The 57,069-nt window shown below is 69.9% G+C and carries 51 protein-coding genes, 2 pseudogenes and 1 riboswitch (1 of these 54 only partly in view); of the genes and pseudogenes, 42 read left to right on the top strand and 11 right to left on the bottom strand.

Annotated features, from left to right (window positions below):
• From lepB (ACFT7S_RS24540) to ACFT7S_RS24485, 12 genes are all read left to right on the top strand, one after another.
• A protein-coding gene (lepB, locus tag ACFT7S_RS24540) for a signal peptidase I (RefSeq protein ID WP_382735288.1) crosses the window boundary here: on the top strand, positions 1-427 show its 3' portion. The gene continues 344 nt to the left of window position 1, outside the view; 427 of the gene's 771 nt are visible here — the last part of the coding sequence; its start codon lies beyond the left edge, outside the window; the stop codon is at positions 425-427.
• Positions 420-1,496 carry a signal peptidase I gene (gene lepB, locus ACFT7S_RS24535; RefSeq protein WP_382735286.1) on the top strand — a complete coding sequence of 359 codons (1,077 nt, stop codon included), beginning with the start codon at positions 420-422 and terminating at the stop codon, positions 1,494-1,496. Before lepB (ACFT7S_RS24540) ends, lepB (ACFT7S_RS24535) begins: the two co-directional genes overlap by 8 nt.
• Positions 1,399-2,292 carry a signal peptidase I gene (lepB, locus tag ACFT7S_RS24530; RefSeq protein ID WP_382735396.1) on the top strand — a complete coding sequence of 298 codons (894 nt, stop codon included), beginning with the start codon at positions 1,399-1,401 and terminating at the stop codon, positions 2,290-2,292. The genes lepB (ACFT7S_RS24535) and lepB (ACFT7S_RS24530) overlap by 98 nt, the downstream gene beginning before the upstream one ends.
• Positions 2,293-2,342: 50 nt before the next feature.
• Positions 2,343-3,107 carry a signal peptidase I gene (gene lepB / locus ACFT7S_RS24525; RefSeq protein ID WP_382735284.1) on the top strand — a complete coding sequence of 255 codons (765 nt, stop codon included), beginning with the start codon at positions 2,343-2,345 and terminating at the stop codon, positions 3,105-3,107.
• Complete coding sequence (locus ACFT7S_RS24520; protein ID WP_382735282.1) at positions 3,097-3,585, top strand: NUDIX hydrolase; 489 nt, start codon at positions 3,097-3,099, stop codon at positions 3,583-3,585. The genes lepB (ACFT7S_RS24525) and ACFT7S_RS24520 overlap by 11 nt, the downstream gene beginning before the upstream one ends.
• Before the next feature lie 63 nt (positions 3,586-3,648).
• A complete protein-coding gene (locus ACFT7S_RS24515; RefSeq protein WP_003965949.1) occupies positions 3,649-3,957 on the top strand; it encodes a DUF2469 domain-containing protein in 309 nt (102 codons plus the stop codon).
• A gap of 83 nt (positions 3,958-4,040) precedes the next feature.
• Positions 4,041-4,400, top strand: coding sequence for a YraN family protein (locus ACFT7S_RS24510; protein ID WP_382735280.1), 360 nt, complete (start codon positions 4,041-4,043; stop codon positions 4,398-4,400).
• Positions 4,400-6,025: a YifB family Mg chelatase-like AAA ATPase gene (locus tag ACFT7S_RS24505; protein WP_382735279.1), complete on the top strand. Its 1,626-nt coding sequence runs from the start codon at positions 4,400-4,402 to the stop codon at positions 6,023-6,025. The genes ACFT7S_RS24510 and ACFT7S_RS24505 overlap by 1 nt, the downstream gene beginning before the upstream one ends.
• A 62-nt stretch (positions 6,026-6,087) precedes the next feature.
• A complete protein-coding gene (gene dprA / locus ACFT7S_RS24500; protein ID WP_382735394.1) occupies positions 6,088-7,218 on the top strand; it encodes a DNA-processing protein DprA in 1,131 nt (376 codons plus the stop codon).
• 254 nt (positions 7,219-7,472) lie between these two features.
• Positions 7,473-8,309, top strand: a complete 837-nt coding sequence (gene whiG, locus ACFT7S_RS24495) for an RNA polymerase sigma factor WhiG (RefSeq protein ID WP_382735277.1) — start codon at positions 7,473-7,475, stop codon at positions 8,307-8,309.
• A 128-nt stretch (positions 8,310-8,437) separates the two neighbouring features.
• Positions 8,438-8,995, top strand: coding sequence for a TetR/AcrR family transcriptional regulator (locus ACFT7S_RS24490; RefSeq protein WP_382735392.1), 558 nt, complete (start codon positions 8,438-8,440; stop codon positions 8,993-8,995).
• 37 nt (positions 8,996-9,032) lie between these two features.
• Complete coding sequence (locus ACFT7S_RS24485) at positions 9,033-9,239, top strand: hypothetical protein (RefSeq protein ID WP_382735275.1); 207 nt, start codon at positions 9,033-9,035, stop codon at positions 9,237-9,239.
• 78 nt (positions 9,240-9,317) lie between these two features.
• Here ACFT7S_RS24485 and ACFT7S_RS24480 read toward each other — a convergent pair.
• A pseudogene (locus ACFT7S_RS24480) lies at positions 9,318-9,797 on the bottom strand (peptidoglycan DD-metalloendopeptidase family protein); the annotation flags it as partial.
• A 279-nt stretch (positions 9,798-10,076) separates the two neighbouring features.
• Between ACFT7S_RS24480 and rpsB the strand changes: the two are divergent.
• The 10 genes from rpsB (at position 10,077) to ACFT7S_RS24430 (ending at position 20,516) form a co-directional block, all read left to right on the top strand.
• Positions 10,077-11,015: a 30S ribosomal protein S2 gene (rpsB, locus tag ACFT7S_RS24475; protein ID WP_382735273.1), complete on the top strand. Its 939-nt coding sequence runs from the start codon at positions 10,077-10,079 to the stop codon at positions 11,013-11,015.
• Positions 11,016-11,114: 99 nt separating this feature from the next.
• Positions 11,115-11,951, top strand: coding sequence for a translation elongation factor Ts (tsf, locus tag ACFT7S_RS24470; protein ID WP_382735272.1), 837 nt, complete (start codon positions 11,115-11,117; stop codon positions 11,949-11,951).
• A gap of 159 nt (positions 11,952-12,110) precedes the next feature.
• Positions 12,111-12,887 (top strand): UMP kinase, encoded by a 777-nt coding sequence (pyrH, locus tag ACFT7S_RS24465; protein ID WP_362834785.1) that lies wholly within the window; start codon positions 12,111-12,113, stop codon positions 12,885-12,887.
• A 119-nt stretch (positions 12,888-13,006) separates the two neighbouring features.
• Positions 13,007-13,564, top strand: a complete 558-nt coding sequence (frr, locus tag ACFT7S_RS24460) for a ribosome recycling factor (protein ID WP_073726823.1) — start codon at positions 13,007-13,009, stop codon at positions 13,562-13,564.
• Complete coding sequence (locus ACFT7S_RS24455; RefSeq protein ID WP_382735269.1) at positions 13,564-14,646, top strand: phosphatidate cytidylyltransferase; 1,083 nt, start codon at positions 13,564-13,566, stop codon at positions 14,644-14,646. Before frr ends, ACFT7S_RS24455 begins: the two co-directional genes overlap by 1 nt.
• Before the next feature lie 104 nt (positions 14,647-14,750).
• Positions 14,751-15,857, top strand: coding sequence for a 23S rRNA (adenine(2503)-C(2))-methyltransferase RlmN (rlmN, locus tag ACFT7S_RS24450; RefSeq protein WP_382735267.1), 1,107 nt, complete (start codon positions 14,751-14,753; stop codon positions 15,855-15,857).
• 43 nt (positions 15,858-15,900) lie between these two features.
• Positions 15,901-16,017: riboswitch (TPP riboswitch) on the top strand.
• A gap of 84 nt (positions 16,018-16,101) precedes the next feature.
• Positions 16,102-17,199: a thiamine ABC transporter substrate binding subunit gene (locus tag ACFT7S_RS24445; protein ID WP_382735265.1), complete on the top strand. Its 1,098-nt coding sequence runs from the start codon at positions 16,102-16,104 to the stop codon at positions 17,197-17,199.
• Between the two features lie 71 nt (positions 17,200-17,270).
• Positions 17,271-18,920: an ABC transporter permease gene (locus ACFT7S_RS24440; protein ID WP_382735390.1), complete on the top strand. Its 1,650-nt coding sequence runs from the start codon at positions 17,271-17,273 to the stop codon at positions 18,918-18,920.
• Positions 18,921-18,922: 2 nt separating this feature from the next.
• Entirely contained in the window at positions 18,923-19,975 is a 1,053-nt protein-coding gene (locus ACFT7S_RS24435) for an ABC transporter ATP-binding protein (RefSeq protein ID WP_382735262.1), read from the top strand.
• Between the two features lie 88 nt (positions 19,976-20,063).
• Positions 20,064-20,516 carry an SRPBCC domain-containing protein gene (locus tag ACFT7S_RS24430; RefSeq protein WP_382735260.1) on the top strand — a complete coding sequence of 151 codons (453 nt, stop codon included), beginning with the start codon at positions 20,064-20,066 and terminating at the stop codon, positions 20,514-20,516.
• A 42-nt stretch (positions 20,517-20,558) separates the two neighbouring features.
• Here the strand turns inward: ACFT7S_RS24430 and ACFT7S_RS24425 are convergent, their stop codons facing one another.
• From ACFT7S_RS24425 to ACFT7S_RS24410, 4 genes are all read right to left on the bottom strand, one after another.
• Positions 20,559-21,725, bottom strand: coding sequence for a hypothetical protein (locus ACFT7S_RS24425; protein WP_382735258.1), 1,167 nt, complete (start codon positions 21,723-21,725; stop codon positions 20,559-20,561).
• On the bottom strand, positions 21,707-22,444 hold the full coding sequence (locus tag ACFT7S_RS24420; protein ID WP_382735256.1) for an ABC transporter ATP-binding protein: 738 nt from the start codon (positions 22,442-22,444) through the stop codon (positions 21,707-21,709). The genes ACFT7S_RS24425 and ACFT7S_RS24420 overlap by 19 nt, the downstream gene beginning before the upstream one ends.
• A gap of 216 nt (positions 22,445-22,660) precedes the next feature.
• Positions 22,661-24,040 (bottom strand): aspartate aminotransferase family protein, encoded by a 1,380-nt coding sequence (locus ACFT7S_RS24415; protein ID WP_382735254.1) that lies wholly within the window; start codon positions 24,038-24,040, stop codon positions 22,661-22,663.
• The gene (locus ACFT7S_RS24410; protein ID WP_185298222.1) at positions 24,025-24,516 is read right to left on the bottom strand and encodes an Lrp/AsnC family transcriptional regulator; all 492 of its coding nucleotides are present in this window, start codon (positions 24,514-24,516) and stop codon (positions 24,025-24,027) included. Before ACFT7S_RS24410 ends, ACFT7S_RS24415 begins: the two co-directional genes overlap by 16 nt.
• A gap of 176 nt (positions 24,517-24,692) precedes the next feature.
• Here ACFT7S_RS24410 and ACFT7S_RS24405 point away from each other — a divergent pair, with 176 nt between their 5' ends.
• Together ACFT7S_RS24405 and ACFT7S_RS24400 are read left to right on the top strand one after the other, a co-directional pair.
• The gene (locus ACFT7S_RS24405; RefSeq protein ID WP_382735252.1) at positions 24,693-26,132 is read left to right on the top strand and encodes a gamma-aminobutyraldehyde dehydrogenase; all 1,440 of its coding nucleotides are present in this window, start codon (positions 24,693-24,695) and stop codon (positions 26,130-26,132) included.
• Positions 26,133-26,313: 181 nt separating this feature from the next.
• On the top strand, positions 26,314-27,486 hold the full coding sequence (locus tag ACFT7S_RS24400; protein ID WP_382735250.1) for a spermidine/putrescine ABC transporter substrate-binding protein: 1,173 nt from the start codon (positions 26,314-26,316) through the stop codon (positions 27,484-27,486).
• Between the two features lie 31 nt (positions 27,487-27,517).
• Here the strand turns inward: ACFT7S_RS24400 and ACFT7S_RS24395 are convergent, their stop codons facing one another.
• The 3 genes from ACFT7S_RS24395 to ACFT7S_RS24385 form a co-directional block, all read right to left on the bottom strand.
• A complete protein-coding gene (locus ACFT7S_RS24395) occupies positions 27,518-28,324 on the bottom strand; it encodes an SAM-dependent methyltransferase (RefSeq protein WP_382735248.1) in 807 nt (268 codons plus the stop codon).
• A gap of 66 nt (positions 28,325-28,390) precedes the next feature.
• Positions 28,391-29,113, bottom strand: coding sequence for a glycerophosphodiester phosphodiesterase (locus tag ACFT7S_RS24390; RefSeq protein ID WP_382735246.1), 723 nt, complete (start codon positions 29,111-29,113; stop codon positions 28,391-28,393).
• A 20-nt stretch (positions 29,114-29,133) separates the two neighbouring features.
• The gene (locus ACFT7S_RS24385) at positions 29,134-30,168 is read right to left on the bottom strand and encodes an adenosine deaminase (RefSeq protein WP_382735244.1); all 1,035 of its coding nucleotides are present in this window, start codon (positions 30,166-30,168) and stop codon (positions 29,134-29,136) included.
• Positions 30,169-30,297: 129 nt separating this feature from the next.
• Here ACFT7S_RS24385 and ACFT7S_RS24380 point away from each other — a divergent pair, with 129 nt between their 5' ends.
• Positions 30,298-31,035 carry a DUF4190 domain-containing protein gene (locus ACFT7S_RS24380; RefSeq protein ID WP_382735242.1) on the top strand — a complete coding sequence of 246 codons (738 nt, stop codon included), beginning with the start codon at positions 30,298-30,300 and terminating at the stop codon, positions 31,033-31,035.
• A gap of 104 nt (positions 31,036-31,139) precedes the next feature.
• Here ACFT7S_RS24380 and ACFT7S_RS24375 read toward each other — a convergent pair whose 3' ends face one another.
• Positions 31,140-31,685, bottom strand: coding sequence for an NADAR family protein (locus ACFT7S_RS24375; RefSeq protein ID WP_382735240.1), 546 nt, complete (start codon positions 31,683-31,685; stop codon positions 31,140-31,142).
• 206 nt (positions 31,686-31,891) lie between these two features.
• On the opposite strand from ACFT7S_RS24375, the gene ACFT7S_RS24370 reads away from it, so the two are divergent.
• From ACFT7S_RS24370 to ACFT7S_RS24335, 8 genes and pseudogenes are all read left to right on the top strand, one after another.
• A complete protein-coding gene (locus ACFT7S_RS24370) occupies positions 31,892-33,406 on the top strand; it encodes a gamma-aminobutyraldehyde dehydrogenase (RefSeq protein WP_382735238.1) in 1,515 nt (504 codons plus the stop codon).
• A gap of 46 nt (positions 33,407-33,452) precedes the next feature.
• A complete protein-coding gene (locus tag ACFT7S_RS24365) occupies positions 33,453-34,703 on the top strand; it encodes a PotD/PotF family extracellular solute-binding protein (protein WP_382735236.1) in 1,251 nt (416 codons plus the stop codon).
• A gap of 160 nt (positions 34,704-34,863) precedes the next feature.
• Positions 34,864-36,033 carry an ABC transporter ATP-binding protein gene (locus ACFT7S_RS24360; protein WP_382735234.1) on the top strand — a complete coding sequence of 390 codons (1,170 nt, stop codon included), beginning with the start codon at positions 34,864-34,866 and terminating at the stop codon, positions 36,031-36,033.
• Positions 36,030-36,962: an ABC transporter permease gene (locus tag ACFT7S_RS24355; RefSeq protein ID WP_382735232.1), complete on the top strand. Its 933-nt coding sequence runs from the start codon at positions 36,030-36,032 to the stop codon at positions 36,960-36,962. Before ACFT7S_RS24360 ends, ACFT7S_RS24355 begins: the two co-directional genes overlap by 4 nt.
• A complete protein-coding gene (locus ACFT7S_RS24350) occupies positions 36,962-37,762 on the top strand; it encodes an ABC transporter permease (protein WP_382735230.1) in 801 nt (266 codons plus the stop codon). The genes ACFT7S_RS24355 and ACFT7S_RS24350 overlap by 1 nt, the downstream gene beginning before the upstream one ends.
• Before the next feature lie 24 nt (positions 37,763-37,786).
• The gene (locus ACFT7S_RS24345) at positions 37,787-39,202 is read left to right on the top strand and encodes an NAD(P)/FAD-dependent oxidoreductase (RefSeq protein WP_382735228.1); all 1,416 of its coding nucleotides are present in this window, start codon (positions 37,787-37,789) and stop codon (positions 39,200-39,202) included.
• Between the two features lie 136 nt (positions 39,203-39,338).
• A pseudogene (locus tag ACFT7S_RS24340) lies at positions 39,339-39,648 on the top strand (hypothetical protein).
• Positions 39,649-39,778: 130 nt separating this feature from the next.
• Positions 39,779-41,602 (top strand): chitinase, encoded by a 1,824-nt coding sequence (locus tag ACFT7S_RS24335; RefSeq protein ID WP_382735226.1) that lies wholly within the window; start codon positions 39,779-39,781, stop codon positions 41,600-41,602.
• Here ACFT7S_RS24335 and ACFT7S_RS24330 read toward each other — a convergent pair.
• Together ACFT7S_RS24330 and gabT are read right to left on the bottom strand one after the other, a co-directional pair.
• On the bottom strand, positions 41,553-42,389 hold the full coding sequence (locus tag ACFT7S_RS24330) for a phosphatase PAP2 family protein (protein WP_382735225.1): 837 nt from the start codon (positions 42,387-42,389) through the stop codon (positions 41,553-41,555). The genes ACFT7S_RS24335 and ACFT7S_RS24330 overlap by 50 nt on opposite strands.
• 149 nt (positions 42,390-42,538) lie before the next feature.
• Positions 42,539-43,879 carry a 4-aminobutyrate--2-oxoglutarate transaminase gene (gene gabT, locus ACFT7S_RS24325; protein ID WP_382735223.1) on the bottom strand — a complete coding sequence of 447 codons (1,341 nt, stop codon included), beginning with the start codon at positions 43,877-43,879 and terminating at the stop codon, positions 42,539-42,541.
• A 244-nt stretch (positions 43,880-44,123) separates the two neighbouring features.
• Between gabT and ACFT7S_RS24320 the strand changes: the two genes are divergently transcribed.
• The 9 genes from ACFT7S_RS24320 to ACFT7S_RS24280 form a co-directional block, all read left to right on the top strand.
• On the top strand, positions 44,124-46,538 hold the full coding sequence (locus tag ACFT7S_RS24320; RefSeq protein ID WP_382735221.1) for an ATP/GTP-binding protein: 2,415 nt from the start codon (positions 44,124-44,126) through the stop codon (positions 46,536-46,538).
• 118 nt (positions 46,539-46,656) lie between these two features.
• A complete protein-coding gene (locus ACFT7S_RS24315; RefSeq protein WP_382735219.1) occupies positions 46,657-48,237 on the top strand; it encodes a PucR family transcriptional regulator in 1,581 nt (526 codons plus the stop codon).
• Positions 48,238-48,371: 134 nt separating this feature from the next.
• Complete coding sequence (locus tag ACFT7S_RS24310; RefSeq protein ID WP_382735217.1) at positions 48,372-49,817, top strand: aldehyde dehydrogenase family protein; 1,446 nt, start codon at positions 48,372-48,374, stop codon at positions 49,815-49,817.
• Positions 49,818-50,043: 226 nt separating this feature from the next.
• A complete protein-coding gene (locus tag ACFT7S_RS24305) occupies positions 50,044-52,008 on the top strand; it encodes an acyl-CoA dehydrogenase family protein (RefSeq protein WP_382735216.1) in 1,965 nt (654 codons plus the stop codon).
• A gap of 179 nt (positions 52,009-52,187) precedes the next feature.
• Positions 52,188-53,426, top strand: coding sequence for a 3-phosphoshikimate 1-carboxyvinyltransferase (aroA, locus tag ACFT7S_RS24300; protein WP_382735214.1), 1,239 nt, complete (start codon positions 52,188-52,190; stop codon positions 53,424-53,426).
• Positions 53,427-53,460: 34 nt separating this feature from the next.
• Positions 53,461-54,102: a hypothetical protein gene (locus tag ACFT7S_RS24295; protein WP_382735212.1), complete on the top strand. Its 642-nt coding sequence runs from the start codon at positions 53,461-53,463 to the stop codon at positions 54,100-54,102.
• A 69-nt stretch (positions 54,103-54,171) separates the two neighbouring features.
• A complete protein-coding gene (gene dxr, locus ACFT7S_RS24290) occupies positions 54,172-55,425 on the top strand; it encodes a 1-deoxy-D-xylulose-5-phosphate reductoisomerase (RefSeq protein WP_382735210.1) in 1,254 nt (417 codons plus the stop codon).
• Complete coding sequence (locus tag ACFT7S_RS24285; protein ID WP_382735209.1) at positions 55,422-56,732, top strand: M50 family metallopeptidase; 1,311 nt, start codon at positions 55,422-55,424, stop codon at positions 56,730-56,732. Before dxr ends, ACFT7S_RS24285 begins: the two co-directional genes overlap by 4 nt.
• A gap of 173 nt (positions 56,733-56,905) precedes the next feature.
• Positions 56,906-57,069: flavodoxin-dependent (E)-4-hydroxy-3-methylbut-2-enyl-diphosphate synthase (locus tag ACFT7S_RS24280; RefSeq protein WP_351179376.1), on the top strand; the 164-nt coding region annotated here is incomplete at its 3' end.

The raw sequence follows: 57,069 nt of genomic DNA, 5'->3' as shown, positions 1-57,069 counted from the left end.
TCACCCCTTCACCGCCCTGCTGCGCGGAGCGGCCGCGTCCCTCGGGCTGGCCGAACCCGCCGAGACCGACTTCGTGAAGCGGGTGGTGGGTGTGGGTGGCGATCGCGTGGTCTGCTGCGACCAGCGGGGGAGGCTTCAGGTGAACGGCCGGTCCGTGGACGAGCAGTACCTCTACCGGGGCGACGAACCGTCCTCGGTGGAGTTCGACATCGTCGTACCCGAAGGCACCCTGTGGATGATGGGTGACCACCGCAGCAACTCGCGTGACTCCCGGGAGCTCCTGGGACAGCCCGGCGGCGGCATGGTCCCGGTGGACATGGTGATCGGGCGGGTCGACTGGCTCGGCTGGCCACTGGGCCGGCTGGGCTCCCTGCCCGGCACCGACGCGTTCGACGGCGTAGGGGTACCGGGCGGAGCCCATGGGTAACCGCGGGCGGCCGCGCGGAGCGTCGGACGAGGAGGTCCCGCTGCCGACCGGGACCAGGCCGACCGCTCGCCGTTCGCTGCCGACCCGGGCGGAGCGCCGCAAACTGGCCCGCAAGGTCAAGCGGCGCAGGCGCAGGTCCGCGGCGAAGGAGATACCCCTCCTCATCCTCGTGGCGCTGCTGATCGCGCTGGTCCTCAAGACCTTCCTGGTGCAGGCGTTCGTGATCCCGTCCGGTTCGATGGAACAGACCATCCGGATCGGCGACCGGGTGCTGGTCGACAAGCTCACGCCGTGGTTCGGTTCGAAGCCGGAGCGCGGCGACGTCGTCGTGTTCAGGGACCCGGGAGGCTGGCTCCAGCAGGAGCAGACGACCCAGGAGGAGGACCCGCCCATCGGCGTCAAGCAGGCCGAGGAACTGCTCACCTTCATCGGGCTGCTGCCGTCCGACGACGAGCAGGACCTGATCAAGCGGGTGGTGGCCGTCGGCGGCGACACGGTCAAGTGCTGCGGCGAGGACGGCCGGATCACGGTCAACGGTGTACCGCTCAATGAGCAGTACGTGCATCCCAACGACAAACCGTCGACCCTCAAATTCGAGGTAAAGGTTCCGGCGGGCCGCATCTTCGTTATGGGTGACCACCGGTCCAATTCCGCCGACTCGCGGTTCCATCTCGACGAACCGGAAAAGGGCACGGTTTCCGAGGACGAGGTCGTGGGACGGGCCGTCGTGATCGCCTGGCCGTTCGGTCACTGGCGCAAGCTGGAGGAACGGGAGACGTACGCCTCGGTCCCGGCCCCCGGCACGGGGACGGCGGCCGGGCCCGCCGGGTCGAATAGTGTGTCCTCTCAGGATCGATACGGAATCGTCCCGTTCCCGACCCCTGCGGAACTCCCGCTCGTTATGGGAGTGGTGAGCCTGCACCGACCAGGGCGCGGGCAGTGGCACGGATTGAGGAGTGGATGTGGGGGATTTGGCGGTCGGCGCACGATCCGGACACGACGAACCCGAGGACCGGCCGGAGAAGGCCGAGTCTCAGGGGGAGGCGTCGGTGGACCGGACGGAGAGTGACGGCGACTCCCCGGACAGCGGTGGCAAGGCTCCGAAGAAGCAACGCTCCTTCTGGAAGGAACTGCCCCTGCTCATCGGTATCGCGCTGATTCTTGCGCTGCTGATCAAGACATTCCTGGTACAGGCGTTCTCGATCCCGTCCGACTCCATGCAGAACACGCTGCAGCGGGGCGACCGGGTACTGGTCGACAAGCTGACACCGTGGTTCGGCTCGGAGCCGGAGCGCGGCGAGGTCGTGGTCTTCCACGACCCGGGCGGCTGGCTGGATGACACCGTGCCGCCCGAGCCCAATGTGGCGCAGAAGTTCCTCAGCTTCATCGGGCTGATGCCCTCCGCCGAGGAGAAGGACCTGATCAAGCGGGTCATCGCGATCGGCGGCGACACGGTGGAGTGCAAGAAGAACGGGCCGGTGACCGTCAACGGCAAGGCCCTGGACGAGAAGTCGTTCATCTTCCCCGGGGACACCCCCTGCAATGACGAACCGTTCGGACCGATCAACGTGCCCGAGGGTCGTATCTGGGTCATGGGCGACCACCGCAGCAACTCGCTGGACTCCCGCTACCACCAGGAGCTGCCCGGTCAGGGCACGGTCTCCACGGACGAGGTCGTCGGCCGGGCCGTCGTCGTCGCCTGGCCGCTCAGCCGCTGGGCGACCCTGCCGGTCCCCGGCACCTTCGACCAGCCCGGGCTGAACGCGGCGGCTGCGATGGCGCCGGGCGCACTGGGTGTAGCCGGAGCGCTGCCCCTCGTGTTGTGGCGCCGCCGGAGGCTGACCCGCGGGCGTACCGCCGGGTAAGGTGCCGACTCGGATCAGCGATTGTCGATCTCCGATGGGGGAGCGCTGGGATGAGCGGAACAGGACGAGTGGGTGACGGCCACGGCCGGCTCGGCAATGTGTTGTCGAGCCTGGCCGTGGCTGTCGGCTGTGTGCTCTTCCTCGGCGGATTCGCCTGGGGAGCTGTGGTGTACAAGCCGTACACGGTGCCGACCGCATCCATGACCCCGACGGTCAACGCCGGGGACCGGGTGCTGGCGGAGCGGATAGACGGCGCCGATGTGAGGCGCGGGGACGTGGTGGTCTTCACCGATTCGGTATGGGGCGACCAGCCGATGGTGAAGAGGGTGGTCGGTGTCGGCGGTGACAAGGTCGCCTGCTGCGATGCCGACGGACGGCTCACCGTGAACGGCGAACCTGTTGAGGAACCGTATCTGCAGACGCAGTCGGTCACGGGGGGCCGGGCCGGGACGCCGGCCGCGCAGCAGGACTTCACGGCCGTGGTGCCCAAGGGCCAGGTGTTCCTCCTGGGTGACGAGCGCAGCACCTCGCTGGACTCCAGGGTCCACCTGGAGGACCCCGGGCAGGGATCGGTTCCGCTCAGCGCCGTGCAGGCCCGGCTGGACGCCGTCGCCTGGCCGTCGCAGAGCCTGATCGAGCGGCCGGAGAGCTTCGCGGGGCTGCCCGGCGGGATCTCGGCCGCCGGGCCGCTGACGCTCCAGCTCGGCGCCGTGGTGGTGGGCGTCGTGCTCATCCTGGGCGGGGCCGCCTACAGCACGATCGCGGCCCGGGTCGCACGCCGCGGCCGCACGGCGGGGCCCGCGGATGCCCGCTGAGTCGCGCAGGGTCGCCAGGGTGGTCCTTCTCGACCCGGACGACCGCATCCTGCTCCTGCACGGATTCGAACCGGACGACCCGGCGAAGACCTGGTGGTTCACCCCGGGCGGCGGCCTGGAGGGCGGGGAGAGCCGGGAGGAGGCCGCACTGCGCGAGCTCGCGGAGGAAACCGGGATCGTGGACGTGGAACTCGGTCCGGTGCTCTGGAAGCGGACCTGCTCGTTTCCGTTCGACGGGCGGCGCTGGGACCAGGACGAGTGGTACTTCCTGGCCCGAACGACGCAGACCGTCACTGCCCCGACGGACCTCACCGACCTGGAGCTGCGCAGTATCGCGGGTTCGAGGTGGTGGACTTCCGCCGAACTGCTCACGGCGCGTGAGACGGTGTACCCGACCAGACTCGCCGAGCTGCTGCGCACGCTGCTCGACGAGGGTCCTCCACGTCATCCGCTGGTCCTGGCCCCCGAAATCGTCTAATCGACCGGGAGCGGGAGAGGCTGACGCACAATAGGGGGACGCACGGCTGAAGGGGAACATGCCATGAGCGCCGAGGACCTCGAGAAGTACGAGACCGAGATGGAGCTGAAGCTCTACCGGGAGTACCGCGATGTCGTCGGTCTGTTCAAATATGTGATCGAGACCGAACGGCGCTTTTACCTCACCAACGACTACGAGATGCAAGTGCACTCGGTTCAGGGTGAGGTCTTTTTCGAGGTGTCCATGGCGGACGCCTGGGTCTGGGACATGTACCGGCCCGCCCGATTCGTCAAACAGGTCCGTGTTCTGACCTTCAAGGACGTCAACATCGAGGAGCTCAACAAGAGCGATCTCGAACTTCCGGGTGGCTGAGTTATCCACAATCGCTGAGTTATCCACCAAGATCCACCAGTTCCGGCCCGACGCGGCAGAGTCGGGGCCGGAGGTGGTGCCGAATGAACGCACGGGGGGCACTCGGGCGGTACGGCGAGGATCTGGCAGCGCGGCTGCTGACCGACGCGGGTATGGCGGTACTGGCACGCAACTGGCGGTGCCGGGCCGGAGAGATCGACATCGTCGCAGGTGACGGCGATGCCTTGGTCATCTGTGAGGTCAAGACCCGCAGGGCGGGAGCCTTCGAGCATCCGATGGCGGCCGTCACACCGGCCAAGGCCGAGCGGCTGCGAAGGCTCGCCGGGATCTGGCTCGACCGGCACGGCGGACCGCCGTCGGGCGGGGTCCGGATCGATCTGGTCGGAGTGATCCTGCCCCGGCGCGGAGCACCCGTTGCCGAGCATGTGCGGGGGGTGGCCTGATGGGGTTCGCTCGTGCGTGTTCGGTGGCGCTGGTCGGCGTCGAGGGCGTGGTGGTGGAGGTCCAGGCGGACCTGGAGCCCGGGGTGGCGGCGTTCACCCTGGTGGGTCTGCCGGACAAGAGCCTGGTGGAGAGCCGGGACCGGGTCAGGGCCGCGGTGGTCAATTCGGGTGCCGAGTGGCCGCAGAAGAAGCTCACGGTGGGCCTCTCCCCGGCGTCCGTGCCCAAAAGTGGCAGCGGATTCGATCTCGCTGTCGCGTGCGCGGTGCTCGGTGCGGCTGAACGCATCGACCCGGCGACCATCGCCGATGTGGTGATGATCGGGGAGCTGGGCCTGGACGGCCGGGTCCGTCCCGTGCGCGGTGTGCTGCCCGCGGTGCTCGCCGCCGCGGAGGCGGGGTATCGGCATGTGGTCGTCCCCGAACAGACCGCCGGGGAGGCGGCCCTCGTACCGGGCGTCTCGGTCCTCGGTGTACGGAGCCTGCGGCAGCTGATCGCCGTGCTCGCGGACGAGCCGGTCCCCGAGGAACCGGTGGCGGCCCAGGGGCGCCCCGACAGCATGCTGGCCGGGCTGATGATGCCCGGAGCCGGGGTGGGGACGGGACTTGCCCCGTTCGCGGCGCAGGGCAGCGACGGCCACCGGCCCGACCTCGCGGACGTCGCCGGCCAGCACAGGGCGCGCAAGGCTCTTGAGGTGGCTGCGGCAGGGGGCCATCACCTGTTGCTCTCGGGTCCGCCGGGCGCCGGGAAGACCATGCTGGCGGAACGGCTCTCGGCGATCCTGCCGCCGCTGACCCGTCAGGAATCCCTCGAAGTGACGGCCGTCCACTCGGTGGCGGGCATCCTCCCGCCGGGCGAACCCCTGGTCACCAGGGCGCCGTACTGCGCACCGCACCACTCGGCGACGATGCAGTCCCTGGTGGGCGGCGGCAACGGCCTGCCGAGGCCCGGAGCGGTTTCGCTGGCTCATAGAGGTGTGCTTTTTCTGGACGAGGCACCGGAGTTCTCCGGACGGGCGCTCGACGCGCTGCGGCAGCCGCTGGAGTCCGGACAAGTGGTGGTCGCCCGTGCGGCCGGAGTGGTGCGGCTGCCCGCGCGGTTCCTGATGGTCCTTGCCGCCAACCCGTGTCCCTGTGGCCGGCACACCCTCAGTGGGGCGGGCTGCGAATGCCCGCCCGCCATGATCCGGCGCTACCAGTCGCGGCTTTCCGGGCCCCTGCTCGACCGGGTCGATCTGAGAGTCGAGGTGGAGCCCGTCAGCCGGGCGGACCTCATGGGGCGCGGTGGGCGGGGCGAGACGACGGCCGAGGTCGCCGCCCGGGTGCGGGAGGCGAGGCAGCGGGCGGCCGACCGGCTCGCGGGCACTCCCTGGACCACCAACAGCGAAGTGCCGGGCCATGAGCTGCGGACCCGGTTGCTCGCGGCCCCCGGTGCGCTGCTCGCGGCCGAACGCGATATGGAACGGGGAGTCCTGACGGCCCGGGGACTGGACCGGGTGCTGAGAGTGGCGTGGACCGTCGCGGACCTCCGGGCCGCCGACCGCCCCGATGCCTCGGACGTCGCGGTGGCCCTGGAACTGCGGACGGGTATCCAGCGAGGGGTGCCGATGGAAGCCGGGGCGTCGTGAACCGGCTGATGGAAGGCGATGGAGGAGACGCGGAGCGCGATGACCGGGCGCGGGCGGCGCGGATGGCTCTGACACGGATTCTCGAACCGGGCGACGAGCGCGCCGGCCGCTGGCTGCGGGAGACCGGTCCGGTCGAACTGGTCCGGCGCCTCACCACCGCCGACGGCTCGGCGGAGCAGCTGCCGGGGATGACGGCTGTGCGGCTGGGTGGCTACCGCTTACGGGCGGCGGCGGCGGCCGAACCGGAGCGGGATCTGGCGGCGGTGGCCGCGGTCGGCGGGCGTTTCGTCTGCCCCGGCGACCGGGAGTGGCCGACCCAGCTCGACGACCTGGGCGATGCCAGGCCGATCGGACTGTGGGTACGGGGGCGTTCCGACCTGCGCCTGTGGGCACTGCGCTCCGTCGCGGTGGTCGGCGCCCGGGCCTGCACACCGTACGGGGCACATATGGCCGCACATCTCGGTTCGGGGCTCGCGGAGCGCGGCTGGGTGGTGGTCTCCGGGGCCGCGTTCGGTGTGGACGGGTCGGCGCATCGCGGAGCCCTGGCCGTGGGTGGCGCGACGATGGCGGTGCTCGCCTGCGGGGTGGACGTCACCTATCCGCGGGGTCACGCCGAGTTGATCGGACGCATGGCCGAACAGGGCCTGATCATGAGCGAGTTGCCGCCGGGTGACCACCCGACGCGCAGCAGGTTCATTCTCCGAAACCGGGTGATCGCCGCCCTGACCCGAGGGACGGTCGTGGTCGAGGCCGAGTACCGCAGCGGCTCGCTGGTCACCGCCCGCAGCGCGCAGCGGCTCGGCCGTTTCACGATAGGGGTACCTGGCCCTGCGACCAGTGGGTTGTCGGCCGGAGTCCACGAATTGCTGCGCGGTGAGGGCGTGTTGGTGACCGACGCCTCCGAAGTGGCCGAACTGGTCGGTGACATCGGCGATCTGGCTCCCGCGAGGCGCGGCCCGGTGCTCCCCAGGGACCTGCTCGACGCCGTGACCGCACGGGTCCTGGAGGCGCTGCCGTACCGGGGCGCCGTCGACGGCCGGGAGGTGGCGCGTACCGCCGGCATCACCGCCGACGAGGCGCTCGGCCGACTGTACGAACTGCACTCACTGGGGTTCGTCGAACGGGAGGGCGACGGATGGCGGTTGACGCCGAGGCCGACATGCAACGGGGACGCGCGGCGAGGCGGTACTTGACCTGGAGCATTCGGGTGAAAAGGTGAAGCCGATGACCTCGGCAGCTCTCTCGGTGATGCCTCCGGGGCCGGCGCACACGGCGACGGCCCCGGATCCCAGTCATGGCCGGCGACGCGCGCGATGGGGCAGAATCGCCCGGTGCAGGTCCCCGGTCCTGCGCGTACCGCTACGCATCGGTCACGCTACGCTCACAAGGATTCCGCACCAGACAGAAGTTCCCCAGCGCTTCACAGCAGAACGGCTCAAGGCACCACATGCCCCAGCACACCTCCGGGTCTGACCGTGCAGCAGTACCACCGGCTGCGCGTGGCACTGTGCGTCCCCCCGCCCCCTCCTCCCTCGACGAGTTGTGGCGTTCCTACAAGTCCACGGGCGACGGGCGGCTGCGGGAGCAGCTGATCCTGCACTACTCGCCCCTGGTGAAGTACGTCGCGGGCCGGGTGAGCGTGGGGCTGCCTTCCAACGTGGAGCAGGCGGACTTCGTCTCCTCCGGAGTCTTCGGACTCATCGACGCCATCGAGAAGTTCGACATCGAGCGGGCCATCAAGTTCGAGACGTACGCGATCACCCGGATCCGTGGCGCGATGATCGACGAACTCAGGGCGCTGGACTGGATCCCCCGCTCCGTGCGGCAGAAGGCGCGGAACGTGGAGCGCGCCTACACCACGCTGGAGGCGCAGTTGCGGCGCACGCCGTCGGAGGCGGAAGTCGCCGCGGAGATGGGCATCGCCCTGGAGGAACTGCACGCAGTTTTCAGCCAGTTGTCACTGGCGAACGTGGTGGCCCTGGAAGAGCTGCTGCACGTCGGCGGCGAGGGCGGCGACCGGCTGAGCCTGATGGACACGCTGGAGGACACCGCCGCCGACAATCCGGTGGAGGTCGCCGAGGGCCGTGAGCTCAGACGGTTGCTCGCCCGGGCCATCAATACGCTCCCCGAACGGGAGAAGACGGTCGTCACCCTCTACTACTACGAAGGTCTCACCCTCGCCGAGATCGGCAACGTCCTCGGGGTCACCGAGAGCCGGGTCAGTCAGATCCACACCAAGTCCGTGCTGCAACTCCGGGCGAAACTGGCCGACGCGGGGCGTTGAAGCGCCTCGGACACCCGCCTTCCGGCGCCCGGCCGGGCCGGCTTCGGCCACTCGAACGCAGGCGCGCACCCCCTCCTGAACACCTGCCGCCGTAGAGTGGATACGTGCCCAGGATTCGAGCGGCCTCCGTGGCCGAGCACCGGACCATGCAGCGCGGCGCCCTCCTGGACGCCGCACGCTCCTTGCTGTCCGAGGGCGGTACGGAGGCATTGACCTTCCCCGCTCTCGCCGAGCGCACAGGACTCGCACGGTCCTCCGTCTACGAGTACTTCCGCTCCCGTGCGGCCGTCGTCGAGGAGCTCTGCGCCGTCGACTTCCCCGTCTGGGCGGCCGAGGTCGAGAATGCGATGGAGCGTGCCCACACGCCGGAGGACAAGATCGAGGCGTACGTCCGCCGGCAGCTCGACCTCGTAGGAGACAGGCGCCACCGGGCGGTCGTGGCGATCTCCGCGAGTGAGCTGGACGCGGGTGCGCGCGAGAAGATCCGGGCCGCGCACGGCGGACTGATCGCCATGATCGTCGAGGCACTGAGCGATCTCGGACATACGCAGCCGAGGCTCGCCGCGATGCTGCTCCAGGGCTCGGTGGACGCCGCGGTGCGCCGTATCGAGCTGGGCGTGGCCGAGGAACCGGGCGTGGTCGCCGACACGGCCGTCGCGATGATCCTGCGCGGTGTAAGGGGCTGACGGCCGCCACTGCCGCGGCCACCGCGAGCATCCCCACATGGACCGCATGGACCGCATGGACCGCATGGACCGCATGGACCGCATGGACCGCATGGACCGTATGCCCGGGCGCCCCGCGCTCTCCGTAGCCCGCTTTCCGGATACCGGCCGCAGGCCAGGACTCCCCTCCGGCCGAGGGCTGCGGCGCCGGTTCCGGTACGCCGAACACCGGCAGCAACCGGGAAGGGCCGCGCCTCAGCAGTGAGGGCGGCAGCAGCGACAGGGGATCCAGATAGGTCCCGCCGCGCCGCAGTCCCCAGTGCAGACAGGCCCCGGGGCAGTGGAACGGCCCCGGCTCCAGAACCGCAACCGGCTGTCCGGCCACGACCTCCTCTCCCTTGGTGACCAGGGAACGCACCGGCTCGTACGTGGTGCGCAGCGGTGGCTCCCCGCTCCCGGCCACCTCGATGGCGAGCACGCCCCGTCCGGCCACCGGCCCGGCAAACGACACCCGGCCCGAGGCGGCCGCCAGCACCGGGACGCCCGGTCCCGCGGCGAGATCGGCGCCGCGGTGCCCCGGCCCGTACGGCCCGGCGGGCGGCTCCCAGCCGCGTACCACCGCAGGGCGGCCCGCCAGCGGCCACGAGCGGTCTCCGTCCGGCGCGGGCCGCCCTGACGCATAGGCCCCGGCGCAGGCGGCCAGGACCGCGAGCAGGGCCGCGGACACGGCGAGCAGAGCCGAGGACGCGGCGAACAGGGTGGCGGCCGGGGAGCGGGACAAGGGCGTTCCACGGGACAAGGGCGTTCCAGGGGTGCAGCGCATGACCGCAACGCTGCCCGGCGCCGCCGGTCCGCGGGGATCATGAACACCGATCTGTGGACAACGGACGGGTTGTGGACATCGCCGTCACCCGGCACCCGGCGGGTCCCGTACACTTCCTTTGGCGATCCGGGTGACCGGGTCGACTTCGCACGCCCCGCCACCACCCTCTCTGCGGACGGTGGCCGCGCTCCTCGGTCCCTTGTGGCACGGCGCGTCGGGGCGTCAGGCGCGACAGCAATCCTGCGGTCGCGATAACCGAGTACCTCAAGGAGTACGGCCATGGCCGTCGTCACGATGCGGGAGCTGCTGGAAAGCGGCGTCCACTTCGGTCACCAGACCCGTCGTTGGAACCCGAAGATGAAGCGCTTCATCTTCACGGAGCGCAACGGCATCTACATCATCGACCTGCTCCAGTCGCTGTCGTACATCGACCGCGCCTACGAGTTCGTCAAGGAGACCGTCGCCCACGGCGGTTCCGTCATGTTCGTCGGCACCAAGAAGCAGGCGCAGGAAGCGATCGCCGAGCAGGCGACGCGCGTGGGCATGCCCTACGTCAACCAGCGCTGGCTCGGCGGCATGCTGACCAACTTCTCCACCGTCTACAAGCGCCTCCAGCGCCTGAAGGAGCTGGAGCTCATCGACTTCGAGGACGTGGCCGCGTCGGGCCTCACCAAGAAGGAGCTCCTGGTTCTCTCGCGCGAGAAGACCAAGCTGGAGAAGACCCTTGGTGGTATCCGCGAGATGCAGAAGGTGCCCAGCGCCGTCTGGATCGTCGACACCAAGAAGGAGCACATCGCCGTCGGTGAGGCGCGCAAGCTCCACATCCCGGTCGTCGCGATCCTCGACACCAACTGCGACCCCGACGAGGTCGACTACAAGATTCCGGGCAACGACGACGCGATCCGCTCCGTCACCCTGCTCACCCGCGTGATCGCCGACGCCGTCGCCGAGGGCCTCATCGCCCGTTCCGGTGCCGCCACCGGTGACTCGAAGCCGGGCGAGAAGGCCGCCGGCGAGCCGCTCGCCGAGTGGGAGCGCGACCTGCTCGAGGGCGACAAGAAGGCCGACGCCGAGGTTCAGACCTCCGCCGAGACCGAGAAGGTCGCGGACGCCGAGGCTGCTGAGATCCCCGCCGCCGAGGCTGCTGTCGAGACCCCCGAGGTCGAGACCCCCGCTGCCGAGGCCGAGGCTCCGGCCGCGGACGCTGAGCAGGCCTGACACCCGTCACGGCTGAAGACGGCGGGGGCCGGTGCCACAAGCACCGCCCCCGCCGTTCACCCGTAGATCTTTCAGACTTCGAGAGAGAAATACAGACTCATGGCGAACTACACCGCCGCTGACGTCAAGAAGCTCCGTGAGCTCACCGGCGCCGGCATGATGGACTGCAAGAAGGCCCTCGACGAGGCCGACGGCAGCGTCGACAAGGCCGTCGAGGCCCTCCGTATCAAGGGTCAGAAGGGCGTCGCCAAGCGCGAAGGCCGTTCTGCCGAGAACGGCGCCGTTGTCTCCCTCATCTCCGAGGACAAGACCTCCGGTGTCCTGCTCGAGCTGAAGTGCGAGACGGACTTCGTCGCCAAGGGCGAGAAGTTCCAGGCCGTCGCCAACGCGCTGGCCGCGCACGTCGCCGCCACCTCCCCGGCCGACATCGAGACGCTTCTCGCGTCCGAGATCGAGGCCGGCAAGACCGTCCAGGCGTACGTGGACGAGGCCAACGCCAACCTCGGCGAGAAGATCGTCCTGGACCGCTTCGCGCAGTTCACCGGCGGTTACGTGGCTGCGTACATGCACCGCACCATGCCCGACCTCCCGCCGCAGGTCGGCGTGCTCGTCGAGCTGGACAAGGAGAACGCCGAGGTCGCCAAGGACGTCGCGCAGCACATCACTGCCTTCGCCCCGAAGTACCTCACCCGCGACGAGGTCCCGGCCGAGACGGTCGAGAACGAGCGTCGGGTCGCCGAGGCCACCTCTCGCGAGGAGGGCAAGCCCGAGGCCGCCCTTCCGAAGATCGTCGAGGGTCGCGTCAACGGCTTCTTCAAGGACGTCGTCGTCCTGGACCAGGCGTTCGCCAAGGACCCGAAGAAGTCCGTCCAGAAGGTCCTGGACGAGGCCGGTGTCAGCCTGAAGCGCTTCTCGCGCATCAAGGTCGGCATCTGAGCACGTCCGCGAACAACGGTGGACCCCGATAGGGTCTAGTGCAGTCGACGGCCGCACTCATGCCGTACGACCGCAGATCTGACGAGGAGGCCATTGCCGCTGAGGGACACCAGACCCACCGGCAATGGCCTTCTTCGTATGTGCACGAGGAGAATTTCCATGGACAAGGGCGCGGACGCCACACAGGCCGACCACAAGCGCGACGAGGGCACGATTTCCGGACGCTTCATGCTGAAGCTGTCGGGGGAGGCGTTCGCCGGCGGCGGGGGCCTCGGTGTCGACCCCGATGTCGTGCACACCATCGCCCGCGAGATCGCCGCGGTCGTACGGGACGGCGCGGAGATCGCGGTAGTGATCGGCGGCGGGAACTTCTTCCGTGGTGCCGAGCTCCAGCAGCGCGGCATGGACCGGGCCCGGTCCGACTACATGGGCATGCTCGGCACCGTAATGAACTGCCTCGCACTCCAGGACTTCCTGGAGAAGGAAGGCATCGACTCGCGCGTCCAGACCGCCATCACCATGGGCCAGGTCGCGGAGCCGTACATCCCGCTGCGCGCCGTGCGGCATCTGGAGAAGGGGCGCGTCGTCATCTTCGGCGCCGGCATGGGCATGCCGTACTTCTCCACCGACACCACCGCCGCCCAGCGCGCTCTGGAGATCGACGCCAAGGCTCTGCTGATGGGCAAGAACGGGGTGGACGGGGTCTACGACGCCGACCCGAAGACCAACCCCGGCGCGGTGAAGTTCGACGCCCTCGAGTACAGCGAGGTGCTCGCCCGCGATCTCAAGGTCGCCGACGCCACCGCCATCACGCTCTGCCGTGACAACCAGCTGCCGATCCTCGTCTTCGAGCTGACCGCCGAGGGCAATATCGCCCGCGCAGTCAAGGGTGAGAAGATCGGCACGCTTGTGAGTGACGAGGGCACCAGGGCCTGACGGCCCCCAAGGATGGACAACGGCCTGCCGGTCGGACACCGTGCAGGCGAGGACGCGACGCAGGATGACCCGCAGGGCCCGACGATGCCGGGTCCACTCAAGACACGCAGGAGCACGTGGTGATCGAAGAAATCCTCCTCGAGGCCGAGGAGAAGATGGAGAAGGCCGTTGTCGTCGCGAAAGAGGACTTCGCCGCGATCCGCACCGGCCGTGCGCACCCGGCGATGTTCAACAAGATCGTCGCGGACTACTACGGCGCGCTGACCCCGATCAACCAGCTGGCCTCGTTCTCGGTTCCCGAACCGCGGATGGCCGTGGTGACTCCGTTCGACAAGACCGCACTGCGCAACATCGAGCAGGCGATCCGTGACTCCGACCTCGGCGTCAACCCGAGCAACGACGGCAACATCATCCGTGTGACGTTCCCCGAGCTCACGCAGGACCGTCGCAAGGAGTACATCAAGGTCGCCAAGACCAAGGCCGAGGACTCCAAGATCTCGATCCGCTCCATCCGCCGCAAGGCGAAGGAGACGCTCGACAAGCTCGTCAAGGACAAGGAGTCCGGCGAGGACGAGGTGCGTCGCGCGGAGAAGGAGCTCGACGACACCACCGCGAAGTACGTCGCTCAGGTGGACGAGCTGCTCAAGCACAAGGAAGCCGAGCTGCTCGAAGTCTGATGAACGACTCTTCCTGGGGTGCCCCGCAGGGAGCCGGTTACTGGGGCGCGCCCCAGATGGGAGCCGCCCCGGCGGGTCCTGCATACGATGTGCATGACGCCCAGCACACTCGGCCCATGCCCATCGTGCCGGACGTTCCCGACGCAGGTAGAGACGCTGACAACCGCGATGACCGGGACAGGGAGGCCGCGCGCGTCAGCGGCCCCCTGTTCCGTGACGAGATGCCGCAGGAGCCCATGTCCACCCCGCCGCAGCCCCCGCCGAAGAAGCGTGCCGGGCGTGATCTCCGCGCCGCCATAGGGGTGGGTGTGGGGCTCGGTGCCGTCATCTTCGCCTCGCTCTTCGTCGTGAAGGCCGCCTTCATCGGCGTGATCGTCGCCGCCGTCGTGGTCGGTCTGTGGGAGCTCACCACCCGCCTGGAGGAGCGCAAGGGCATCAAGGCGCCCCTCGTGCCGCTCGCGGTCGGTGGCGCGGCCATGGTTGTCGCCGGGTATGTGCGCGGGGCGGAGGGTGCCTGGGCCGCCATGGCGCTCACCGCGCTCGCCGTGCTGGTCTGGCGGATGACCGAACCGCCCGAGGGATACCTCAAGGACGTCACGGCCGGCGTGTTCGCCGCCTTCTACGTGCCGTTCCTGGCCACCTTCGTCGCGATGCTGCTCACCGCCGACGACGGCCCGCAGCGGGTCCTGACGTTCCTGCTGCTGACCGTGGTCAGCGACACGGGGGCGTACGCGGTGGGCTGGCGCTTCGGCAAGCACAAGCTCGCGCCGCGCATCAGCCCCGGCAAGACCCGCGAGGGCCTGCTCGGTGCCGTGAGTTTCGCCATGGTCGCCGGTGCGCTGTGCATGGAGTTCCTGATCGACGACGGCTCCTGGTGGCAGGGACTGCTGCTGGGTCTCGCGGTCGCCGCCAGTGCCACCCTCGGTGACCTGGGCGAATCCATGATCAAGCGCGATCTGGGGATCAAGGACATGGGCACGCTGCTGCCCGGCCACGGCGGCATCATGGACCGGCTGGACTCGCTGCTGCCGACCGCGCCCGTGGTCTGGCTGCTGCTGGTGCTTTTCGTCGGATCGGGCTGACGCACCGCGTCGGCACACCGTCTGACCTGCAATGTTGTGAGTGAGGGTCCGTTGTCCACAGGACGGCGGGCCCTCACTCGTCTGTCTGCGACACTGGATGAACCATGCCTAAGCCCGGAGAACTCACTTTTGTCGCGCCCCGCGGAGCCACGAAGCCGCCGCGGCATCTCGCCGACCTCACGCCCGACGAGCGCAAGGAAGCAGTCGCCGCGATCGGCGAGAAGCCGTTCCGCGCCAAGCAACTGTCGCAGCACTACTTCGCGCGGTACGCGCACGACCCGTCGGAGTGGACCAACATTCCGGCCGGTTCGCGGGCCGGTCTCGCCGAGGCGCTGTTCCCCGATCTGATGTCCGTGGTGCGGCACATCAGCTGCGACGACGACACCACCCGTAAGACCCTCTGGAAGCTGCATGACGGGACGCTCGTGGAGTCCGTCCTCATGCGCTACCCGGAGCGGGTGACGATGTGCATCTCCTCGCAGGCGGGCTGCGGGATGAACTGCCCGTTCTGCGCCACGGGGCAGGCCGGGCTCGACCGCAATCTGTCGACCGCCGAGATCGTGCACCAGATCGTGGACGGCATGCGGGCGCTGCGTGACGGTGACGTTCCGGGTGGGCCCGCGCGGCTCTCCAATATCGTCTTCATGGGCATGGGCGAGCCCCTCGCCAACTACAAGCGCGTCGTCGGTGCGATCCGCCGGCTGACCGACCCCGAGCCCGACGGGCTGGGCCTTTCGCAGCGCGGGATCACCGTCTCCACCGTGGGCCTGGTGCCCGCGATGCTGCGCTTCGCCGACGAGGGCTTCAAGTGCCGTCTCGCCGTCTCGCTGCACGCCCCGGACGACGAGCTGCGCGACACGCTCGTCCCCGTGAACACGCGCTGGAAGGTGCGGGAGGTGCTGGACGCCGCGTGGGAGTACGAGGCGAAGTCCGGCCGCCGTATCTCCATCGAGTACGCGCTGATCCGCGACATCAACGACCAGGCGTGGCGGGGCGACCGGCTCGGCCGGCTGCTCAAGGGTAAGCGTGTCCACGTCAACCTGATCCCGTTGAACCCGACGCCCGGTTCCAAGTGGACTGCTTCGCGGCCCGAGGACGAGAAGGCGTTCGTCGAGGCCATCGCGGCCCACGGCGTGCCGGTCACGGTCCGGGACACCCGCGGCCAGGAGATCGACGGGGCCTGCGGACAGCTGGCGGCCTCCGAACGCTGAGGTGGAAGGGGCCCGGTGTAACCTGGGCGCCACATTCAACTTCATATTCCGACAGGGGAGCGCCACAGCGCTGAGAGTGCGGCACCAAGGACAGGTTGGCCGCAGACCCTCTGAACCTCGCCCGGGTCATTCCGGGTAGGAAGTTCGGACCTTACTCAAGCTGTTGCGCCCTGCCCGTTTCCCGATGATCACCGGGGAGCGGGCAGGGCCGCGTCTCTTCCTGGTCACGTCCAGGAGGAATCACATGAGCACCACCAAGAAGATCACCGTGACCGCGGTCGCCGCCGCGCTCGGTGTCACGGCTCTCGCGGGCTGCGGCAGTTCCGACGACGCGGCTTCCGAGGGAACGAAGGGCTCAGGCTCCAAGACCGTGACGCTGGTCAGCCACGACTCCTTCAACGCCTCGAAGGACGTACTGAAGGCGTTCACCAAGGAGACCGGCTACACCGTCAAGGTCCTGAAGAGCGGTGACGCCGGTGCCGCTCTCAACCAGGAGATCCTGACCAAGGGCTCCCCGCGCGGTGACGTGTTCTTCGGTGTCGACAACACGCTGCTCTCCCGCGCCCTCGACAACGGCCTGTTCACGCCGTACGAGGCGAAGGGCCTCGACCGGGTCGCGGACGATGTGCAGCTCGACGCGGACAAGCACCGGGTCACGCCCGTCGACACCGGGGACATCTGCGTCAACTACGACAAGAAGTACTTCGCCGACAAGAAGCTCGCGCCGCCGCAGTCCTTCGACGATCTGCTGAAGCCCGCGTACAAGGACCTTCTCGTCACCGAGAACGCCGCCACCTCCTCGCCCGGTCTCGGCTTCCTCCTCGGCACCGTCGCTACCAAGGGCGAGGACGGCTACGAGGACTACTGGAAAAAGCTGAAGGACAACGGCGTCAAGGTCGTCGACGGCTGGGAGCAGGCGTACAACGACGAGTTCTCCGGCTCCGCGGGCGGCAAGAAGGCCAAGGCCGACCGGCCCCTCGTGGTCTCCTACGCCTCCAGCCCGCCCGTCGAGGTGCTGTACGCGGAGCCTCAGCCGGACGAGGCCCCGACCGGCGTCGCCACCGGGACCTGCTTCCGCCAGATCGAGTTCGCGGGTCTGCTGGACGGCGCGAAGAACGAGGCCGGCGGCAAGGCCCTGCTGGACTTCCTGATCGGCCAGAAGTTCCAGGAGGACATGCCGCTGAACATGTTCGTGAACCCGGTCGCGAGCGATGCGAAGCTGCCCGAGCTCTTCACGGAGTTCGGCGCGAAGGTCGACAAGCCGGCAACCGTGGCCCCGGAGAAGATCGCCGAGAACCGTGAGCAGTGGGTCCGGTCGTGGTCCTCACTCGTGGTGAAGTAGCCGGCAGCTCCGTGCGTAAGGGGCAGGGGCGTAAGGGGCAGGTACGCGGGAACGCGGTGCGACTCGGCCTGATGGCCGTGCCCGTCGCGTTCTTCGCGCTGTTCTTCGCCTACCCCGTCGCCGCGATCGTAGGCCGCGGGCTGAAGGACGCGGGCCGGTGGCAGTTCGGCCGGATCGGTGAGGTGCTGGGCCGGCCGGAGATCCTCGACGTCCTGTGGTTCACGACCTGGCAGGCCCTCGCCTCCACGGCGCTCACCCTGATCCTCGCGCTGCCCGGTGCCTATGTGTTCGCCCGCTTCGACTTCCCCGGCAAGCAGCTGCTGCGGGCCGTCGTCACTGTGCCGTTCGTCCTGCCTACCGTGGTCGTCGGGACGGCGTTCCTGGCGCTCCTCGGCCGCGGCGGCTTCCTCGACGAGCTGTGGGGTGTGCGGCTCGACACCACCGTGTGGGCGATCCTGCTCGCCCATGTCTTTTTCAACTACGCCGTGGTCGTACGGACCGTCGGCGGCCTGTGGTCGCAGCTCGACCCCCGGCAGGAGGAGGCCGCCAGGGTCCTCGGTGCCGGCCGGTTCGCTGCCTGGCGCCGGGTGACCCTGCCCGCACTGGCGCCCGCCGTGGCCGCCGCGGCGCTGATGGTCTTCCTCTTCACGTTCACCTCCTTCGGCGTCGTGCAGATCCTCGGCGGCCCGGCCTACTCCACCCTCGAAGTGGAGATCTACCGGCAGACCGCCCAGCTCCTCGATCTGCCGACGGCCGCGGTGCTGACCCTCGTACAGTTCGCCGCGGTCGGCGCGATCCTCGCCGTGCACGCCTGGACCGTACGGCGGCGCGAGACCGCGCTGAAGCTGGTCGATCCGGAACAGACCGCCCGCAGGCCGCGCGGTGCCGGGCAGTGGGCCATGCTCGGCGGGGTGCTGCTGACCGTCCTGCTGCTGATCCTGCTGCCGCTCGGCGTGCTGGTGGAACGCTCCCTGGACGGGCCCGGCGGTTACGGCTTCGCGTTCTACCGGGCCCTGCAGTCCGCCGACGCGAGCGGCTCCACGTTCCTCGTCCCGCCGCTCGAAGCCGTCTGGAACTCGCTTCAGTACGCGCTCGTCGCGACCCTCATCGCGCTCTTCGTCGGCGGGCTCGCCGCGGCGGCGCTGACCATCCCCCACTCTCGGCTTCCCTCGAGCGGGAGGTACCCCCTCGCCGGGCGGCTGGTGCGCGGGTTCGACGCGCTGCTGATGCTGCCGCTCGGGGTGTCCGCCGTGACGGTCGGCTTCGGCTTCCTGATCACGCTCGACAAGCCGCCGCTGGATCTGCGGACGTCCTGGATTCTGGTGCCGCTCGCGCAGGCGCTGGTGGGTGTCCCCTTCGTCGTACGGACCATGCTGCCGGTCCTGCGGGCGGTGGACGGGCGGCTGCGGGAAGCGGCGGCGGTGCTCGGGGCCTCGCCACTGCGGGCCTGGCGCGAGGTCGACCTGCCGCTCGTGCGCAGGGCGCTGCTGGTCGCCGCGGGCTTCGCGTTCGCCGTGTCGCTCGGCGAGTTCGGCGCGACTGTGTTCATCGCGCGCCCGGACAATCCGACGCTGCCGGTCGCGGTGGCCCGGCTGCTGGGGCGGTCCGGAGAGCTCAACTACGGGCAGGCGATGGCGCTCAGCACGATTCTGATGCTCGTCTGCGCGGTGTCGCTGCTTCTGCTGGAACGTATCCGCACCGACCGATCCGGGGAGTTCTGACCATGCTGACACTGGAATCGGCTACGGTCCGCTTCGGGAAGCGGAAGGCGCTCGACGCGGTGGACCTGGAGGTCGCCGACCACGAGATCGTCTGTGTGCTGGGGCCGAGCGGCAGCGGGAAGTCGACGCTGCTGCGGGTGGTCGCCGGGCTGCAGCCGATGGACGGCGGCCGGGTGCTGCTGGGCGGCGCCGACCAGGCGGGGGTGCCGGTGCACCGGCGGGGCCTCGGCCTGATGTTCCAGGACCACCAGCTGTTCCCGCACCGCGATGTCGGCGCCAATGTCGCCTTCGGGCTGCGGATGCACGGTGCCGGGCGGGCGGAGCGGGAGCGCGGAGTGGCCGGGCTGCTCGACCTGGTGGGGCTGCCGGGCGCCGAGCGACGGGCCGTCGCCGCACTGTCGGGCGGCGAGCAGCAGCGTGTCGCGCTCGCCCGTGCGCTCGCCCCCAGCCCGAAACTGCTGATGCTGGACGAGCCCCTGGGGCAGCTGGACCGGAGCCTGCGCGAACGCCTGGTCGTCGAACTCCGTACGCTCTTCGGCCGTCTGGGCACGACGGTGCTGGCGGTCACGCACGACCAGGGCGAGGCGTTCGCGCTCGCCGACCGGGTGGTGGTGATGCGCGACGGGCGGATCGCCCAGACGGGCACCCCGCTGGAGGTCTGGCAGCGGCCCGCTTCCGCGTTCGTCGCCCGCTTCCTCGGCTTCGACAACGTGGTGGACGCCGAGGTGACCGGCACGGTGGCGGACACGGTCTGGGGCAAAGCGGCGGTGTCCGAGGGGGAGTGGCAGGGCTCGTGCGAGCTGCTGGTGCGGCCCGCCGGGGTGCGGATCGGCGCCCCCGAGGACGGCCTGCGCTGCACCGTGGGAGTGCGTACGTTCCGGGGGCACCACGTCTCCGTACTGCTGCACCCGGAGAGCGGGCCCGTGCTGGAGGCGGAGTGCGTGCTGCGGGACACTCCGGAGGAGGGCGCCTCGGTCGGGGTGACCTTCGATGTGGCGGAGACCGTGGTCCTGGCACCTCCGGCCGGGGACCGCTCGAGCAGTGACCGGGAGTGACCGTGGGGTTACCGGCTGGCGGCACCCCTCGGATCCTGGTCCCCTGGAATCGGCAGTACCGTCGGCGGCCCAGGAAAGGACCAGGACCATGAGCGGGTCAGTACGCGAGGGGATCGACCTCACCCGTGTCTTCGAAGCCCCGCGGGAGCGGGTGTTCGAGGCGTGGACGACGCCGGAACGCTTCGCCGCCTGGTACGGGGGCCACGCCGACGTACCGCTCGACCGGGTGGCGATGGATGTCAGGCCGGGCGGGGAGTGGAGCCTGGTCATCGTCGTGCCGGGCACCGAGATGCCCTTTCACGGGGTCTACCGCGAGGTGGTCGAACCGGAGCGGCTGGTCTTCACGCTGAAGGACGCGAGCGCCGCCGACGAGGCCGAGGGCGAGATCGTCACCGCCACGTTCACCGGTCGCGGGCGCACCACCGAGATGACGTTCCGCCAGCGCGGCGGGAATCTCACCCCCGAGCAGTACGCGGCGGCGGAGGACGGCTGGGAGGCGTTCTTCGACACCCTCACCACGGTCCTCGCGGACACCCGCTAGGGCCGCCGGACCCTGCTCCCCGATCCGGCCCTCGCGGACCCGTCAGGCGGTCAGGGGCAGCGCGGCCAGCGCAGCCACCGCCCAGGTCAGCGGGGCGAACACGGCCAGCAGCGCGCCCGCGCGCAGTGCGGTGACGCTGCGCAGCGACGATGCCGGGGCGCCCATCCTGAGCAGCGTGTCGGCCGTCTGGACGCGGGCCTGCTTGGCCTCCAGCGCCGACGTCAGCAGCGTCGCCGTCGTACAGCCAAGGACGAGCGCCGCACCGAGGGCGGTGAGGGGACCGAAGGGGCGGGGCCCCGTCCCGTACAGCGCGACGGCCGCGATCACGCCCGACAGCACCGCGCAGAGTACCCCGATCGGGCGGCCGATCCGGCGCGACTCGTCCATCAGAACCCGGCCCGCGAGCAGACGGATGGCTCCCGGGCGCACCGCCTGGAGCAGCTGCCCGCAGAGGTAGGTGAGGCCGGGGCCGGCCATGGCCAGGCCGATCGCCGTCAGGGTCCAGCCCGCCAGTACGCCGGCCGGGGTGGCGTCCAGCCGGCCAGGCAGCGGGAACGGGCTGCCCGCCGCTCCCCGGCTCGCGTACGCCTCGACCGCGAGACCGGCCGCCGTCAGGGCGACGCCCCACGGCAGACCGGACGGAGCCCAGGACGGACCGGCCTCCTCGGCGGTCTCGGCGGTGTCGGCGGGGGGATTCAGGGGCCGGGCACGCAGTGCGAGCGCACTCGCGAGCGCGGAGGCCACCGGTACGAGGGTGAGCAGGGTGAGGGCGGCTGCCAGCGGCAACGGGGCGTCCGCGCCCAGCAGTTCGGCAGCGCCGCCGTCGAACGGCAGCCCGGTCAGATCGCCGCGCAGGTGGAGGAAGAAGAGCAGGGCCACCATCGAGCCGAGCGTGGTGGAGACCGCGGTGGAGACGGCCGCGAGTACGGAGAGTCTGACCGGCCCGAGTCCGATGGCGGAGAGCCCGGGGCGCGGCCGGGTGCCCGGGTCCGTCCGGGCCACCGCGACGGCGAACTGCACGGTGGCCGCCAGCGGGACGAAGCACCACAGCAGCCGCAGCACCGAACCGGTGGCCTGTGCCGGGTGCCCGGAGGCGTATCCCAGGGTGCACAGCAGCAGGAAGCCGACCCCGGCCGACGCGGCGGCGACGAGCAGGCGCCGCATCAGCACCAGGGGATGCGTACCGCGGGTCAGACGGAGAGCGAGCACGCCGGGCGGCCTTCCGTATCGGATACGGCGGGCAGGGAGACGGTGCTGACGCGGCGGCCGTCCAGCAGGGCGACGGCGCGGTCGGCGAGGGCGGCGACCTCCACGTCATGGGTGGCGAGGACGACCGTGATGCCGTGCGAGCGGGCCGCGGTCGTCAGGGTGCGCAGGAGCTGGGTGCGTTCCGCGCGGTGGAGCGTCGCGGTCGGCTCGTCGGCGAAGATCACCGACGGTGAGGCGGCCAGTGCCCGGGCGACGGAGACCCGCTGGCGCTGTGCCTGGAGCAGTGCGTGCGGGCGCTTCTTGGCGAGCATGGCGATGTCGAGGCGCTCCAGCCACTCCAGCGCGGCCTTCTTGGCCGCCCGGTGCGAGGTGCCCTGCAGGAGCAGCGGAAGGGCAGCGTTCTCCCAGGTGGTCAGTTCCGGTACGAGCTGGGGTTCGGGGGCGATCCAGGCGAAGCGCTCGCGGCGCAGTTGCTCGCGCAGGCGCGGGCCCATCGTGTGGACGGGGAGGCTGTTGAACCAGACCTCGCCCTGCTGGGGCACCAGCTGTCCGGACAGACAGTGCAGCAGCGTGGTCTTTCCGCTGCCGCGCGGCCCGGTCACGGCCAGGATCTCGCCGTCGCTGATGCCGACGGAGACACCGCCGAGGCCGGGCGAGCCGTTGTGGGAGTGGTGCAGGGAACGCGCCCAGATCAAGTCGTTGTCCGGCGGGGCCACCATGGCGTACACCTCGGTTCAGATCAGTTTTCCCGTTCCCCCGTATGGGGGAACGAAGACGCGGCCGATCGGTCACTCGGCACGGTAGGCAGCCCGGCCCGGGTGTGCGCACAGCACGCGGCCCGGATGCGCTCCTTCTCACTCGAAAGGCGTATCCGGGCCGCGTGGACCGTATGAAATGACCGCTGGAACGTCGTCAGCCAGGGGTCACCGTCGGGGTCAGAGCTTCGTCCACGCCTCCGTGAGCACGGCCCGCAGGATGCCCTCGATCTCGTCGAAGGTCGACTGGTCGGAGATCAGCGGCGGCGCGAGCTGGACGACCGGGTCGCCACGGTCGTCGGCCCGGCAGTACAGACCGTTCTCGTACAGCGCCTTGGAGAGGAAGCCGTACAGGACGCGCTCGGTCTCCTCGTCGGTGAAGGTCTCCTTGGTGACCTTGTCCTTCACCAGCTCGATGCCGTAGAAGAAGCCGTTGCCGCGGACGTCGCCGACGATCGGCAGGTCGTGCAGCTTCTGCAGCGTCTTCAGGAACGCGCCCTCGTTGTCGAGAACGTGCTGGTTGAGGCCCTCGCGCTCGAAGATGTCGAGGTTGGCGAGGCCGACCGCCGCGGAGACCGGGTGGCCACCGAAGGTGTAACCGTGCAGGAAGGTGTTGCCACCCTCGTAGAACGGCTCGGCCAGACGGTCGGAGATGATGCAGGCGCCGATCGGGGAGTAGCCCGAGGTCATGCCCTTGGCGCAGGTGATCATGTCCGGCACGTAGTCGAACTTGTCACAGGCGAACATCGTGCCGAGGCGGCCGAAGGCGCAGATGACCTCGTCGGAGACGAGCAGCACGTCGTACTTGTCGCAGATCTCGCGCACGCGCTGGAAGTAGCCGGGCGGCGGCGGGAAACAGCCACCGGCGTTCTGTACGGGCTCCAGGAAGACCGCGGCGACGGTGTCCTCGCCCTCGAAGAGGATCTCCTGCTCGATCTGGTCGGCGGCCCAGCGGCCGAAGGCCTCCGGGTCGTCGCCGAAGAGCGGGGCGCGGTAGATGTTGGTGTTCGGCACCTTGTGCGCGCCGGGAACCAGCGGCTCGAAGGGGGCCTTCAGGGCCGGCAGGCCGGTGATCGACAGGGCGCCCTGCGGGGTGCCGTGGTAGGCGACCGCACGCGAGATGACCTTGTACTTGGTCGGCTTGCCCTTGAGCTTGAAGTACTGCTTGGCCAGCTTCCAGGCGGTTTCGACGGCCTCGCCGCCACCGGTGGTGAAGAAGACCTTGTTGAGGTCACCCGGGGCGTGGTTCGCGAGGCGCTCGGCGAGCTCCACGGCCTTCGGGTGGGCATAGGACCACACCGGGAAGAAGGCCAGCTCCTGCGCCTGCTTGTACGCCGCTTCGGCGAGCTCGTGACGGCCATGTCCCGCGTTGACCACGAACAGGCCGGAGAGGCCGTCGAGGTAGCGCTTGCCCTTGTCGTCGAAGATGTAGGTGCCCTCGCCACGCACGATGGTGGGAACGGGCGCGTTCTCGTAGTCCGACATGCGGGTGAAGTGCATCCACAGGTGGTCGTACGCGGTTCGGCTGAGGTCCTTGCTCACGGCTATCGGGTTCCCCACATATAGGTCTGCTTCTTGAGCTTGAGGTAGACGAAGCTCTCGGTGGAGCGCACGCCGGGTATGGCCCGGATGCGTTTGTTGATCGTCTCCAGCAGGTGGTCGTCGTCCTCACAGACGATCTCCACCATCAGGTCGAAGGAGCCCGCGGTCATGACCACGTACTCACATTCGGCCATGGCCGCCAGGGCTTCCGAGACGGGGTCGAGGTCTCCCTCGACATTGATGCCGACCATCGCCTGTCGGCGGAGTCCCACGGTGAGTGGGTCCGTGACGGCGACGATCTGCATCACGCCCTGGTCGAGCAACTTCTGGACGCGCTGTCGCACGGCCGCTTCGGACAGGCCTACGGCCTTGCCGATCGCGGCGTACGGACGGCGTCCGTCCTCCTGGAGCTGCTCGATGATTGCGAGAGAGACGGCATCGACCGTTGGGGACGATCCGTTCCCGGTCCTGGAGTCTGCGCTGCGACTGGCCACAGACCCACTCTGCACCGGGACTCGTCTGTCTGGCAACCCCAGATCGATGAAATTCGTTGTTTTGAGGCCCGGATATCACTGAATCCGAAGTTGGCGGTCTGTGGGTATGTCGAAAGCGTCACCGAAGCGATTAGGGTGGAATCTCATCCATCGGACAGCCGACAGGAGGGGTGGTTGTGACCACCGAGGTGCGCCGTCTGCGCAACTACATCAACGGAGAGTTCCGGGACGCCGCGGACGGGCGGACCATCGACGTGGTCAACCCGGTGACGGAAGAGGTCTACGCGACCTCCCCGCTCTCCGGACAGGCCGACGTCGATGCCGCCATGGAGGCGGCAGCCGCCGCATTCCCGGCCTGGCGTGACATCACCCCGGCCGAGCGTCAGAAGGCCCTGCTCAAGATCGCGGACGCCTTCGAGGAGCGCGCCGAGGACCTCATCGCGGCCGAGTCGGAGAACACCGGCAAGCCGCTGGAGCTCACCCGTACCGAAGAAGTCCCGCCGATGGTGGACCAGATCCGCTTCTTCGCGGGTGCCGCCCGGCTGCTCGAAGGCCGCTCGGCCGGCGAGTACATGGAGGGTCTGACTTCCATCGTCCGCCGCGAGCCGGTGGGCGTGTGCGCCCAGGTCGCGCCGTGGAACTACCCGATGATGATGGCCGTCTGGAAGTTCGCCCCGGCGCTCGCCGCGGGCAACACCGTCGTCATCAAGCCGTCCGACACCACCCCGGCGTCGACCGTGCTGATCGCCGAGATCATCGGCCAGATCCTCCCCAAGGGCGTCTTCAACGTCATCTGCGGCGACCGGGACACCGGCCGCGCGATGGTCGAGCACCCGACCCCGGCGATGGCCTCCATCACCGGTTCGGTACGGGCCGGCATGCAGGTCGCCGAGTCCGCGGCCAAGGACGTCAAGCGCGTTCACCTGGAGCTCGGCGGCAAGGCGCCCGCCGTGGTCTTCGAGGACAGCGACATCGCCAAGGCCGTCGAGGGCATCTCCGTCGCGGGCTTCTTCAACGCCGGCCAGGACTGCACGGCCGCGACCCGCGTCCTGGTCCACGAGTCGATCCACGACGACTTCGTCACCGCGCTCGCCAAGGCCGCGGCCGACACGAAGACCGGGCTCCCGGACGACGAGGACGTGCTCTACGGCCCGCTCAACAACGCCAACCAGCTGAAGCAGGTCACCGGCTTCATCGAGCGCCTTCCCGCCCACGCCAAGGTCGAGGCGGGCGGTCAGCGCGTCGGTGACAAGGGCTACTTCTACGCCCCGACCGTGGTCTCCGGCCTCAAGCAGGACGACGAGATCATCCAGAACGAGGTCTTCGGCCCGGTCATCACCGTGCAGTCGTTCACGGACGAGGCACAGGCGCTGGAGTACGCGAACGGCGTCGAGTACGCGCTGGCGTCCTCGGTGTGGACCAAGGACCACTCCCGCGCCATGCGGATGTCCAAGAACCTCGACTTCGGCTGTGTGTGGATCAACACCCACATCCCGCTCGTCGCCGAGATGCCGCACGGCGGATTCAAGAAGTCCGGCTACGGCAAGGACCTCTCCGCGTACGGCTTCGAGGACTACACCCGCATCAAGCACGTCATGACGTCGCTCGACGACTGACCGGCGTACCGCGCAGCGGTTTCACGGCCCCGGGCTCGCGCCCGGGGCCGTTCCCGTGTCCCGGCGCCGCATCATCGACAGGGTGTGCGGACCGGGCATGCCCCGCTGGACGGTTGGTCCATTGCCCGCCGCGGCGCCCGACCGGCATCCTGCGCAGGTGCGAGCGATCTTGAAACACTCCATGTCCCGCCGTTCCCTGCTGCGCTCCCTCGGGGCGGGAGCGGCCGGTGCCGCGCTGGCGGGCTGCGGGGTGCCCGCCGCCTATGTCGAGCCGGGCGACCGCGCAGGCCGCGACACCTCGGACAGCGACCGCTCCCTGCACTTCGCCAACTGGCCGTTGTACATCGACACCGAGGACACCGACGGCACGGGCGAGTCCCGGCGGCCCACCCTCGACGCGTTCACGAAGCGCACCGGGATCTCCGTCACGTACACCGAGGAGATCAACGACAACGACGAGTTCTTCGGGAAGATCAGCCCGGCGCTGATCAACCATCAGAGCACCGGCCGGGACCTGATCGTCGTCAGCGACTGGATGGCCGCCCGCTTCGTACGTCTGGGCTGGGTGCAGGAGATGGACCGGGCCGCGCAGCCCAACGTGGCCGAGTACCTCGATCCGCAGCTGCGTTCCCCCGCCTTCGACGAGGGCAGGACGCACAGCGTGCCCTGGCAGTCCGGGATCACCGGCATCGCGTACAACCGCAGGAAGCTCGGCCGCGAGATCCAGCACACGAGCGACCTGTGGGCGGGCGATCTGCGCGGCAAGGTGTCGCTGCTGTCCGGGCTCGACGAGTCCTTCGCGCTGCTCATGCAGGGCAACGGGGTCGACATCACCCGCTGGACGGCCGACGACTTCCACGAGATGTGCGAACAGGTGGACAAGCTGGTCAGGTCCCGGCACATCCGCCGCTTCACCGGCAACGACTACATCAAGGACCTGTCCACCGGCGATGTTCTCGCGTGCCAGGCATACTCCGGCGATGTCATCCAGCTCCAGGCCGACAACCCGGACATCGAGTTCGTGGTGCCGCAGGAAGGGGCGGAGCTGTGGTCGGAGAGCCTGATGATCCCCAACCTCGCCGGGCACAAGCGCAACGCGGAGAAGCTGGTCGACCACTACTACGAGCCGGAGGTGGCGGCCGAACTGGCGACCTGGGTCAACTACGTCTGTCCGGTCCCCGCCGCCCGCGAGGTGCTGGCCTCCTCGAAGGACGAGGAGACCGCCGCGCTCGCCGAGGACCCGCTGATCTTCCCCGACGACGCGATGCGCAAGCGGCTTGCCATCGCCAGGGACATCACCGCCGAGGAGCGATCCGACTTCGCCAAGAAGTGGAACTCCATCGTCGGCCTGTAGGGCGGGCCCCGCCGGCGTCCCGGTGTGACCCCTACGGCTTCCGGGCCACCGCGCCGAACTGGGCGACCTCGGTCTCCTGGCTGCCGGGCTCGGCGCGCCAGCGCGCGCAGGACACGATGCCGGGCTCCAGGATGTCCAGACCGTCCATGAACGCGACGAACTCGGCGCGGGTGCGGGCGGTGATCGGCGGGGTGGCGTTCTCGTTCCAGAAGCGCATCGCCGCCTCGTTGCCCTCGCCGCCCAGCTCCAGCGTGGGGTGGGTGAGCACCAGATAGCTGCCGGACGGCACCGCGTCCATCAGCTTCCGTACGATGTCCTGCGCCTCGCCGGTGTCCAGGACGAAGTTCAGGATGCCGAGCATCATTACCGCGACCGGCTGCTTCAGGTCCAGGGTCGGCTCGACGGAGCGCAGGATCTGCTCCGGGTGGTGGGCGTCCGCGTCGATGTACTCGGTGGCGCCCTCGGGGGAACTGGTGAGCAGCGCCCTCGCGTGCGTCAGCACGATCGGGTCGTTGTCGACGTAGACGACCCGGGAGCGCGGCGCGGTGTGCTGGGCGATCTCGTGGGTGTTGTTGAAGGTCGGCAGGCCCGTTCCGATGTCCAGGAACTGCGTGATGCCCCGGTCCCCGGCCAGGTGCCGCACCACCCGGCCGAGGAACGCCCGGTCGGCGCGCGCCACTTCGCCGATGCTCGGATACATGCCGGTGACCTGGTCGCCGACCGCCCGGTCCACGGGGTAGTTGTCCTTGCCGCCCAGCCAGTAGTTCCATACCCGGGCGTTGTGCGCGACGTCGGAACGGACGCGGGCGGGGACGGATTCGGTGCTGGGGTCGGTCACGTCTGCTCCTCTGGTGCCGGGCCGGGCATCACGGGCGATGCCGCGCCGTCCATCATGCCGGATCGATCAAGAAGCCCTGCGCACGGGGAAGTTGGCGAGCAGACCGTGCAGTGCGTCGACACGGTTCGTGGTGATCGAGTCGACGCCCTGGCTGATGAGGCGGCGCATCGTGCGTTTGGTGTCGGCCGTCCAGGCGGAGACCAGCATCCCGTCCAGGTGCACCCGGTCCGTCAGTTCCCGGGTCACCAGGCCGAACCGGTAGTTCATCCAGCGGGGCTTCACGGCGTCCAGGAGCGCGGCGCGCGGCGGCGCGAGCGTGTTCCAGGTCAGCGCGATCTCGGCGGACGGATCGGCTGCCCGGACGCGGAGCATCGCCCCGCCGCCCGCGCAGTAGTACACCCGCTCGGCCGCCCCGCACTCATGGACCACGCCGACGATGGTCCGTACGGAGGCGTCGGTGCAACCGGGCAGGTCGATCATGAGGCGGTGTCCGGCGGTGGCGAGCAGTGCCTCGTGCAGCGTGGGCACGCCGCCCGAGGTCAGCTCGGTCAGCTCCTGATGGCGGAGCCGGTCGAGACGCAGGTCGTGGTCCCACAGCCGCTCCAGCGTGGAGTCGTGCAGCAGGACCGGCACACCGTCGCGGGTGACGCGGACGTCGATCTCGACCGCGTCCGCCCCGCGTTCCAGGGCGGAGCGGACCGAGAGGAGAGTGTTCTCGCGGACACGGTACGGATCGCCGCGGTGTGCCACGGCAGTGACGGCGGGGGCGGTGTCGAGAAGGTGAGCCATGGGGCCATTGTGGCCGGGGGTCACCGGGCGGGGGTCTCCAGCCAGTTCGCCGTGTACGTGTCGATCTCGGCGGCCAGCGTCCGCTTGCCTGCCGGGTCCAGATAGGACGCCTCCACCGCGTTCTTCGCGAGGTCGGCCACCCCGCGCTCGTCGAGGCCGAGAAGGCGGGCGGCCACGCCGTACTCGTTGTTGAGGTCGGTGCCGAACATCGGCGGGTCGTCGCTGTTGATCGTGACGAGCACGCCCGCCTCGACCATCTCGCGGACCGGGTGCTGGTCGAGATCGGCGACCGCGCGGGTGGCGATGTTCGAGGTCGGGCAGACCTCCAGGGCGATCCGGTGCTCGGCGAGGTGGTCGAGCAGCTTCGGATCCTGGACGGAGCTGGTGCCGTGGCCGATGCGCTCGGCGCGCAGGGCGGTGAGCGCGTCCCAGACGGTCTGCGGTCCCGTGGTCTCCCCGGCGTGGGGGACCGAGTGCAGGCCCGCGGCGATCGCCCGGTCGAAGTACGGCTTGAACTGTGGGCGGTCGACGCCGACCTCCGGGCCGCCGAGGCCGAACGAGACGAGCCCCTCGGGCCGCAGGTCCAGGGCGAGCCGGGTGGTCTCGGCGGCGGCCTCCGGGCCGGCCTCGCCGGGAATGTCGAAGCACCAGCGCAGGACGACCCCGAGTTCGGCCTCGGCGGCCTTGCGGGCGTCCTCGATGGCCTCCATGAAGCCCACCTCCGGGATGCCGCGCCGGGTCGAGCTGAACGGGGTAACGGTCAGCTCCGCGTACCGGATGTTCTGGCGGGCCATGTCCCGGGCCACCTCGAAGGTGAGCAGCCGCACGTCCTCGGGGGTGCGGATCAGGTCCACCACGGAGAGATAGACGTCGATGAAGTGCGCGAAGTCGGTGAAGGTGAAGAAGTCCGCCAGCGCTTCCGGGTCCGTGGGGACCTTGGAGTCGGGGTGGTGGGCGGCCAGGTCCGAGACGATGCGCGGCGAGGCGGAGCCGACGTGGTGGACGTGGAGCTCGGCCTTGGGCAGCCCCGCGATGAAGGGGTGCAGATCGTTCATCGGACTCTCCGGAAATCTCGGCGGTCGGCGTTTTTCGGCCGGGAGCACCGGCCGCACCGATCATCGTATGCGGGGGTGGGCGGGCCCGGGGGCGGGCCGTAGCATGAGGGATCACGATGGGGGAGGCCCATGTCAGACAGCACAGAGCAGCCCGGGGGCGGACACGCACCGCGCGATCCGTGGGCGCCGCCGGACGGGCGGGTGGAGCTGGGCAAACCGGCCGCCGCCGGACCGCCGCCCGTGCACGACCAGCCGACCGTCGGCGCCATGCCGAGCGTGGGCAGCGGCCCCGTGCCCGGAGCCGGTGGTCCGGGATTCGGGCCGGGTGGCGCGGGCGCCGGATACGGGCCGGGCAACGCCGGTGCCGGCTTCGGGCCGGCTGACGCGTCCGTACCGCCGCCGCCGATCGCACCGAACGGTCCGGGACAGCCCGCTCCGCCCGCGGGGCAGTTCGGCTATCCGGCCGCGCCCGTCCCGCCGTACGGCGGCTACCCGGGCTATCCCGGCTACACCGGGCAGCCCGCCTGGGGCGGCCAGCAGCCCGCGAACGGCCTCGGCACCGCCGCCATGGTGCTTGGCATCCTGGCCGTCTGCCTGTTCTGCCTCTACGGGATTCCGAGCCTGATCCTGGGCGTGCTCGCCCTGATCTTCGGCATCCTGGGGCGCAAGCGCGTGGCGCGCGGCGAGGCCGACAACAACGGTCAGGCCTTGGCCGGAATCATCATGGGGTCGATCGGTCTCGCACTCGGTGCGGCGATCATCGGCTTCTTCATCTGGCTGTTCGCCACGCACAGCGACGAATTCAACGACGTCGACGAGTACGACGATCCGTACGCCACGTCGCTCGTGGTCGACACCGGTCGCTAGTGCTGTGACCGGAAAGGTCCACCGGGGCGTCCGGTCGCCCTTTCGTCCTCAATCGCCGGATGGGCTTGAAGATCAAGCCCATCCGGCGATTTGAGGACAGAACGCTACGCGCGCAGTCGCGCCCGCGCCTCCATGAGCGCGAAGCCGAGCAGATTCAGCCCCGCCCAGCGGGCCGGATCGGTCACCCTCGGGTCGTCCCAGGCGTGACCGATGCCCCAGATCCGGTCGACGGGGCTCGCCTCGACCAGCACCCGTTCCCCCGTGCTCAGCAGATACCCCCGCAGCGCCGGGTCCTGGCCGAACTTGTGGATGCTGCCCTCCACCACCAGGGCGAACCGCTCGCGCACCCAGACGCTCTCGTCGAATCCGCGGACCAGCCGGCCCACCTTCTTCGCCGCCGCCGGACTGCTCGCCCCAACGGCCCGTGTCTCCGCTTCCTCGTCGCCGAAGAGCCGCGCCTTGCCGGCCATCATCCAGTGCTCCGCGGACGCGTACGTCACCGCACCGACGGTGAACGGCGACGGCCACCACTGGCTCAGACAGCTCGAACCGAGCTGGCCGTCGGAGCGCGGGTGATGTCCCCAGAACGGCAAGTACTTCACTTTCTCGCCACGCGCGAGCTTCGCCACAAGATCATCGATGTGCCCCATGGCAGGTGAGTCTGGCATCCGCCACTGACACTCCGTACGGGGATCTTGGTACCGACGCGACACATGGTCGACAGATTCCGTCGCGTAACCAAAAGGCAACAACGGAATCACTTGTTGGTGTGGGGTCCCTCTGTCAGGATCGGCACTCAACTCGACCAGAAGCTACGCCGCCCCTGCTCAACGGGGGAGCGGTGGAGGAGAGCGTCATGGGTAACGGCTTCCACGTGCAGGACCGCTTCGCGGGCGGCGCGCAGTACATTGGCGGAAAACTGCGGTCCGGCACATCGGGTCGCCACCACGAGGTGGTGAACCCGGCGACGGGCGAGACGGTCTACCGCTACGAGCTCGCCGGCACCGACGACGTGGACGCGGCCGTCGCCGCGGCGGCGGCCGCCTTCCCCGGCTGGTCCGGCGCCACCCCTGCCGAGCGGTCCGAGGCGATGCACCGCTTCGCCGCCGTACTCGCCGAGCAGGCCGACGACTTCGCGTACGCCGAGTCCCTCCAGTGCGGCAAGCCGATCAAGCTCTCCACCGAGTTCGATGTGCCGGGCACCGTTGACAACACGTCCTTCTTCGCGGGCGCCGCCCGCCATCTGGAGGGCAAGGCGGCGGCCGAGTACGACGGTGACCACACCTCGTACGTACGCCGCGAGGCGATCGGGGTCGTCGGCTCCATCGCCCCCTGGAACTACCCGCTCCAGATGGCCGCGTGGAAGGTCCTCCCGGCCGTCGCCGCAGGCAACACCATCGTCCTGAAGCCGGCCGAGATCACCCCGCTGACCTCGCTGATGTTCGCCCAGGCGGCCACCGAGGCGGGCATCCCGGACGGTGTGATCAACATCGTCACCGGTGCGGGCAAGGACGCGGGCGAGCACCTCGTCGGCCACCCCGACGTCGTCATGACCTCCTTCACCGGCTCCACCGCCGTCGGCAAGCGGGTCGCGGAGATCGCCACCTCCACCGTCAAGCGCCTCCACCTCGAACTCGGCGGCAAGGCCCCCTTCGTGGTCTTCGACGACGCCGACCTCGAAGCGGCGGTCAACGGCGCGGTGGCCGGCTCCCTCATCAACACCGGCCAGGACTGCACCGCCGCCACCCGCGCCTATGTGCAGCGTCCCCTCTACGACGCCTTCGTACGGGACGTCGCCGCGCTCATGGAGACCGTCCGGCTCGGCGACCCCTTCGACCCCTCGACGGACCTCGGCCCGCTGATCAGCCATGTGCAGCGCGACCGGGTCGCCGCCTTCGTCGAGCGCGCCCGCGCCTACGCCACCGTCGTCACCGGCGGCGAGGCCCCGGGCGGCGAGCTCCGGGACGGCGCCTACTACCGGCCGACCCTGGTCGCGGGCGCCGCCCAGGACAGCGAGATCGTCCAGTCCGAGATCTTCGGACCGGTCCTCGTGGTCCTCCCCTTCGACAGCGACGACGAGGGCATCGCCCTCGCCAACGACACCCCGTACGGACTCGCGGCCTCCGCCTGGACCCGCGACCTCTACCGGGCGAACCGGGCCACCCGCGAGATCAAGGCGGGCTGCGTCTGGGTGAACGACCACATTCCGATCCTCAGTGAGATGCCGCACGGCGGATACAAGGCCAGCGGCTTCGGCAAGGACATGTCGGCGTACTCCTTCGAGGAGTACACGCAGGTCAAGCACGTCATGTACGACAACACCGCGGTCGCCCGCAAGGACTGGCACCGCACGATCTTCGGGGACCGATAGCAGCCGTCGCCCGACCAGGGGCCACACACCCGAAAGGGCAACGCGTATGGAGCAGTACGAGCCCGAGCGCCTCTCTCCCGCCCAGCTGGCGGCCATGAGGCGAAGCCTGACCACAGGCAGGGGCGCCCTCACCCGCCGTTCGATGCTGCGCGCCTCGGGCATGGGCGCCCTCGCGCTCGGCGGACTGGGCACACTGAGCGCCTGCGGCATCCCGCCCGCGAAGCGCGAGGGCGATGCGGCAGCCGCCTCCGACGACCACTCGGCCGAGGAGAAGCAGGTGAGCTTCTCCAACTGGACCGAGTACATGGACGTCAGCGAGGACGAGAAGGGCCGCCCGACCCTGGAAGCGTTCACGAAACGCACCGGGATCCAGGTCAAGTACACCGAGGACATCAACGACAACGTCGAGTTCTTCGGGAAGATCAAGCCGCAGCTCGCGGCCGGCCAGAACACCGGACGCGACCTCATATGCGTCACCGACTGGCTGGCCGCCCGCATCATCCGGCTCGGCTGGGCGCAGAAGCTCGACCCGGCGAACCTGCCGCACGCCTTCGCCAACCTCGCGACCCAGTTCCGCACCCCCGACTGGGACCCGGGCCGCGCCTACTCGTACCCCTGGACCGGCATCCCCACCGTCATCGCCTACAACTCCAAGGCGACCGGTGGCCGCAAGGTCGACTCCGTCACGCAGCTGCTCGACGACCCCAAGCTCAAGGGGCGGGTGTCCTTCCTCTCCGAGATGCGCGACTCCGTCGGTATGACGCTGCTGGACATGGGCAAGGACCCCGGGACGTTCAGTGACGCCGATTTCGACGCCGCGATCGGCCGCCTCCAGAAGGGCGTCGACAAGAAGCAGATCCGCCGCTTCACCGGCAACGACTACACCGCGGACCTGAGCAAGGGCGACATCGCCGCCTGTATCGGCTGGGCCGGCGACATCATCCAGCTCCAGGCCGACAACCCGGACATCAAGTTCACGATCCCGGCCGCCGGTTACATCACCTCCAGCGACAATCTGCTGGTCCCCGCGAAGGCACGGCACAAGACCAACGCCGAGAAGCTCATCGACTACTACTACGAGCCGCCGGTCGCCGCCCAGCTCGCCGCGTACATCAACTACGTGTGCCCGGTCGACGGCGTACGCGAGGAACTCGCCAAGATCGACGAGTCGATGGCCGCCAACACGCTGATCCTCCCGGACAAGGAAATGGCCGCGAAGTCACGCGCCTTCCGTTCGCTCAGCTCCAAGGAAGAAACGGCGTACGAAGAGAAGTTCGCCAAGCTCATCGGCGCCTAGGGCATGTCCGGCGGATCATGGCCGGGGTCACGCCGAGGACGCTCCGGCGCCTTGCGATGCACCGCACCAGACGCCGCGCCCTATCCGACCCTGATCCACCGGACACGCCCTAGCCCCGGCCCTTCCCTCACCCGCCCTTCCACCACTGGGACTGCGACCCATGACACAGCAGCAGACAGCAGGCGGCGATGTCCGCCTCACCGGGATCAGCAAGACGTACGGCTCCTTCACCGCCGTACAGCCGCTCGATCTGACCATCCCGCAGGGTTCGTTCTTCGCGCTGCTCGGCGCGTCCGGCTGCGGCAAGACCACCACGCTCCGGATGATCGCCGGCCTGGAGGAGGCGACCACCGGCACGGTCTCGCTCGGCGGCAAGGACATCACCGGCCTGCCCCCGTACAAACGGCCCGTCAACACCGTCTTCCAGAGCTATGCGCTCTTCCCGCACCTGGACATCACCGAGAACATCGCGTTCGGTCTGCGCCGGCGCGGCATCAAGTCGGTGAAGAAACAGGTCGACGACATGCTGGAGCTCGTCGAGCTCGGCGACTTCGCCCGCCGCAAGCCGCACCAGCTCTCCGGCGGCCAGCAGCAGCGCGTCGCCGTCGCCCGCGCGCTCATCAACCACCCGCAGGTGCTGCTCCTCGACGAGCCGCTCGGCGCCCTCGACCTCAAGCTGCGCCGTCAGATGCAGCTGGAGCTCAAGCGCATCCAGACCGAGGTCGGCATCACCTTCGTGCACGTCACGCACGACCAGGAAGAGGCCATGACCATGGCCGACACCGTCGCCGTGATGAACGGGGGACGGGTCGAACAGCTCGGCGCCCCCGCGGATCTGTACGAGAACCCGCGGACCACGTTCGTCGCCAACTTCCTCGGCACCTCCAACCTCATCGAGGGCGAGGTCGTCGAGACCGGCACGGACATCGTCGTCTCGGCCGGCGGCGGAAAGCTCAGGCTGCCCGGCGACCGGTGCTCCGCACCGGCCACGACCGGCGGCAACCTGCTCCTCGGCATACGCCCCGAGAAGATCTCCTTGGCGCACGCCGACGCCGCCGAGCGGATCGCCGACGGACGCAACCGGGTCACCGGCCGGATCGTCGACTCCAGCTTCATCGGGGTCTCGACGCAGTACGTCGTGGAGAGCCCGGCGGGCAAGGCGCTCCATGTGTACGAGCAAAACGTTGAGCACCGCGTGGGGCTCGTCCCCGGCGCCGAAGTGGTCCTGCACTGGAATCCGGCGCACACGTTCGGTCTGGACGCCTCCCAGTCCATGCTTGCAGGGACGATGGGCGACGCCGGTGTGGAGACGGTGGAGGACGCGACGTGACCGTCACCGAAGCGCCCCCCGCGCCGGCCAAGGAGCCCGCCGAGCTGCGGGTGCGCAAGCCCTCCGCCCGTAAACGGCTCGTCCCCTACTGGCTGCTGCTCCCCGGCATCCTCTGGCTGATCGTCTTCTTCGCGGTGCCGATGGTCTACCAGGCCTCGACCTCCGTACAGACGGGATCGCTGGAGAAGGGGTTCGAGGTCACCTGGCACTTCCAGACGTACTGGGACGCGCTGAAGGACTACTACCCGCAGTTCATCCGGTCTCTGCTGTACGCCGGTTCCGCGACGATCCTGTGTCTGGTGCTCGGCTACCCGCTCGCGTATCTGATCGCGTTCAAGGCGGGCCGCTGGCGCAACCTGGTGCTGGTCCTGGTCATCGCACCGTTCTTCACCAGCTTCCTGATCCGTACGCTCGCCTGGAAGACGATCCTCGCGGACGGCGGCGCGGTCGTGGACCTGCTGAACACGCTGCACGTCCTGGACGTCACCAGCTGGCTCGGCTGGACCGAGTCCAACCGGGTGCTCGCCACCCCGATGGCGGTCGTCTGCGGTCTGACGTACAACTTCCTGCCGTTCATGATCCTGCCGCTCTACACCTCGCTTGAGCGGATCGACGGCAGGCTGCACGAGGCGGCGGGCGATCTGTATGCCACCCCCGCCACGACCTTCCGCAAGGTGACGCTCCCGCTCTCGATGCCGGGTGTCGTCTCCGGCACACTGCTGACCTTCATCCCCGCCAGCGGTGACTACGTCAACGCGGAACTGCTCGGTTCCACCGACACCAAGATGGTCGGCAGTGTCATCCAGTCGCAGTTCCTGCGGGTCCTGGACTATCCGACGGCCGCCGCGCTCTCCTTCATCCTCATGGCGGCCGTCCTGCTGATGGTCACCTTCTACATCCGCCGCTCCGGGACGGAGGACCTGGTCTGATGCCCGCACTGCGCTGGATTCGCCGCAACATGATCGTCATCGCGGGTCTGCTGACCCTCGCGTACATGATCGTGCCGAACATCGTCGTGATGGTGTTCTCGTTCAACAAGCCCAACGGGCGCTTCAACTACGCCTGGCAGCAGTTCTCGCTGGACGCCTGGAAAGACCCCTGTGGCGTCGCCGACCTGTGCTCGTCGCTCTCGCTCTCGTTCCGGATCGCGATCTGGGCGACGATCGGCGCGACCGTGCTCGGCACGATGATCGCCTTCGCGCTGGTCCGCTACCGCTTCCGGGCGCGTGGTGCGATCAACTCGCTGATCTTCCTGCCGATGGCGATGCCCGAGGTCGTCATGGCGGCCTCGCTGCTCACGCTCTTCCTCAACATGGGCGCGGAGCTGGGCTACTGGACCGTCCTGATCGCCCACATCATGTTCTGCCTCAGCTTCGTGGTGACCGCAGTCAAGGCGCGGGTGATGTCGATGGACCCGCGGCTGGAGGAAGCCGCCCGGGACCTGTACGCGGGCCCCGTGCAGACCTTCGTCAGGGTGACTCTGCCGATCGCGGCCCCGGGAATCGCCGCGGGAGCGCTGCTCGCCTTCGCGCTCTCCTTCGACGACTTCATCATCACCAACTTCAACGCGGGCTCGACCGTGACCTTCCCCATGTTCGTCTGGGGTTCGGCACAGCGCGGCACGCCCGTGCAGATCAACGTCATCGGCACGGCGATGTTCATCATTGCCGTGACGGTGGTTCTCGTCGGCCAGCTCATCGCCAACCGACGGAAGAACGCGCAACCCTAGAAAGTCCAGAAGGAGTTGGAAACCATGGCCCCAGTCGCCATGCGTACTGCCGCACAATCGCTCGCCGGCGCCAAGCCGCTCTCGTACTGGCTCGACGACCCCGCGAAGCCCGAGGCGCTCCCCGCGCTCATCGGGGAGGAACGCTGCGATCTCCTCGTCATCGGCGGTGGTTACAGCGGTCTGTGGACCGCGCTGATCGCCAAGGAACGGGACCCCGGGCGCGATGTCGTCCTGATCGAGGGGCACGAGGCGGGCTGGGCCGCTTCGGGCCGCAACGGCGGATTCTGCGCCGCCTCCCTCACCCATGGCCTGCCCAACGGCCTGGAGCGCTGGCCGGACGAGATCAAGAAGCTGGAGGAGCTGGGCGAACGGAACCTCGACGCAATCGAGGCCGCCGTCGCCCGCTACTCCATCGACTGCGAGTTCGAGCGCACCGGCGAGATCGACGTCGCCACCGAACCGCACCAGCTCGAAGAGCTGCGCACCTGGCACCAGGAGGCCACCGAACTCGGCTTCACCGGGCTGGAGTTCCTGGACCAGGACGCGATGCGGGCGGAAGTCGACTCACCGACATTCCTGGGCGGGCTCCTCGACCGGAGCGGTGTCGCCATGCTGCACCCCGCCAAGCTGGCCTGGGGCCTGAAGCGGGCCTGCCTCGAACTCGGCGTACGGATGTACGAGCACACCCGGGGCCTCGATCTGCTGAAGTCCGGTCCGGGAATGGCGGTCCGCACCCCGTACGGGCGGGTCCTGGCGCGCAAGGTCGCGCTCGGGACGAACATCTTCCCCTCGCTCGTCAAGCGCGTACGCCCGTACACCGTCCCGGTCTACGACTACGCGCTGATGACCGAGCCGCTCAGCGACGAGCAGCTGACCTCGATCGGCTGGAAGAACCGGCAGGGGCTCGGCGACAGCGCGAATCAGTTCCACTACTTCCGGCTCTCCTCGGACAACCGGATCCTGTGGGGCGGATACGACGCGATCTATCCGTACGGGGGCCGGCTGAGCGCCGATCTGGACCAGCGGCCCGAGACCTTCCTCAAGCTCGCGGGCCAGTTCTTCGACTGCTTCCCGCAGCTCGCAGGGGTGCGCTTCAGTCACGCGTGGGGAGGGGCGATCGACACGTGCTCGCGCTTCTCCGCCTTCTTCGGTACGGCTCATCAGGGGCGGGTCGCCTACGCGGCCGGATTCACCGGGCTCGGGGTCGGCGCGACCCGGTTCGGGGCCGATGTGATGCTCGATCTGCTCTCCGGCGAGCCGACGGAGCGGACCGCGCTGGAGATGGTCCGTTCCAAGCCCGTCCCCTTCCCGCCCGAGCCGTTCGCCTGGGCCGGCATCGAGCTGACCAAGAGGTCGCTGGCCAGGGCCGACAGCAATGGCGGGCACCGCAATCTGTGGCTGCGGGCGATGGACAGGGCGGGCCTCGGTTTCGACAGCTGAGCCCGGCCGGGCTCATGTGACCCGGCTCACAGCGGGCAGGTCCCCGAACCCGCGTAATGAACCGGGCGCGGCGCTCTCTCTTCCGTGAACGCACCGGCAGGTCCCTGCCGGTGCCCACAGGAACGGAAGGCACGCCATGACCGGCCCGGGGGCAAAGTCCGCAGTCGAGTGGCTCGCAGCTGTGGCACCGGACCCCGACGCCTGCCGGGGGGAATGGGAGCGCAACCCGCAAGGGATCGCGCTCCTGCCCGTCGGCAGGCGCTGGGACGTGCTGATTCTTCCGGGGGAACTCGGCTATCCGGCCCTCGACGTCCTCACCCGTCTCATCGACCGGCCGGGACCGGTGCTCGCCGACTTCGGCGATGACGCTGACCGATCCCTCCCTGCTGGAACTCGCGATGCACGAGGCCGCGGGGGCTGCCGCGCGGGACGGTGACGGGCGCTGACGTCGCCGTGGGCTGACGCGGGGCCGGGCCCTAGGGGTGATGGCTGAGCTGCCAGAGGTCTTGACAAGCTGATTGGTCTGGACCATGTTGTGGCCCGCTACTCCCAATTCCCCCCTGCCCGGAGGCTGTTGTGGAACGTACGGGATCACCCACCCGATGGTCGGGACTTCTGGCCGCCCTCGCGGCGACCCTGCTCGCTGCCGCGGGACTGGTCGCCACCGCACCGCCCGCCGGCGCCGCCGACGCCGAACTGGCCCGTAACGGCGGCTTCGAGGCCGGCCTGGACGGCTGGAGCTGCACCGGCGGCAGCGGAGCCGTCGTCAGTACGCCCGTCCATAGCGGCACGTCCGCCCTGCGGGGTACCCCGGCCGGCAGCGACAACGCCAAGTGCTCCCAGACCGTCACCGTCAAGCCCGGCTCCACGTACACGCTGAGCTCCTGGGTGCAGGGCAGTTACGTCTACCTCGGCGCATCCGGCACCGGCACCACCGACGTCTCCACCTGGACCCAGTCGCCCGGCGCCTGGAAGCAGCTCACCACCACGTTCACGACCGGGGCCGCCACCACCTCGGTGTCCCTCTACACCCACGGCTGGTACGGCACCGCCGCCTACTACGCCGACGACCTCAGCCTCATCGGCCCCGGCGGCGACCCGGTCGTCCTGCCCGCCGTCCCCGCCGGGCTGAAGGCGGGCACGGCCACCGCCTCCTCCGTCCCCCTCACCTGGAACGCCGCCTCCGGAGCCACCGGCTACCACGTCTACCAGGGCGGTACGAAGGTCCTCGCCGTCACCGGCACCTCCGCCACCGTGACGGGCCTGGCCGCCTCGACCGCGTACAGCTTCCAGGTCAGTGCGGTCAACGCCGCCGGTGAGTCCGCCAAGTCGGCCGCCGTCGGCGCCACCACCGCGGCGGGCGGCGGCGGGGGAGGCGGAGACCTCCCGGCCCACGCGCTCGTCGGCTATCTCCACTCCAGCTTTGCCAACGGCTCGGGCTATACGCGGATGGCGGACGTGCCCGACTCCTGGGACGTCATCAACCTCGCCTTCGGCGAGCCGACCTCCGTCACCTCCGGCGACATCCGCTTCTCGCTCTGTCCGGTCGCCGAGTGCCCGAACGTCGAATCCGCGGCCGAGTTCAAGGCGGCCATCAAGGCGAAGCAGGCCGCGGGCAAGAAGGTGCTCATCTCCATCGGCGGCCAGAACGGTCAGGTGCAGCTCGCCACCACCGCCGCCCGCGACACCTTTGTCTCCTCGGTCAGCAGGATCATCGACGAGTACGGGCTGAACGGCCTGGACATCGACTTCGAGGGCCACTCCCTCTCGCTGAACACGGGCGACACCGACTTCCGCAGCCCGACCTCACCGGTGATCGTCAACCTGATCTCGGCCGTCAAGACCCTCAAGGCGAAGTACGGCTCCGGCTTCGTTCTGACCATGGCCCCGGAGACCTTCTTCGTCCAGCTCGGGTACCAGTACTACGGCTCGGGACCCTGGGGCGGGCAGGACCCGCGCGCCGGCGCCTACCTCCCGGTCATCCACGCCCTGCGCGACGACCTCACCCTGCTGCACGTCCAGGACTACAACTCCGGGTCCATCATGGGCCTGGACAACCAGTACCACTCGATGGGCGGCGCCGACTTCCACATCGCCATGACCGACATGCTCCTCACCGGCTTCCCGGTTGCCGGTGACCAGTCGAAGATCTTCCCGGCGTTGCGCCCCGAGCAGGTCGCCATCGGTCTGCCGGCCTCGACCCAGGCGGGCAACGGGCACACCGCACCCGCCGAGGTCACCAAGGCACTGAACTGTCTGACGAAGAAGACCGACTGCGGCAGCTACCAGACGCACGGCACCTGGCCCGCACTGCGCGGGCTGATGACCTGGTCGATCAACTGGGACCGCTTCAGCCAGTGGGAGTTCTCGAAGAACTTCGACGCCTACTTCGGCGGCTGAGCACCCACAGCGCCACCAGCAGCACCCCGCTCAGACACCAGCTGGCGACCACGTCGAGCGGCCAGTGGTAACCGCGCAGCACCAGACCGATGCTCGTCGCCGCCGTCAGCAGGACGGCGGCGGCGGGCATCGTCCATGAGCGCTTCAGATACGGGACCAGGAGCATCGCCGCTGCTCCGTACGCCACCGCGGACGTGGCCGTATGGCCCGACGGGTAGTAGCCGGTCGCCTCGGTCAGCGGGCCCTGGCGGTCGGTCCACAGCTTCAGCGGAACCACCAGCGCGGGCACGGCGGCCATCGCGAGCGCGGCGTACAGCGGTTCGCGGCGGTCGCCGCGCACCAGCGCGAAGACGATCGCGCAGACCAGCACCGGGAGGGCGACCTGCATATTGCCGAGGTCGGTGAAGAGTTCCGTGAGCGCGACGGGGCCGCGGCCGGCCAGCGCCTCACTGATGCGTTCGTCGGGACCGAGCAGGGGGCCGTCGGCCACGACCTGCCAGGTGATGAGCGCGAAGACCGCGAGCAGCGAGGCAACCGTGGCCGCCACTGCCGCCACGGAAATGAGAGGAGCCGGTGACCCAGGAACAGGGGGGGTTGTTCCTGGGTCACCGGCGGGATCGGTTTGCCGCGCGCCCCGGGGGGTGTGGGGCGGGCGGCCATCCGATCGGTGAGGAGTTCCGGAGCCAGAGGCTCCAGTGGTGTGCGCGTGGGCACAACCGGGCCGGCACTGGGGAAGCGCCGATCCGGAGTCGCCCGCAGTCTCCTGCGAGCGGCGTGTTTCTCTCATCTGCGGAAACCGTACGTCAGCCGAAGGGGGACCGACAGCCGGAAACGAATCCCGCCATCGGCCCCCCACACGTTCTTCACAGGCCCACACGCGGGCCCGGGTCATCCCCTGCGAAATCGCCTTCCGGCGTTCGGAATGGTTCGCACGGATCAGACCGTGGCGAAAGCCTGCTCGATGATGTCGAGGCCCTCGGTCAGCAGGTTCTCGCCGATGACGAGCGGCGGCAGGAAGCGCAGAACGTTGCCGTACGTGCCGCAGGTGAGGACCAGCAGACCCTCGGCGTGGCATGCCTTGGCCAGGCCCGCGGCGGCTGCCGGGTTCGGCTCCTTCGTGCCGGACTGGACGAGCTCGATCGCGATCATCGCGCCACGGCCGCGGATGTCACCGATGATGTCGCCGTTGGGGAGCTTCGACTGCATCTCGGCGAGGCGGCCCTTCATGACCTCCTCGATGCGCTTGGCCTTGCCGTTCAGGTCCAGCTCGCGCATCGTCTCGATGGAGCCGAGCGCACCCGCGCAGGCCACCGGGTTTCCGCCGTACGTGCCGCCGAGGCCGCCCGCGTGCGCGGCGTCCATGATCTCGGCGCGGCCCGTCACGGCGGAGAGCGGCAGGCCGCCCGCGATGCCCTTGGCGGTGGTGATCAGGTCGGGGACGATGCCCTCGTCCTCGCAGGCGAACCACTGGCCGGTGCGGCAGAAGCCGGACTGGATCTCGTCCGCGACGAAGACGATGCCGTTGTCCTTGGCGAACTGGGCGATCGCCGGGAGGAAGCCCTTGGCCGGCTCGATGAAGCCGCCCTCGCCGAGGACGGGCTCGATGATGATGGCGGCGACGTTGTCCGCGCCGATCTGCTTGGTGATCTCGTCGATGGCCTGCGCGGACGCCTCGGCGCCGGCGTTCTCGGCACCGGTCGGCCAGCGGTAGCCGTACGCCACCGGGACGCGGTAGACCTCGGGCGCGAACGGGCCGAAGCCCTGCTTGTACGGCATGTTCTTCGCCGTCAGCGCCATCGTGAGGTTGGTACGGCCGTGGTAGCCGTGGTCGAAGACGACGACCGCGGTGCGCTTGGTGTAGGCGCGGGCGATCTTCACGGCGTTCTCGACGGCCTCGGCGCCCGAGTTGAACAGCGCCGACTTCTTCGCGTGGTCGCCCGGCGTCAGCTCGGCCAGCTGCTCACAGACCTCGACGTACCCCTCGTACGGAGTGACCATGAAACAGGTGTGGGTGAAGTCGGCGAGCTGCGCGGTCGCGCGGCGTACGACGGCCTCGGCGGAGGCGCCCACCGACGTCACGGCGATGCCGGAGCCGAAGTCGATCAGACGGTTGCCGTCCACGTCCTCGATGATCCCGCCACCGGCGCGGGCCGTGAACACCGGCAGGGTGGAGCCCACCCCTGCGGCGACCGCCGCGACACGGCGAGCCTGGAGCTCGACCGACTTCGGGCCGGGAATGGCGGTGACGAGGCTGCGCTCCTGCGGGACTGCGCTCATGAGGGGCTCCTGGGGGTGTTTCGTACGCTTCTCTTTCTGCAGGCTAGGGGCGGTGACCCACGACGGGCATGCGCCGATCGGGAGTGGTGGGGGGCGTGTCCTTGTCCCATCCGGACAGATGGGTGTACGAGGCGACGGGTTTCCGGCACGGGACCGGCTCGGGCGCCTGGCTGAACTCCTTGTGCGGGCGCACTAGATTGACCGGGGCAGCGGACGGACCAGGCCGGTCAGGGGGCAGCGGTTCATGGACACCGAAGGCACGTACGGCGCACGGGACACACGGGCGAATCAGGTGCCCCGTCCCGCCGCGCCCCCACCCGCCGTGCCGCCATCAGCCGGGACCCCACCGGTCACCCCGCCCCCGCCGCCGCCCGGCCCCCCGCCCGTCCCGCCCCGGCCGGAGCTCGCCCCGGCCGCCGGCCTGCGGCTGGACGAGTGGCTGCGCACCCCGCGCCTCCCGCAGGAGCCCGGCATCTGGCGATACGGCCACACACCCCGGCCGCCCGAGAAGCCCGAAGGGGTCTCCGACCGGTCCCTGGTGGTCGGCACGGTGATCGCGGTGCTCTGCGGAGTGCTCGTCTGGTCCCTGTGGCGCAACGGGTACATCCCCTACCGGCTGGTCCCGCTGAAGGTCTTCACCCCACGCGAGTGGTGGTACGTGGGCAGCGCCGGCGGTCCGCGGACGGTGGAGGCCGTCGACGCCCTGACGGTGTACGAGGCCGTCCTGTTCGGGCTGCTCGTGTACGGCTGCGGGCGCCTGGGCAACTGGCCCGAGCTCTTCCGGCGGCATGTCGCCGGGCGGGGGCAGCCCTTCCTCGCCGTGGCCACCGCTGCCATGGCGGGCCTGGCTCAGCTCCTCGTCTGGCAGGACGCCGTGCCGCTCGTCAGGCCCGTCCTGGTCCTGGTCGCCTCGGTCGCGGGCGGTGAGGTCTTCCAGAGCCAGGGCGTCGTGAACGTCATCTACGCACTGATCACCGCCGCGGTGCTGTACCCGTTCGCTCGCCTGGGCCGCTGGCGGGAACTCGTCGCCACGTACCGCAAGGGCCGGTCCAACGGCCCCCACGCCGCTTCGGCGGAGCCGGCCACCGAAACGACCGCCGACCGGTGGCCCGAGCTGCGCGCTGCCGGGCAGACTGACGCCGCCGAGACACTCACCGCCGAGGTGCGCACCGGCCGGATGAACGACGTGGACTGCGCACGGCTGCGCCATGCCTGGACCGTCGCCCGGGCGCACCCCGACCGCCTCGCCCGATTCACCGACGCCGTCCTGCGCGCGGGGGGCGCCGCCGCCCTGCACCCCTCCGGCCACCGGGACCTGCCGCTGCGCACGGCCCGGCACGACGTCCTGACCGGCCAGGTACGCATCGGCCGGTGCGCCGACGACACCCACAATCCCTATGAGCGCCGCAGCTCGGGCGTCGCCCTGGAACCCGCGCTGCTGGGCAGCTCCCTGCTGGCGGTGGGGCCGCCCGGCTCGGGCAAGTCCGCCGCTCTCGTGCGGCCCGTCGTCGAGTCCCTCGCGCTCCGGGCGCTCGCCGGGCAGGCCGCCGTACTCGCGGTGGGCGGGGACGGAGCCGCGCTCGGCCCCGACGACGCGTACGACGTCGTGGTACGGATCGGCGACCCCCGGTCCGTCCACGACTTCGACCTGTACGGGGGGACGACCGATCCCGACGAGGCCGCCGGAGTGCTCGCCGAAGGGCTCATCGGTGATGTGTCCGCAGTGGACAGCCGCCGCGCGGCCACCGTGCTCGCCCAGCTGCTCGGCCCCTTCCGTACCGTCCACGGCCGTTTCCCGCGCGTGCCCGAACTCCGTGAGCTGCTCGACGGCGCCCCCGCCGCCCTCGCCGCACTGCGCGAGGCGCTGGAGGCGGACGGCCACACTGCGATGCTGCGCGAACTGGATGCCAGGGCCCGGCAGACGGGCGGCGCCGGAGATCCCGGGCCGGTGCTCGCCGACCGGATCGCGCTGCTCGACCGGCCCGCGTTCGCCGGGTTCTTCGCCACCGGGGACGAGGCCCGCCCCTTCTCGCTGCGGTCCCTGGAGCAGCTTCCCCTGCGGGTCCGTATCGATCTGCCGGAGCGCACCCACGCCGAGGCCTCGCGGCTCCTCGCCCGGCTGGTCCTCGCCCAGTTCACGGCCGTGGCCGCGGCCCGCGGCGACCGTTCGCTCTTCGTCTGCCTGGTCCTGGACGACGCGACGCACACCGTGACTCCCGAGACAGTTCGCGGTATCAGGCGGCTGCGGTCCGTCAACGCGGGCGCCGTCCTCGTGCTGCGTACCGTCGACGACGTCCCCGAGGGCCTGCACACCGCGCTGATGGGCGCCGTCGGCTGCTGCATGGCGTTCTCCGGCATCACCACCTGGGACGGCAAGCGGTTCGCGGAGGTGTGGGGCAAGGAGTGGGTGTCGACCCGGGAGGTCGCCCAGCACACGGTCTTCGCGGACCAGCCCTTCACCCGCGCCCTGCACGCCCTGCGCAAGCTGGTGACCGGCAAGGCGGTGACGACGGACGCCGTGACCGTACGGCAGGTCGAACGGGAACGCTGGTCCGCCTCCGAACTGGCCTACTCCGTCCCCGCCGGGCATGCCGTGCTCTCGCTGACGACGGTGGACGGCGAGCACGTACCGCCGCTTCTGGTGAAGCTCGGCGGCTGAGGGAAGCGCTACCGGGGAGTAGGACGACTAGCGGCTCCATCGACCCTGCCGCCCTGGCAGAATCGAAGCAGCCGTTCGTACGGGACGGCGAAATCGATCCGAAGGTCCCGCGGTCCCCATGCCCCCCACACTCGCCTCGCTCGCCCAGCACTCGGCGCTCAAACTCACGGTCCGCGCGGGGGCCGACCGGCTCGACACCCCCGTGCGCTGGGCGCATGCCAGCGAGCTCACCGACCCCGTGCCCTATATGGAGGGCGGGGAGCTCCTCCTCGTCACCGCCACCAACCTCGACGCCGAGGACGGCGCGGAGATGCTCCGGTACGTACGACGGCTGGCCGCCGCCGGGGTCGCGGGGCTCGGATTCGCCGTCGGCGTGAACTACGACGAGATCCCGCAGGCCCTCGTCAACGCCGCCGAGGAGGCCGGGCTGCCGCTCCTCGAAGTCCCGCGCCGCACCCCGTTCCTCGCCATCACCAAGGCCGTGTCCGCGGCCATCGCCGCCGACCAGTACCGCGCCGTCACCGCCGGGTTCGAGGCCCAGCGCGAGCTGACCAAGGCCGCCGTCGCGGGCGACGGACCCGGCGAACTCCTCACCCGCCTGGCCGCCCACGTCGACGGCTGGGCGGCCCTGTACGACACCTCCGGCGCCGTCGTGGCCGCCGCGCCCGACTGGGCCGCCAGGCGAGCAGCCCGCCTCACCCCCGACGTGGAGCGCCTCAGGGACCGCCCCGCCCCGGCCAGCGTCGTCGTCGGCGACACCGAAGACCGGGTCGAACTCCAGTCGCTCGGCACCGGCCGCCGGGTCCGCGGCGCCCTCGCCGTCGGTACGGGCGCGGCGCTCGGGACCGCCGAGCGGTACGCCGTGCACTCCGCGGTCGCCCTCCTGACGCTCACCACCGCACGCTCCCGCTCCCTCCAGGGCGCCGAACAGCGCCTCGGCGCCGCCGTCCTGCGCATGCTGCTCGCCGGGCAGCCCGACCACGCGCGAGCCGTCGCCGGAGACCTGTACGGCGGACTGCTCGACGCCCCCTTCCGGCTGCTGATCGCGGAAGCGGCCCCCGCGTCCACCTCCGAACTCCTCGCCGAGACAATGGAGGCCGCCGCGGCCCGCGCCGGGGAGGCGCTGCTGATGGTGCCCGAGGGCGAACGGATCGTCGTGCTCGCCGCGGACGGCGGCGCCGCGGTCACCGCCTGCGCCGGATACGCCGAGGCCCAGGACGACCGCCCGGCCCGCGAACCGGGCACCGAGAACGGCGAGGTCGTCGTCGGCCTGTCCGCGCCCTCCGGACCGATCGCAGTCTCCGCCGCGTACAAGCAGGCCGAACAGGCACTCTCGGTGGCCCGCCGACGCGGCAGAGCCCTCGTCGAGCACGAGGAACTGGCCGCGGGCTCCGTACTCCCGCTGCTCGCCGACGACGCCGTACGGGCCTTCGCCGACGGGATGCTCCGCGCCCTGTACGAGCACGACGCCAAGGGCCGCGGCGACCTCGTCGCCTCCCTGCGGGCCTGGCTCTCCCGGCACGGTCAGTGGGACGCGGCCGCCGCCGACCTGGGCGTGCACCGCCACACCCTGCGCTACCGGATGCGCCGTGTGGAGGAGATCCTCGGCCGCTCCCTGGACGATCCGGACGTCCGGATGGAGCTCTGGCTGGCGCTGAAGGCCACGACGGCAGCCACCTCGGGCACCCCCGGAACCTGATCCCCGACAAAGCGGAGCATCGACCGGGTCCTGTGCTCCACGCCGGACAAACGTCATCCGCGCCGGGCCGCCCTACGGTGGGGGAGCACGACACCTACGAGCTCCGTCACGACCTCCGAAGGGCCGGACCCGCCATGACTTCCACCCACGCCTTCTGGCTGGCCGGCCGCCAGGCCACCGGCGAGGACAGCTTCGACGTCACCAACCCCTGGGACGGCCGTCTCGTCGGCACGGTCAGCGTGCCGACCGACGCGCAGACCGAAGAAGCCGTCGCCGCCGCGCACGCCGTCCGCGAGGAGTTCGCCGCGACCCCGGCGCACGTCCGGGCCGCCGCGCTCGACCACGTCGTACGCCGCCTCGTGGAGCGCACCGAGGAGATCGCCCAGCTGATCTCCGCCGAGAACGGCAAGCCGATCAAGTGGGCCCGCGGCGAGGTCGGCCGGGCCGTCTCCGTCTTCCGGTTCGCCTCCGAGGAGGCCCGCCGCTTCAACGGCGGCGACGCCCAGCGCCTGGACACCGACGCCGGCGGCACCGGCCGTCTCGCGCTGACCCGGCGCTTCCCGCGCGGCACCGTCCTTGGTATCGCGCCCTTCAACTTCCCGCTCAACCTGAGCGCGCACAAGGTCGCCCCGGCCATCGCCGTCGGCGCCCCGATCATCCTCAAGCCCGCCCCGGCCACCCCGATCTCCTCGCTGATCCTGGGCGAGCTGCTGGCCGAGACCGACCTCCCGGCCGGTTCCTGGTCCGTGCTGACGGTGCCCAACGACCGTATGCCGGCCCTCGTCAAGGACGAGCGGCTGCCCGTGATCTCCTTCACCGGGTCCGACAAGGTCGGCTACTCGATCCTGGACTCGGTGCCGCGCAAGCACTGCACCCTGGAGCTCGGCGGCAACGGCGCCGCGGTCGTCCTCGGCGACTACGCCTCCGAGGCGGACCTGGACTGGGCCGCGACCCGTATCGCGACCTTCTCCAACTACCAGGGCGGCCAGTCCTGCATCTCGGTGCAGCGCGTCATCGCGGACGCCTCGGTCTACGACCGGCTCGTCCCGAAGATCGTCGCGGCCGTCGAGGCCCTGATCACCGGTGACCCGTCCGACGCCGCCACCGATGTCGGCCCGCTGGTCAGCGAGGACGCCGCCAAGCGCGTCGAGTCGTGGGTCGACGAGGCCGTCCAGGCCGGTGCCTCTCTGCTGGCCGGAGGCAAGCGCGACGGGGCGACATACGCCCCCACCGTGCTCACCGACCTCCCGGACAACGTCACCCTCTCCTGCGAAGAGGTCTTCGGCCCGGTCCTGTCCGTGCAGAAGGTGGACGGCGAGGCGGAGGCCTTCGCCGCCGTCAACTCCTCCAAGTACGGCCTTCAGGCAGGCGTGTTCACGCACGACCTGCAGACCGCCTTCCGCGCGCACCGCGCCCTGGAAGTGGGCGGCGTGGTCATCGGCGACGTCCCCTCGTACCGCGCCGACCAGATGCCGTACGGCGGCGTCAAGCAGTCCGGCGTCGGCCGCGAGGGCGTGCGCTACGCGATGGACGACTACACCTACGAGCGGGTCCTGGTCCTCACCGGCCTCGCCCTCTAGGACACCCCGAACGGCCGCCTGCCTTCCGCCCGGACAGCGATCGCAGCAGGCGGTACAACGACGGCCGGAATCCGCTGTGCGGGGGTTCCGGCCGCTCGTGTGCCCTGCCGCAGGGGTGGTGGGACCGGGTCACATCGGGTACATACGGACGAGTGGCACCGGCCGGAAAAGACACCGGCCGGTCCACCGTCCCACCCGACCCGAGACGCGGCGAGGTGAGCTCCTCATGTCCGCTCCACCCGCACGACCCGCACCACCCGAACCGCCCCAGGCGCCCAAAGTCACCGAGCGTGAAGCGCGCAGGGTGGCCGAGGCCGCCCGTGAGCAGGACTGGCGCAAGCCCAGTTTCGCCAAGGAACTCTTCCTCGGCCGCTTCCGGCTCGACCTGATCCACCCCCACCCGCTCCCCGCCGACGAGGACGTACGGCGCGGCGAGGAGTTCCTCGCCCGGCTGCGCGACTTCTGCGAGACGAGGATCGACGGTGCGCTGATCGAGCGCGAGGCCAGAATCCCCGACGAGGTGATCAAGGGCGTCAAGGAACTCGGCGCCCTCGGCATGAAAATCTCCACCGACTACGGCGGCCTCGGGCTCACCCAGGTGTACTACAACAAGGCCCTCGCCCTGATCGGCTCGGCCAGCCCCGCGCTCGGCGCGCTGCTCTCCGCGCATCAGTCGATCGGCGTACCGCAGCCGCTGAAGATTTTCGGCACCCAGGAGCAGAAGGACGCCTTCCTGCCCCGGCTGGCCCGTACGGACATCTCGGCGTTCCTCCTCACCGAACCCGACGTCGGCTCCGACCCGGCCCGGCTCGCCACCTCCGCCGTACCCGACGGCGAGGACTACGTACTCGACGGCGTGAAGCTGTGGACCACCAACGGTGTCGTCGCCGATCTGCTGGTCGTCATGGCCCGCGTCCCGAAGTCCGAGGGACACAAGGGCGGGATCACCGCCTTCGTCGTCGAGGCGGACGCCCCCGGGATCACCGTCGAGCACCGCAACGCCTTCATGGGCCTGCGCGGCCTGGAGAACGGCGTCACACGTTTCCACCGTGTCCGGGTCCCCGCCGCCAACCGCATCGGCCCCGAGGGCGCCGGCCTCAAGATCGCTCTGACCACCCTCAACACCGGCCGCCTCTCGCTGCCCGCCATGTGCGTGGGAGCGGGGAAGTGGAGCCTGAAGATCGCCCGCGAGTGGTCGGCCGTGCGCGAACAGTGGGGCAGGCCCGTCGCCCGGCACGAGGCGGTCGGCGCGAAGATCTCCTTCATCGCCGCGACCACCTTCGCACTGGAGGCCATCGTCGACCTCGCCTCGCAGATGGCGGACGAGGACCGCAACGACATCCGGATCGAAGCCGCCCTGGCCAAGCTGTACGGCTCGGAGATGGGCTGCCTGATCGCCGACGAACTGGTCCAGATCCGCGGCGGCCGGGGCTTCGAGACCGCCGACTCCCTCGCCGCCCGCGGCGAACGGGCCGTCCCCGCCGAGCAGTTGCTCCGCGATCTGCGGATCAACCGGATCTTCGAGGGCTCCACGGAGATCATGCATCTGCTGATCGCCCGCGAGGCCGTCGACGCCCACCTCAAGGTGGCCGGAGACATCATCGACCCCGACAAGCCGCTGTCCGCCAAGGCGAAGGCCGGCGTCAACGCGGCCGGCTTCTACGCCCGCTGGCTGCCGAAGCTGGTCACAGGGCCAGGACAACTCCCGCGCACGTACGGTGAGTTCCATCCGGCCGGGCACCCGGACCTGTCCACCCATCTGCGTTACGTCGAACGCGCGTCCCGCAAACTGGCCCGTTCCACCTTCTACGCGATGTCCCGCTGGCAGGGCCGCATGGAGACCAAACAGGGCTTCCTCGGCCGGATCGTCGACATCGGCGCCGAGCTGTTCGCGATGAGCGCCGCCTGCGTCCGCGCCGAGCTCCTGCGCACCACGGGCGAACACGGCCGCGAGGCGTACCAACTGGCCGACGTCTTCTGCCATCAGTCCCGCATCCGGGTCGAGGAACTCTTCACCCGTCTGTGGTCCAACACCGACGACCTGGACCGGCGCGTGGTCGACGGTGTCCTCTCCGGTACGTACACCTGGCTGGAGGAGGGCGTCGTCGACCCGAGCGGCGACGGCCCGTGGATCGCCGACGCCACCCCGGGCGCCTCGACGAAGGAGAACGTCCACCGGCCCATCCGCTGAGCCCGTCACCGGCGGGGCACGTCCACGCCGGGGTTCTCCTTGCCTTGCGGGTGGTGCGGGGTGGTGCGGGTGAGCTGGCGGGGCCCCCCCCCCCGCCCCCGCTGCCCCCCGGGGGGGGCCCCCCCCCGGGGGGGCCGGCCCCCCGCCGCCACGCCCGCCGCACGGCAGGATGGGCGCCCGTGACCGTCATCCACATCCCCGGCTCCAAGTCCGTCACCGCCCGCGCGCTGTTCCTGGCCGCGGCCGCTGACGGCACCACCACCCTCGTACGCCCCTTGCACTCGGACGACACCGAGGGCTTCACGGAGGGCCTTACCCGTCTCGGCTACGCGGTGGCCCGGGAACCGGACCGCTGGCACATCGAGGGGCGCCCGGCCGGCCCCGCCGTCACCGACGCCGATGTGTACTGCCGCGACGGAGCCACCACCGCCCGCTTCCTGCCGACGCTCGCCGCCGCCGCGGCCTCCGGCACGTACCGCTTCGACGCCTCCGCGCAGATGCGCCGCCGCCCCCTCGCCCCGCTCACCGAGGCCCTGCGCACCCTGGGCGTCGTGCTGCACCACGAGGCGGCCGAGGGCCACCACCCGCTGCGGATCAAGGCATCCGGCATCAAGGGCGGCGAACTGACCCTGGACGCGGGGGAGTCGTCCCAGTACCTCACCGCCCTGCTCATGCTCGGACCGCTCACTGCCGAGGGACTGCGCATCGACGTCACCGAGCTGGTGTCCGCGCCGTACATCGAGATCACCCTCGCGATGATGCGCAGCTTCGGCGTCGAGGTGGGCCGGGAGGGGAACACCTTCACCGTCCCTCCCGGCGGCTACCGCCCCACCACGTACGCCGTCGAGCCCGACGCCTCCACCGCGAGCTACTTCTTCGCCGCCGCCGCCCTCACCGGCCGCGAGGTCACCGTGCCCGGCCTCGGCCGGGACGCGCTCCAGGGCGATCTGCGGTTCGTCGACGTCCTGCGCCGCATGGGCGCCGACGTCCGTACGACAGCCGACGCGACGACCGTCGGTTCCACCGGCACCCTCACCGGACTCACGGTCAACATGCGTGACATCTCGGACACGATGCCGACGCTGGCAGCCATCGCGCCGTTCGCCACCTCGCCCGTCCGCATCGAGGACGTCGCCAACACCCGGGTGAAGGAGTGCGACCGGCTCGACGCCTGCGCCGACAACCTCCGGCGCATGGGCATCACCGTGCACACGGGCCACGACTGGATCGAGATCCACCCCGGCACCCCCCGCCCCACGGAGATCACCACCCACGGCGACCACCGCATCGTCATGTCGTTCGCCGTCACCGGGCTGCGCGCACCGGGCATGACGTACGACGTCCCCGGCTGCGTACGCAAGACGTTCCCACGCTTCCACGAGGCCTTCGCGGATTTCGCTGCCACCACGGCCGGTTAGGGTTCCTGGGCGCTCGCCGTCCACAGGAGAATTCATGGCCACGCCGCCCCACCAGCCCCTGCCCCCGTACGGGTTCGGCCGCCCCGCGCCGCTTCCGTGCGACATCTGCGGTGCGATACCCGCCGTCCACACCGTCGTCCGCGGTCATCAGGGGCTCGTCGTCACCCTGCGCTTCCTGACGAAGGAAGGCACGTTCTGCCGCACCTGCGGGACCTCGCTGTACCGGAAAATGACCTCGGACACGCTGTGGCAGGGCTGGTGGGGGCTACTGTCCGTGTTCGCGGCCCCGGTCACCCTGTTCATGAACATCGGTGCCCGCCGGCGGATTCGCGCCCTGCCGCACCCGGTGGGGAATCTGCGGCCCCAGCTCGCCCCGGGCCGCCGCGTCCTGGCCCGGCTGCCTGCCCTGGTCGTCATCGGCGCCCTCGTCGTGACGCTCGGCGTCTTCGTCGTACCGCGGCTGATCCCCTCCACCCCGGCCAAGTTCATGGCGGGCGACTGCGGGCGCAACAACGCCGAGTGGCCGGAACAGGATCTCGAAGAGGTCGGGTGCAGCTCGGACGAGGCCGAGTTCTGGCTCTCGGAGGGCGAGAAGTGCTGGGGCATGGACTGGCTCGTGTACCTCGAATACAGCGCGAAGCAGGAGATGCTCTGCGCTCATCCCATGAAGAAGTGACACTGAGGAAGTGACACCGAGGGGGACGCCCTGTCCCGGCGCACAGCCGTTGCGGCAACAATGGGGGGCATGAGCGACAGCCCTGCCCCCCTCGCCGATCCGCATCTGATCTTCGACGCCGCGGAAGGCCGCCGGGATCTCGTGATCCTCGGCTCCACCGGGTCCATCGGCACCCAGGCCATCGACCTGGTGCTGCGCAACCCCGACCGCTTCCGGGTCACCGCACTCTCCGCCGCGGGCGGCCGGGTCGCCCTGCTCGCCGAGCAGGCGCGGCGCCTGCGGGTGCGTACGGTCGCCGTCGCCGCCGAGGACAAGGTGCCGGCCCTGCGCGAGGCGCTGCGCGAGGAGTACGGGGCGGGCGAGCCGCTCCCCGAGATCCTGGCCGGGCCCGACGCGGCCACCCAGCTCGCCGCGGGCGACTGCCACACCGTGCTGAACGGCATCACCGGCTCGATCGGCCTCGCCCCGACTCTCGCAGCCCTGAAGGCGGGCCGCACGCTCGCCCTCGCCAACAAGGAGTCGCTGATCGTCGGTGGCCCGCTGGTGAAGGCGCTCGCGGCCCCCGGCCAGATCATCCCGGTCGACTCGGAACACGCCGCGCTCTTCCAGGCCCTGGCCGCGGGCACCCGCGCCGATGTGCGCAAGCTCGTCGTCACGGCCTCCGGCGGTCCCTTCCGAGGACGTACGAGAAGTGAGCTGGCCGACGTCACCAGGGAGCAGGCCCTCGCGCACCCGACCTGGGCGATGGGCCCGGTCATCACCATCAACTCGGCGACCCTGGTCAACAAGGGGCTGGAGGTCATCGAGGCGCATCTCCTCTACGACATTCCGTTCGACCGGATCGAAGTGGTGGTCCACCCCCAGTCGTACGTCCACTCCATGGTCGAGTTCACGGACGGCTCCACGCTCGCCCAGGCCACCCCGCCGGACATGCGCGGCCCGATCGCCATCGGCCTCGGCTGGCCGCAGCGCGTCCCCGACGCCGCACCCGCCTTCGACTGGTCGAAGGCGTCCAGCTGGGAGTTCTTCCCGCTGGACACCGAGGCCTTCCCGTCCGTCGGGCTCGCCCGGCACGTGGGCACCCTCGGCGGCACGGCCCCCGCGGTCTTCAACGCCGCGAACGAGGAGTGCGTGGACGCGTTCCTGGCGGGACGGCTGCCCTTCAACGGAATCATGGATACGGTCACCGCAGTGGTGGCCGAACACGGAACCCCTGCCACGGGAACTTCACTGACGGTCGCGGACGTCCTCGAAGCGGAGACCTGGGCACGTGCCCGGGCCCAGGAGCTCTCGGCGAAAGCGACAGCGGAGGCGCGCGCATGAGTATGACGACGATCCTGTTGACGATCCTTGGGATCGCCATCTTCGCCGTGGGTCTGCTGTTCTCGATCGCCTGGCACGAGCTGGGACACCTCTCGACCGCCAAACTCTTCGGCATCCGCGTACCGCAGTACATGGTCGGCTTCGGCCCGACCATCTGGTCGCGCAAGAAGGGCGACACCGAGTACGGCATCAAGGCGATCCCCGCGGGCGGCTACATCCGCATGATCGGCATGTTCCCGCCCGGCGCCGACGGACGTCTGGAGGTGCGCTCCACCTCACCGTGGCGCAGCATGATCGAGGACGCCAGGTCGGCCGCCTTCGAGGAGCTCGAGCCGGGCGACGAAACCCGCCTCTTCTACACGCGCAAGCCGTGGAAGCGCGTGATCGTGATGTTCGCCGGGCCGTTCATGAACCTGGTGCTGGCCGTCGCCATCTTCCTCGGCGTGTCCATGACCTTCGGCTTCGCGACCCAGACCACCGAGGTCGCGGGGGTCCAGAAGTGCGTGATCTCGCAGAGCGAGGACCGCGACAAATGCGCGAAGGGCGACCCGGTCTCACCCGCCAAGGCGGCGGGCCTGCAGGAGGGCGACAAGATCGTCTCCTTCGGCGGGCAGCGGATCGACGACTGGGAGACGCTCTCCGAACGCATCCGCGACACCATCGGCCCCGCCACCATCGTCGTCGAGCGCGACGGGCAGGAGCAGACCCTGCACGCCGTTCTGAAGAAGAACTCGGTGGCGCAGAAGGACTCCGACGGCCAGGTCGTCCCCGAAAAGTTCGTGGACGCCGGCTACCTGGGCTTCGCCGCCCGCACCGAGATCGTGCCGCTCTCCTTCGACGACTCGGTCGTCCGCATCGGAGACATGATCGAGAACGGCGTCGACTCGATCATCGCCCTGCCGTCCAAGATCCCGGACCTCTGGAACGCGGCCTTCAGCGACGGAGAACGCGCGGACGACTCGCCGGTCGGCGTGGTCGGCGCGGCCCGCATCGGCGGCGAGGTGATGAACCTCGACGTCCCCGCGCAGAACCAGATCGCGATGATGCTGTTCCTGCTCGCCGGCTTCAACCTTTCGCTGTTCCTCTTCAACATGCTGCCCCTGCTGCCGCTCGACGGCGGGCACATCGCCGGTGCCCTCTGGGAATCCCTGCGGCGCAATGTGGCACGCGTCTTCCGGCGGCCCGACCCCGGCCCGTTCGACGTGGCGAAACTGATGCCGGTCGCCTATGTCGTCGCCGGAATCTTCATCTGCTTCACGCTGCTGGTCCTGGTGGCCGACATCGTCAACCCGGTCAAGATCACCTGACCGAGCCACGCGCACCCTGGGTAGTGGCCGGTCACACATGAGGTGGCCGGCCATCGCCTACCGGGTGGATTCGCCGGACGGGGTGCGTCCGGCGTCCCTTCGGTGCCGTAACCTCGAAGACCGGAGCCCGCCGATCTCGGGACCTTGATCCACACCTTGGGGATGCTCAGCGCATGACTGCGATTTCTCTCGGAATGCCGGCCGTTCCGACCAAGCTCGCCGACCGAAGGGTCAGCCGCCAGATCCAGGTCGGGTCGGTGGCGGTCGGCGGAGACGCACCTGTGTCGGTGCAGTCGATGACGACGACGCGTACGTCGGACATCGGGGCGACGTTGCA

This window comes from Streptomyces sp. NPDC057136 (assembly GCF_042670885.1).
In the GTDB taxonomy this organism is placed as follows: domain Bacteria; phylum Actinomycetota; class Actinomycetes; order Streptomycetales; family Streptomycetaceae; genus Streptomyces.
Note: the sequence above shows the minus strand (reverse complement) of the source record. Positions and strands in the feature narration are given on the sequence as shown.

Bases quoted from the DNA above. Each gene is read 5' to 3' on its own strand.
- lepB (WP_382735286.1), top strand. From the start codon at position 420: ATGGGTAACCGCGGGCGGCCGCGCGGAGCGTCGGACGAGGAGGTCCCG.
- lepB (WP_382735284.1), top strand. From the start codon at position 2,343: ATGAGCGGAACAGGACGAGTGGGTGACGGCCACGGCCGGCTCGGCAAT.
- ACFT7S_RS24520 (WP_382735282.1), top strand. From the start codon at position 3,097: ATGCCCGCTGAGTCGCGCAGGGTCGCCAGGGTGGTCCTTCTCGACCCG.
- ACFT7S_RS24515 (WP_003965949.1), top strand. From the start codon at position 3,649: ATGAGCGCCGAGGACCTCGAGAAGTACGAGACCGAGATGGAGCTGAAG.
- ACFT7S_RS24510 (WP_382735280.1), top strand. From the start codon at position 4,041: ATGAACGCACGGGGGGCACTCGGGCGGTACGGCGAGGATCTGGCAGCG.
- ACFT7S_RS24505 (WP_382735279.1), top strand. From the start codon at position 4,400: ATGGGGTTCGCTCGTGCGTGTTCGGTGGCGCTGGTCGGCGTCGAGGGC.
- dprA (WP_382735394.1), top strand. From the start codon at position 6,088: ATGGCTCTGACACGGATTCTCGAACCGGGCGACGAGCGCGCCGGCCGC.
- whiG (WP_382735277.1), top strand. From the start codon at position 7,473: ATGCCCCAGCACACCTCCGGGTCTGACCGTGCAGCAGTACCACCGGCT.
- ACFT7S_RS24485 (WP_382735275.1), top strand. From the start codon at position 9,033: ATGGACCGCATGGACCGCATGGACCGCATGGACCGCATGGACCGCATG.
- rpsB (WP_382735273.1), top strand. From the start codon at position 10,077: ATGGCCGTCGTCACGATGCGGGAGCTGCTGGAAAGCGGCGTCCACTTC.
- tsf (WP_382735272.1), top strand. From the start codon at position 11,115: ATGGCGAACTACACCGCCGCTGACGTCAAGAAGCTCCGTGAGCTCACC.
- pyrH (WP_362834785.1), top strand. From the start codon at position 12,111: ATGGACAAGGGCGCGGACGCCACACAGGCCGACCACAAGCGCGACGAG.
- ACFT7S_RS24455 (WP_382735269.1), top strand. From the start codon at position 13,564: ATGAACGACTCTTCCTGGGGTGCCCCGCAGGGAGCCGGTTACTGGGGC.
- rlmN (WP_382735267.1), top strand. From the start codon at position 14,751: ATGCCTAAGCCCGGAGAACTCACTTTTGTCGCGCCCCGCGGAGCCACG.
- ACFT7S_RS24445 (WP_382735265.1), top strand. From the start codon at position 16,102: ATGAGCACCACCAAGAAGATCACCGTGACCGCGGTCGCCGCCGCGCTC.
- ACFT7S_RS24440 (WP_382735390.1), top strand. From the start codon at position 17,271: ATGGCCGTGCCCGTCGCGTTCTTCGCGCTGTTCTTCGCCTACCCCGTC.
- ACFT7S_RS24435 (WP_382735262.1), top strand. From the start codon at position 18,923: ATGCTGACACTGGAATCGGCTACGGTCCGCTTCGGGAAGCGGAAGGCG.
- ACFT7S_RS24430 (WP_382735260.1), top strand. From the start codon at position 20,064: ATGAGCGGGTCAGTACGCGAGGGGATCGACCTCACCCGTGTCTTCGAA.
- ACFT7S_RS24420 (WP_382735256.1), bottom strand. From the start codon at position 22,444: ATGGTGGCCCCGCCGGACAACGACTTGATCTGGGCGCGTTCCCTGCAC.
- ACFT7S_RS24400 (WP_382735250.1), top strand. From the start codon at position 26,314: ATGTCCCGCCGTTCCCTGCTGCGCTCCCTCGGGGCGGGAGCGGCCGGT.
- ACFT7S_RS24390 (WP_382735246.1), bottom strand. From the start codon at position 29,113: ATGGCTCACCTTCTCGACACCGCCCCCGCCGTCACTGCCGTGGCACAC.
- ACFT7S_RS24385 (WP_382735244.1), bottom strand. From the start codon at position 30,168: ATGAACGATCTGCACCCCTTCATCGCGGGGCTGCCCAAGGCCGAGCTC.
- ACFT7S_RS24380 (WP_382735242.1), top strand. From the start codon at position 30,298: ATGTCAGACAGCACAGAGCAGCCCGGGGGCGGACACGCACCGCGCGAT.
- ACFT7S_RS24375 (WP_382735240.1), bottom strand. From the start codon at position 31,685: ATGGGGCACATCGATGATCTTGTGGCGAAGCTCGCGCGTGGCGAGAAA.
- ACFT7S_RS24370 (WP_382735238.1), top strand. From the start codon at position 31,892: ATGGGTAACGGCTTCCACGTGCAGGACCGCTTCGCGGGCGGCGCGCAG.
- ACFT7S_RS24365 (WP_382735236.1), top strand. From the start codon at position 33,453: ATGGAGCAGTACGAGCCCGAGCGCCTCTCTCCCGCCCAGCTGGCGGCC.
- ACFT7S_RS24360 (WP_382735234.1), top strand. From the start codon at position 34,864: ATGACACAGCAGCAGACAGCAGGCGGCGATGTCCGCCTCACCGGGATC.
- ACFT7S_RS24350 (WP_382735230.1), top strand. From the start codon at position 36,962: ATGCCCGCACTGCGCTGGATTCGCCGCAACATGATCGTCATCGCGGGT.
- ACFT7S_RS24345 (WP_382735228.1), top strand. From the start codon at position 37,787: ATGGCCCCAGTCGCCATGCGTACTGCCGCACAATCGCTCGCCGGCGCC.
- ACFT7S_RS24330 (WP_382735225.1), bottom strand. From the start codon at position 42,389: ATGAGAGAAACACGCCGCTCGCAGGAGACTGCGGGCGACTCCGGATCG.
- gabT (WP_382735223.1), bottom strand. From the start codon at position 43,879: ATGAGCGCAGTCCCGCAGGAGCGCAGCCTCGTCACCGCCATTCCCGGC.
- ACFT7S_RS24320 (WP_382735221.1), top strand. From the start codon at position 44,124: ATGGACACCGAAGGCACGTACGGCGCACGGGACACACGGGCGAATCAG.
- ACFT7S_RS24315 (WP_382735219.1), top strand. From the start codon at position 46,657: ATGCCCCCCACACTCGCCTCGCTCGCCCAGCACTCGGCGCTCAAACTC.
- ACFT7S_RS24310 (WP_382735217.1), top strand. From the start codon at position 48,372: ATGACTTCCACCCACGCCTTCTGGCTGGCCGGCCGCCAGGCCACCGGC.
- ACFT7S_RS24305 (WP_382735216.1), top strand. From the start codon at position 50,044: ATGTCCGCTCCACCCGCACGACCCGCACCACCCGAACCGCCCCAGGCG.
- ACFT7S_RS24295 (WP_382735212.1), top strand. From the start codon at position 53,461: ATGGCCACGCCGCCCCACCAGCCCCTGCCCCCGTACGGGTTCGGCCGC.
- dxr (WP_382735210.1), top strand. From the start codon at position 54,172: ATGAGCGACAGCCCTGCCCCCCTCGCCGATCCGCATCTGATCTTCGAC.
- ACFT7S_RS24285 (WP_382735209.1), top strand. From the start codon at position 55,422: ATGAGTATGACGACGATCCTGTTGACGATCCTTGGGATCGCCATCTTC.